The sequence below is a fragment of the Buttiauxella warmboldiae genome (genome assembly GCF_003818135.1).
GTDB classification, from domain to species: Bacteria; Pseudomonadota; Gammaproteobacteria; order Enterobacterales; family Enterobacteriaceae; genus Buttiauxella; species Buttiauxella warmboldiae.
Map to the genome: position 1 here is coordinate 1 of NZ_RPOH01000003.1, position 57,671 is coordinate 57,671.

Sequence of the window (57,671 nt, forward strand, 5' to 3'; positions counted from 1 at the left end):
ACTTAAGTAAGTGATTCGGGTGAGTGAGTGCAGCCAACACCCCTGCAGCTTGAAGGATGAAGGGTAATGTCACAATCAGGAAAACTTTAACAATGCAGCAGCTACAAAACGTTATTGAAACCGCTTTCGAGCGCCGCGCCGACATTACTCCGGCAAATGCAGATACCGTGACTCGTGAAGCGGTAAATCAGGTCATCTCCCTGCTCGACAGCGGCGCGCTGCGCGTTGCTGAAAAAATTGATGGCCAGTGGGTGACCCACCAGTGGCTGAAGAAAGCCGTTCTGCTCTCTTTCCGTATCAATGACAACCAGGTTATTGATGGCGCTGAAAGCCGCTACTTCGACAAAGTGCCGATGAAATTCGCCAACTACGACGCAGCGCGTTTCCAGAAAGAAGGTTTCCGCGTTGTGCCACCGGCGGCCGTCCGCCAGGGCGCATACATCGCACGCAACACCGTGCTGATGCCTTCTTACGTCAACATCGGCGCATACGTTGATGAAGGCTCAATGGTTGATACCTGGGCGACAGTCGGCTCTTGCGCGCAGATCGGTAAAAACGTGCACCTGTCCGGGGGCGTGGGCATCGGCGGCGTTCTGGAGCCATTACAGGCAAACCCAACTATCATCGAAGATAACTGCTTTATCGGCGCGCGTTCCGAAGTGGTTGAAGGCGTGATCGTGGAAGAAGGTTCGGTGATTTCCATGGGCGTCTACATCGGCCAGAGCACCCGTATTTATGACCGTGAAACGGGCGAAGTGCATTATGGCCGCGTGCCTGCGGGTTCCGTGGTGGTTTCCGGTAACCTGCCGTCTAAAGATGGTAAATACAGCCTCTACTGTGCCGTTATCGTGAAAAAAGTCGATGCGAAAACCCGTGGCAAAGTGGGCATCAACGAGCTGCTTCGCACTATCGACTAAAAAAATGTGCAAAAGGCGGGCTGTCCCGCCTTTTTAGCATTCTGGGCTGGCGGAAATGGATTTTTCCGTTAATTATCTAAAGGTTAATGATGCTGATATCGCAAAAGGTAACACTATGTACGATAATCTGAAAAGTCTGGGTATTACCAATCCTGATGAAATCGATCGTTATAGCCTCCGGCAGGAAGCCAACAACGATATCCTGAAAATCTATTTCCAGAAGGATAAGGGCGAGTTTTTTGCCAAAAGCGTGAAGTTTAAGTACCCACGCCAGCGAAAAACTGTCGTGGCCGATGGTGTCGGCCAGGGTTACAAAGAAGTGCAGGAGATTAGCCCGAATCTGCGCTATGTGATCGATGAATTAGATCAGCTTTGCCAGCGCGATCGCACTGAAGTCGATCTGAAACGCAAAATCCTTGACGATCTGCGCCATCTGGAATCGGTAGTCGCGCATAAAATTACCGAGATCGAGTCCGATCTGGAAAAGCTTACCCGCAACAAATAATGCCAAAGGGCCGCAATCGGCGGCCCTTGTTATTTCACAAAATCAAACAGCTGCGATTACTGCATCAGCAGGTAGATAGTCGAATCACCGCGCTGGATGTTAAGCGCCATCACCGACGGTTTGGTATCGAGAATTTTACGCAGTTCAGCAATATTGTTCACCGGCTGCTGGTTAACCCCAATGATGATGTCACCTTTTTTCAGGCCAATACGTGCCGCCGGGCTGTTGCCCTTCACGCTATTAACAATAACCCCTCTCTCATTTTTACCGCTGCGGTTGCTCATTTCAGCCCCTTCAATGCCGGTAAAGAGGGTGGCGGAATCAACCTGAGTCTGGCTGCTTTGCTGCAGCTCCAGATTGACCGAGAGCGGTTTACCGTCGCGCAGCAGGCCAAGAGTGAGTTTGCTGCCGACCGGCATAGAGCCGACTTCTGCCCGCAGTGCCGCAAAGCTGCTAATCGCCTTACCGTTCATGGAAACCACCACATCACCGGCTTTAATACCCGCTTTTGCCGCAGAGGAGTTTGGCATCACCTGGCTGACAAATGCGCCACGTTGCGCATCGACTTTCATCGCTTTCGCCAGCTCAGAGTTGAGTTCGGTGCCCATAATTCCCAGCTCACCGCGACGAACCTGGCCATACTGCACCATCTGCGCGGTCAGGTTTTTCACCATATTGCTTGGAATAGCAAAACCGATCCCGATGTTACCGCCGTCCGGGGCAAGGATAGCGGTGTTAATCCCGATCAGCTCACCGTTGAGGTTAACCAGCGCGCCGCCGGAGTTACCGCGGTTAATTGCCGCATCGGTCTGAATAAAGTTTTCATAGTTTTCAATGTTCAGGCCGCTACGGCCCAACGCGGAAACAATACCGGAGGTCACGGTTTCACCCAGGCCATACGGGTTACCGATAGCGACGGTATAATCGCCCACGCGCAGCGTATTCGAGTCCGCCATTTTAATCGCGGTCAGGTTTTTCGGATCCTGCAGCTGCAGCAAGGCGATATCAGAACGCGGATCTTTACCCACCACTTTCGCTTCGAACTTGCGGCCGTCGCTCAGGGAAACCTGGATTTTGGTTGCGTTATCAACAACGTGATTGTTAGTCACCACGTAGCCTTTTGCTGCGTCAATAATCACGCCAGAACCCAGTGCGGCAAACTTCTGCTGCTGGCCGCCCTGGGCGCCATTATCAGCCCCGCCGCCCTGGCAGAATGGCGAGCTCTGGAACGGAGATCCCTCCTGACAGAAAGGTGAATTATCACCAAAGAACTGCTGGAAATTGCGCCCCATGCGCGGAGTATTAACCGTGGTGCTGCCTTCAACGTTAATGCTCACTACGGAAGGCATCACTTTTTCCAGCATTGGGGCAAGGCTTGGAAGCGGCTGTGCCGCAGTGGCAGAAGAAGCCGTCTGGGCAGCGATAGCAGATACAGGACCCAGCGCCAGACCCAGGCTCAGAGCCAGCGCGCTCATTGCTAAAGTTGTTTTTTTCATCGATTTCAGTCTCAAGTTAATCAGTCACGCAAAATTGCTGTGTAGGCCAATATAGAGTAACAATTGAGGCGCTAAGTTCCGCCGTTAAGTCACTGGAAAAAGTAAAAATTTATTGTCTGTCTTTACAAAACTCAGCGGCGCGTTCATTCCACAGCCATCAGGCGGCGATACTCATCCCAGGCGAATAAGTCCGTCATTCCACTGATGTAATCCTGAATCAGGCGACAGCGGTAGTAATATTCCCATACCGCAAAATCACTGGCTGACGGCGTCAAATCATTAACGGCCTCAATATAAGCAAGCCGATGTTTTGTCGATAGTTTATGGAACAAACGCGTCTCAATCGGCAGACGACGTAAACTCTCTTTTTCCACCAGTTCAGCAAAATCCTCAGCTGATATATGGAGCAAGGGACTGTAAATATCAAGTAACCCGCTGATAACGCGATAGCCTTGTAATTCGAGCTGTTCAACTTCCGGGTGACTAAACACATGTTTAAACGCCACTCGTTTATAGAGCTCGAGCAGGCGTGCAAACGGGCTGTCATCTTCAAGCAGGGCATGATTGAACTCGCCGCTAAATACCTCAGCGAGATTATCGATAAAGCGCTGGGCCGCGTAAGGCACCAGCTGGTTTAAGGTGTTGACGCGCAGATACATAAAGAATTGATCTTCTGTACTGCGGCGCATCTGATTGGTGCGGGATTTTTCCCATGCTTCGTTGACGACGCGCTCAAACAGATCGCCTGTTCTATGTTCGCCCCAGGCATCACGCAGGTGCTGATAAAGCTGCTCAACGCTGCAAATACGCTTTTCGACCGCATCTTCGAGATCCGCCACGCAGTAAGAAATATCGTCCGCCGCTTCCATAATCCACGTCAGCGGAAAACGGCTGTATTCACCCAGCTCCAGCTCGGCACGTAAACGCGCAATATATGAAGCTTCAGAAAGATAGAAACCGGGCTTTTTCATCAGATAAGCGTGACTTTTCGGCGGTTCGCCGACAAACCAGGCAGGACGGGTATATTTCAGAATGCAGCCCACCTGCGCCCAGGTCAGATTCATGCGTAACAGGCTGTGCACCAGGCGAATACCCTGCGCATTACCTTCAAAATGGCAGAGATCCTGACGAACCTTGTAGCGCAAACTATTAATCTGATCTTCACCTTCACGCAGGCGCAGCACTTCTACCCGGCAACGATCGTCGCTACGCGGCTGGCTGCCGGCATCACCGGGAAACAGGCGCTGGCGGAACCAGTCATTGATCGCCGACTCGCCAAAATGACCAAATGGCGGATTACCGATGTCGTGCATCAGGCACGCCATTTCAACGATGCTTTCAAACGGGCCGCTGAGCTCATGCAAACCATAACGCTCAAGGTCCTGCTGCTCTTTCAGGCGGCTCAACACCTCTTTGGCGATATAGCGCCCGACCTGCTGGACTTCCATAGAATGGGTCAGCCGCGTGCGCACAGAGGCGTTACGCTCCAGAGGAAAAACCTGGGTTTTCTGCTGTAAACGACGGATGGCCGGAGAATTAACAATCCGCCCGCGGTCGCTTTCAAAAATACGCAGGATTTCATGTTCGTTCTTCTGCCCTTCAGGGGAGCGGAAACGGCGGTGCCAGTTAATTTTCCTGCGGAAATCTATCTCACTCATGCCCTCTCCTTCGCCGTTATCTCTACAGTTTGCCGTGATAGACTATGCATCTGATTTATAACTTTAGCGAGTATCACCATGAAAGTAGGCATTATTGGGGCAATGGAAGAAGAAGTTACGCTGCTGCGTGACAAAATTGAAAACCGTCAAACTCTGACCCTGGCCGGGTGTGAAATTTACACCGGCACGCTCAATGGCGTTGAAGTGGCTTTGCTGAAATCAGGTATCGGTAAAGTCGCCGCGGCAATGGGGGCAACGCTTCTGCTTGAGCGTTGCAAACCAGATGTGGTGATCAATACCGGTTCTGCGGGCGGCCTCGCCCCCACGCTGAAAGTGGGCGATATCGTGGTTTCTGATGAAGCGCGTTATCACGATGCTGACGTCACCGCGTTTGGCTATGAATTTGGTCAATTGCCAGGCTGCCCGGCAGGTTTTGCTGCTGATGCGCAACTGATTGCTGCCGCCGAAGAGTGTATTGCCGAGCTGAACCTGAATGCCGTTCGTGGCCTGGTTGTCAGCGGCGATGCGTTTATAAACGGATCTGCGGCGCTGGAAAAGATCCGCCATCACTTCCCGCAGGCCGTGGCGGTGGAAATGGAAGCGACTGCCGTTGCCCACGTTTGCCATAACTTCACCACGCCGTTTGTCGTGGTTCGCGCTATCTCCGATGTGGCTGACCAGCAGTCTCACCTGAGCTTTGAAGAGTTCCTGGTGGTTGCGGCGAAGCAGTCCACGCTGATGGTTGAAAAACTGGTGCAGAAACTGGCCCGTGGTTAAGAAGAACTTCTGGCGCGGTATCACCGCGCTGCTGTGTTGTATCCCGGCGCTGCTGCTTGCCGCACCGCGGGTTATCTCACTGTCACCGAGTAATACCGAGCTGGCATTTGCCGCCGGTATTACGCCTGTAGCCGTCAGTACGTGGTCGAACTATCCGGAAGCGGCCAAAAAGCTTGAGCAGGTCTCAAACTGGCAGGGGATGAACCTCGAACGCATCGTGGCGCTGAAACCCGACGTGGTGCTCGCCTGGCGTGGCGGCAATGCGGAACGCCAGGTCAATCAACTGCAGGCTTTAGGAATCAACGTCGTCTGGCTTGATCCCACCAGCGTGGCAGGCGTGGTTGCCGCCCTGCGTCAGCTAGGCCAGTACAGCCCAACGCCCGAAACCGCAAGCCAGGCCGCAGCAAAGCTGGCGCAAGAGTTTGCCGAATTGAAAGCGAAATACGCCCGGCACACGCCGAAAAAAGTCTTCCTGCAATTTGGCCAGCAGCCGCTGTTTACCTCGGGTCCAGGCTCGATTCAGCACCAAATTCTGGAAGTGTGCGGCGGGCAAAATATCTTTGCAGATAGCCGGGTTCCCTGGCCGCAGGTGAGCCGCGAGCAGGTGCTGAGCCGCCGCCCGCAGGCTATTATTATCGCTGGCGATGAAACTCAGATCCCCTCGGTGAGGCAATTCTGGAATACCCAGCTAAAAATACCGGTTATTGCCGTGAATGATGACTGGTTTAGCCGCTCAGGCCCGCGTATTATCCTCGCCGCAAAACAGCTCTGTCAGGAGCTGGCAGAAAAATAAACTTTAAGAGGATAGTTGATATGCTCGTCTATTGGCTGGACATTATTGGCACAGCCGTCTTTGCCATTTCCGGGGTGCTGCTGGCAGGAAAACTCCGTATGGACCCGTTCGGCGTGCTGGTGCTGGGCGTGGTAACAGCCGTTGGCGGTGGCACCATTCGCGATATGGCGCTGGATAACGGCCCGGTATTCTGGGTTAAAGATCCCACCGATTTAGTGGTAGCGATGGTCACCTGTATGTTGACCATTCTGCTGGTGCGTCAGCCACGTCGCCTGCCGAAATGGATTTTGCCGGTGCTGGACGCCGTCGGTCTGGCGGTGTTTGTCGGCATTGGGGTGAACAAGGCGTTTCTGGCAGGCGCCAGTCCGCTGGTTGCTATCTGCATGGGGGTGCTGACCGGCGTGGGCGGCGGGATCATTCGTGACGTTTTAGCGCGCGAAATTCCGATGATCCTGCGTACCGAAATCTACGCCACCGCCTGTATCGCAGGCGGCATTGTTCACGCTACCGCTTACTACACGTTCCACGTGCCGTTAGAGCAAGCCAGTATGATTGGTATGGTCGTCACGCTGGCGATTCGTCTGGCCGCGATTCGTTGGCATCTTAAATTGCCGACGTTTGCGCTCGATGACCGGCAATAGAGAATAAAAAAGCCGGATGGCGCTGTTGCTTATCCGGCCTACAAGAATTTTATAACTAACCATTTAAACCGAATAATTCGAGTTGCAGAAAGGCGACAAAGCCGTGACTCCCCAGCAGCATAGATAACTATGTGACTGGGGCGAACGGGTTTAGCCAACGCATCTGCAGCTTGAAGTATGCAGGTTTAAACGCTGAACGAGGAACCACACCCGCAGGTGCTTTTGGCGTTCGGGTTGGTCACCACAAAACGCGAACCTTCCAGACCTTCGGTGTAATCCACCGCACCACCAACCAGATATTGCAGGCTCATCGGGTCAACAACCAAAGCAACACCTTGCTTCTCGATAGTCATATCGCCGTCGTTAATCCGATCGTCAAAGGTAAAACCATACTGGAAGCCGCTGCAACCACCACCGGTGATGTAAACGCGCAGTTTCAGATTGGGGTTCTCTTCATCTGCGATCAGGTTTTTTACTTTATTGGCTGCGGCTTCGGTAAACTGCAACGGCAGCACGGCTACGTCATCACTCATTTTTTGCTCCCAACGAAATAAGAAGTCGGGTAAAATTTAACCCAGTCTTTGGCGTCATTATCTAATACCTGAGTAAATCGTTCAAGTATTCTCCCCGCCCGGGGTTTGCTGCTCTTTGGTCTGTTTTTGCGCTTCCTGTTGCGCAAGCGTGCGCGCAAGAATCGAGGAGTATAGCGGTTTCCCACCCAGAAACTGTGCCAGTAGTGTCGCGCCAAGGCAGGTAATAATCATTGGCAGAATGAGCTGATAATTGTCCGTCATTTCCAGAACCAGCACAATACCGGTCAAGGGCGCACGCACCGATGCGGCAAATAACGCCCCCATTCCGGCTATCGCAAATGTCCCAACGTCAAGATGATAGGCAGGGAACCAGGCGGCACTCGCCATACCAAATGCGGTGCCCAGCAGCGTTCCCAATGCCAGCATTGGCGCAAAAATTCCGCCTGGCGCGCCGGAAGAGAAGCACAGCAGTGTGGTAATCACGCGGGCAATAAAAATAAACAGCAGCATACCGAGAGTGTAATTACCGGCTGCAGCAATAGGGATGAGGTTAAAGCCACCGCCCGCGGCTGCGGGCTGGATCAGCCCCAGAACCCCGCATACGCCCCCCAGCAACCCACCGACGATCACCCATTTTTTCAGGTTACCACCGTGGAGGCGCTGGAACATATGCTGGGTACGGAACACCATCGCGTTAAAGAATACGCCGACAATGCCGAACACCATCCCCAGCACCAGATACAGCCACAGCGTGTTGACCGGCGCATTAGACAGCTTCCCGACTTCAATAACGGCATTCTCGCCATTGAAAATACGGAACACCACGCTCGACATAATCACGCCGATAAACACGGCTTTTATCGAAATCAGGTTGTAGCGGAACTGCGGGCGCATCTCTTCAATGATAAACAGGATGCCCGCCAGCGGCGCATTAAACGCAGCGGATAAGCCAGCTGCGGCACCGGTTGCCAGCAGTGAATGGCGCGCTTCAGCACCTCTGAGCCGGAAGATATCCAGCACCATGCGGCCGATATTGCCCCCCAGCTGCACCGTTGGGCCTTCGCGCCCAAGCACCATACCCGCACCGAGCGTTCCCATGCCACCGATAAACTTTACCGGAATGACGCGCCACCAGCGCACCGGACGTAACTCTTCCAGCGCGCCTTCAATTTCGGGAATGCCCGAGCCGCCCGCTTCAGGCGCATAGCGGCGCACCAGAAAATAGCCAAGCATCGCCAACAGCATTGAGCTAATAAATGCTAACGGCCAGACAATCAGGCTGCTATCGGCCACATGGGCCAGCATCGCCAGGCGATTTTGTTGCACCCAGGTCACCGCCTTTTCAAAGGCGACACCCACCAAACCGGCTAACGTCCCTACTATCGCGGCCATAAAAAGAATCGCTACCGGGGTTTTATCCTGTCGAATCAGGCGACGCACCATGTCGCCCCGGCGTAAACGCATAACCTGCTGTGTTTCGAAAGTGGGATGGGAGTGATTCATTAGGCTAATCATTTATTGGTAATACAAATCGAGGCGGGCATTCTACTCTCTCGGGGCGTTTGGGCAAAACTTTCATAACTTCGCGGGTTTCCCTTAGAATAGCGCGTTATCACTATTTCCACGAATCAGGAGCCGATTCATGAGTAAGTCAGAAAATCTGTACGCTGCCGCACGTAAAGTCATCCCGGGCGGGGTGAACTCACCGGTTCGTGCTTTTACCGGCGTCGGCGGCGTGCCGCTGTTTATCGAACGCGCTGACGGGGCTTACCTGTATGACGCAGACGGCAAAGCCTATATCGATTACGTCGGTTCATGGGGACCAATGGTGCTGGGTCATAACCATCCGGCGATCCGCAATGCGGTCATCGAAGCCGTTGAGCGTGGCCTGAGCTTTGGCGCGCCAACCGCAATGGAAGTCAAAATGGCCGAGCTGGTCACCGAGCTGGTGCCCACTATGGATATGGTGCGCATGGTGAACTCCGGCACCGAAGCCACCATGAGCGCCATTCGCCTGGCGCGTGGCTTCACCGGGCGCGATAAAATCATCAAATTCGAAGGCTGCTACCACGGCCACGCCGACTGCCTGCTGGTGAAAGCGGGCTCCGGCGCACTGACCCTCGGCCAGCCAAATTCACCGGGCGTTCCAGCTGATTTTGCTAAACACACCCTCACCTGCACCTATAACGATCTCGCTTCCGTACGCGCAGCGTTCGAGCAGTATCCGCAAGATATCGCCTGCATTATCGTGGAGCCTGTCGCCGGCAATATGAACTGTATACCTCCAGACGAGGGGTTCCTGCCGGGATTACGCGCCCTGTGTGATGAGTTTGGCGCCCTGTTGATTATCGACGAAGTGATGACCGGCTTCCGTGTTGCCCTGGCGGGCGCGCAGTCTTATTACGGCGTCGAGCCAGATTTAACCTGTCTGGGCAAAATCATCGGCGGCGGCATGCCTGTAGGCGCATTCGGCGGCCGTCGTGAAATCATGGACGCGCTGGCACCAACCGGCCCGGTTTATCAGGCGGGGACGCTCTCCGGTAACCCAATCGCCATGGCCGCAGGTTTCGCCTGTCTGACGGAAGTTGCCCAGCCAGGCGTTCACCAGACGTTAACCGAGCTGACCGAAATGCTGGCTGATGGGTTGCTGAAGGCGGCGAAAGAGGAAAACATTTCGCTGGTCGTGAACAACGTTGGCGGCATGTTCGGCTTATTCTTCACCGACGCGCAGTCTGTGACGTGCTATCAGGACGTGATGGCGTGTGACGTGGAGCGCTTTAAGAAGTTCTTCCACCTGATGCTGGAAGAAGGCGTTTACCTGGCACCGTCCGCGTTTGAAGCAGGCTTTATGTCAGTCGCGCATTCGAAAGAAGATATTCAGAAGACCATCGATGCCGCGCGTCGGGCGTTTGCGAAGCTTTAATTTGCCTCCTCACCCGACCCTCTCCTGAGGGCCGGGTGAGGGCAAAACTTACCGCGTCTGCTTACGCAGCAAATAGATGAAGTATGGCGCGCCGATAAACGTCGCCAGCAACCCGGCTGGAACCTGATCCGGGAACAAAATCATTCTCCCGCACCAGTCCGCCGCCACCATCAGCATGCCACCTAATAACGCCGACATCATCAGCTGCGGCATCGCACGCCTGAACCCCAGCATGCGCGCAATATGCGGCGCCATTAAGCCAACAAAACTTAGCGGGCCGACGGTCATAGTCGCGGCTGCGGTTAACGTTGCCGCCAATAATAACAGCGCAAAACGAGATGGCGTCAGCGCCATACCGATGGCGCGCGCGGTCGCTCCACCTAGCGGAAGTATTGTTAGCCAACGGCGACACAGCGGCGTCAGGGCAAATAAAATCACCATCAGGATAAGCGTTCTGACGGCCTGGTCGCCGGTTACGTTATAGGTTGAACCGGAAATCCAGGTGAGGATCCCCGCCATCCGCGGGTCGCCGCTCGCCATCAACAGCATTAGCAACATGGTAAACGCGGTGCTCAGCGCCATCCCCGCCAGCAGCATGCGCTGCGGCGAAAAACCGCCACGGCTGGCAGTCACCATAATCACCAGAAGCGTGACTGCCGCTCCGAGGCTGCCCGCCGGGAATAGCCACCCGAAGGCATTTCCCGGCACGATGAACAGCATCACCACCACGCCGAAAGCTGCGCCAGAGCTGATCCCTAACACTTCAGGGCTTGCCATGGCATTGCCCGTCAAACGCTGAATCACACTACCCGCCACCGCCAGCATCATGCCCGCCGTGAGGGCGGCTAATACGCGCGGCCAGCGCCACTGCAATAAATCATGGAACATCGCCCAGTTCCAGCTGTGGGCATCGCGCCCCAGCGTTAGCGCAGTAACGATAACCAACGCCAGCACGCCGCTGCCAATTAACAGCCACCAGCCTAAATGCTGGCGCTCAGCGGGAACGTTATCGCCCTGGTTCATCGCGGGCTGACCCACAGTTCGCAACCGCGGCAGCAGCCACAGCAGCAACGGCGCACCAATCAGAGCCGTTACCGTACCGGTAGAAATTTCACGCCACGCGCTGGCAAGCCAGATAACGGATTGATCCGACAGCCACAGAATCAATGCCCCGATCAGCGGCGCGAGGAATAATCTCGCCACCAGCCGGCGCGCACCCAACATTTTCGCCAGCAGCGGAGCAAACAGGCCGATAAAGCCGATAATCCCGACCGCATTAACCAGCAGCGCACTAATGGCGATAGCCAGCACCAGCGTCGCCAGGCGCACCATGGATAACGCCAGACCCAGGTTACGCGCCACGCCATCGTCAAGCCCCATCAATGTGAGCGGGCGCAGCAGCAACAGCGTTAATAACAAACCACCGACAAGGCGCGGCCACAGGTCGTTAACGATATTCCAGTCCTGCTGGTTCAGCGAACCGGTGCTCCACAGGAACATGTTCTGCAGCTGGTCATGATGGAAGATAGCCAGCAGTTGATTCACCGCGCCGCAGTACAGGCTCAGCACCAGACCGGCCAGGATCAGCGTTACAGGCGACAGACGTTTCCCCCAGGCGACACCGAAGACCAGTAAACCAACTACGCCTGCGCCGATTAACGCGGCAAATTGTTGCGTTGCAAAGCCGCCGGGCAGCGCCCACAGCGTCGCCACGGTAATCCCTAACTGCGCGCCGCTCGCCACCCCAAGCGTGGTTGGCTCGGCAAGCGGGTTACGCAAAACCTGCTGGAACAGCACGCCCACCAGCCCAAGCCCTGCCCCAACCAGCAAAGAAATGGCCAGCCGCGGCAGCAAGCTGTAGTGGAATAACATCTGGTTGATGTCATCAATATTGGGCTGCCACCAGGCGGCGCTCCACAGCGCAGAAGGCAGTTGCGCATTCAGGTTGTGCAGGGTTAAGACGCTGGCAATAACAAATAGCAGCGATAACAGCAGCGCCGGGAACAAAGCATAGCGATGTCTCATGCCCGGCTCCCTATGGCTTTAGCCAGCATGGTGGTGAAATTCATAGCGGAGAGCGTCGCCCCATAAAGCCATACTGCCGGCACACGCTGGAAACGGTTTTGCCGCACGAACGGCATCGCCTTCCACAGCGGCGTTGCCGCTACGCGCGCCATTTCTGCATCGTTATTGTGATCAAAACAGATAACGTCGGCATCTTTAACGGCGGCCAGGCGCTCAAGCCCCACTACCGCGCTGCCCCAGAAATTAGTTTCGCCGGACCATGCGTTTTTCACGCCCAGCAGATCCATGACCTGTTGGAACAGACTGCTTTTGCCGATAATCAACGCATGGCGGGGATCTAACAGCGTCATCAGCAACACGGGTTTATCGCCGCGTCCGGCAAAGCGGGGCTTCATCCGCTCAATAAACTGGTCGAACTTCAGCAGGTGATCGCTTGCCGCCTGCTGCATACCCAGCATCTCACCCAGTTCGGTTAAGGACTGACGAGCCACGGACAGCGGTTTGCCGGAGGCATCGTTAAAATTGAACCCCAAACCTGGTGCAATACGCGCCATCTTTTCCGGCGACGGGCCATAGCCTGCGGAATAGAGAATCAGCGAGGGTTTTAACTGCGTGAGCAGCTCAAGATTAGGCTCGGTACGCAAACCCACGTCAATAATGCCATCCGGCAATTTTGGCTCGCCGACCCAGGTCTGGTAATTAGCGATATCCGCCATGGCATACGGCGTGACGCCAAGCGCCAGTATCAGCTCTACCGGCAGCCATTCCAGCGCCACAATACGCTGCGGATCGATTACAGCCGCGTGCGTATTATCCATTTTGAACAATAACGGAGAGAGCGCCAGCGCCGCCAGCAGCTGGCGACGGCTTATCAAAGGATTAATCAGCTCGCTCATCAGTAGACAAAGCTTACCGGAGCCGCGCCCGCCGGATGTGGCAGAATGCCCATTGGAATACCGTAAATCTGCTCAAGCGTGGCGCTTTGCATTAATTCAGCCGGGCTGCCCTGGGCAATCATTTCACCAGCGCGCAGCGCCACGAGGCGATCACAGTAGCGAGCCGCCATATTGATATCGTGCAGAACGGCAATCACCGTCAGCCCTCGCTGCTGGCTCAGACGATGAATAAGCGCCAGCACGTCCACCTGGTGGGCGATATCCAGCGCCGAGGTCGGTTCATCCAGCAGCAGGCAGCGGCTGTCCTGCGCCACCAGCATGGCAATCCACGCCCGCTGGCGTTCGCCGCCGGAGAGGCTGTCTACCAGGCGATGGGCAAAAGGTTTCAGCCCGACCAGCGTAATGGCCTCTTCCACCAGTTCCCTGTCGGCTGCGCCAAAACGGCCAAGCGCGCCGTGCCACGGGTAACGACCAATCGCCACCAGCTCACGCACCGTCATACCTTCTGCTGCCGGGAGCTGCTGCGGCAAATAGGCGACTTTGCGCGCAAACTCCTTGCTGCTCCAGCTATCCAGAGCCCGATCGTTAAGGTTGATCTCCCCGGCAGAGGATTTCTGGTGGCGCCCCAGCATTTTCAGCAATGTCGATTTGCCGGAGCCATTGTGGCCAATCAGGCCCGTGACTTTGCCAACCGGAAAGGTCATCGTCAGAGGGTGGAGAAGCGTGCGGCCGGGTACGCGAAAGGTTACGTCAGCCAGGCTAAACGTGGTATCGGGATGAAGGTGTTTGTCCTGCATGGTAGCCATCTTGGTTGATGGGCACGGCGAACCGTGCCCGAATACACTTAGAAGCGGAAGGTTGCCGTCGCAACCACCTGACGCTCTGCGCCCCAGAAGCAACCGTAAGTATTGAAGCAGCTGGCAACGTATTCACGATCGAACAGGTTATTGACGTGAACAGCTACGTTGGAACCAGCCATGCCAACACGCGCCAGATCGTAGCGCACCAAGGCATCGACTACAGTATAACTTCCCACTTTGAAGGAGTTCGCCGGGTCGCCATAGCTGGAGCCGGTAAAGCGTCCGCCAGTGCCTAAAGTCAGACCAGACAGTGCTCCATCAAAGAAGGTGTAGTCGGCCCACAGTGAAGCCATATGTTTTGGCACCTGTGCTGGCGTGTTGCCTTTGTAGTTGGTATCTGTGGTGTACTCAGCCTCGGTGTAGGTGTAAGAACCTACTACGTTTACGCTCGCAGACAGTGCCGCTTTCGCTTCAACTTCAACACCACGCGCACGAATTTCGCCACCTTCAACCGAGAAGAATGAGCCCGCAGGGTCAGCCATCAGGTTGTTGGTTTTGGTGAGCTGATACACCGCGCCGGTCAGCACGACAGGACGGTCTTCCGGTACGTACTTCACGCCCGCTTCGTACTGTTTGCCTTTCGACGGCGCGAAGATGCTGCCATTCTGGCCCACGGTAGAAGCCGGTTCGAAAGACTCGCTGTAGCTGAAGTACGGGGTCACGCCGTTGTCGAACAGGTAGTTAACACCGCCGCGCCAGGTAAACTCGTTATCATTGCGCGAGTGCTGGACATCCTCTTCACGATCCAGCGAATCCTGCTCCGCCCAGTCGTAACGGCCGCCCAGGGTCACCAGCACCTTGTCCCACTGCGCCTGATCCTGCACGTACACGCCGGTCTGTTTCTGCTTATTCAGCACCCGGTAAGCCTTACCTGGGCCGGGGTGAGCGCCAAAATCAAAGTCACTGCGGTCAAGGTCATTGATATCCGATGAAGCCACAGAACCCGCCCAGCCAAACCAAGAGTTGATGTCGTTACGCATGCGCATAAAGTCGACGCCAGTCAGCAGGGTGTGGTCCACGGAGCCGGTAGCAAAGGTGCTTTGCAATTGGGTATCAACCGCGAAGTTTTCTAATTTCTCGTAGTCGTCCACATAACGGCGCGTCAGGGTGTGGCCCCATTCTGACGGCGCGATGGTTGCGCATGGGCCGTTAGCCGGATCGCCGGTGTAAAGCGGGTCAGAACACATCCCATAACCGTACACGCTATTCTGCGACACTTTAACTTGCGCGTAACGCAGGTTCTGACGCACCGCGAAGGTATCGTTGAATTCGTGGTCGAAGCTGTAGCCGACCATTTTCTCATTACGAGAATAGGTGTTATTCTTCGCGCCTTCATTGAAGTCAGTAGACAGACGATCGCCGTTTGGCAGCGGTTCGACCGTTCCCTCTTTTGGTAGCCAGCCGTAGTAACCAGTTTCCGGTTCGTTCTGGAAGTAAGACAAGAAGGTAAAGTTAGTTTTGTCATCCGGACGCCATGAGAAAGACGGCGCGATGGTATAACGCTGTTCTTCCGCGCCTTCCTGCTGTGCATTAGCTGAACGCGCCAGACCGGTTAAACGATATGAATACACGCCATCATCATCCAGAGCATCGCTGAAATCAAAACCGGTCTGGAACAGACTATTTGTTCCCATTTTGAACTGAATTTCTTTCAGCGGCTCAGTGGTTGGGCGCTTACTTACCATGTTCAACAAACCACCAGGGCTGCTTTTTCCGTACAGAACGGAAACCGGGCCACGCATGATTTCAGCGCGCTCCAGCATATAAGGATCTACCACCGCGTCGTTATAGAAGTTGCCCTGCATCTTCATACCATCGAGGTAGTTATTCTGACTCTGACCATCGGCCGCAAATCCGCGAATCACCAAATAGTCATAGGTATTTGAAGCACCACGAGTTCCTACTGCAACGCCTGGGGTATAGCTCAATGCTTCTTTCACCGATCTAGGTTGATGCAACGCCATCTCTTCGGCGGTCACCACAGAAATAGACTGAGGTACCTTTTCAATAGGCGTATCGGTTTTGGTCCCGGTAGCAGACTGACGCGCTGCGATCGTGGCCGCAGGTCCCCAGGAACTTTCTTGCGGAGCTGTGGAAGAAACAGTGATGGTGTCTTCTTTGGTGGTTGTGTTATCTGCAGCAAAAGCGGGTACGCTCACGCCACTGACGGCGGCGGCAACAAAAAATGCAAGCTTACGGATTGAGGTATTAACTGGTTGTCCAGTAATTGAACGCGCCATGATGGTTTCTCTGATGAAGTAACGAATGATAACGTAAACGATAATTATTATTATGCCCGCAGAATAATAGACGAAAGGGAAAGCGCATAGCAAGCAGATCACACTGCTTCACAGCGTGAGGGAATAATAATTAACCAGAGAAACAGCATGGATTTAACAAAAAAGAAAAGCCCTCGTTAAAAACGGGGGCTTTATCAGAATACGGCAGGTATTAATTCCCGCCGAACATATCCTTGATCCAACCGGCAACACCATCACTTTTTTCTGGTTGCGGTTGCTGTTGTTGCTGCGGCTGTTGTTGCGGCTGCTGCGACGATTGATCAAACGGGTTATTGTTCTGCTCAATCTGCTGGCTTTGCTGACACAAGCCATCCGGATTGGTGGTCCACACTGGCAGCACACGATCGCTACCGCCGCCACACTGGAAGTAGCCCGCGCTATCAACGCCCATATCGACGATATCTTCCGGCGGGTTAAGCACCAGCGGTATTGGCGTCTGGTTTGCAAGGTAGCGCTGATAGAGCGACATCGCACCGCTTGCGCCGTACAGCCTGGTTGGCTGGTTGTTATCGCGTCCTACCCAGGTGATGGTCACTTCTTTGCCATCAATCCCGGCAAACCAGGTGTCCACGTTGTTGTTAGTGGTCCCCGTTTTACCCGCTAAATGCAGCTGCGGATATTTTCCGCCTAACGCACGCCCCGTCCCGCGAGCCATAACCTGCTGCATGGTATACAGCGTCATGTAGGCTGCCTGCGGAGGAACGGCCTGTTCGGCCTGCGGGAAGCTTTGATACAGCACGGTGCCGTCTTCGGCGATAACCGAACGCAATGCCGAAAGCGTGGCGCGATTACCGCCGCTGGCAATGGTCTGGAAGGCCTGAGCTACCTCAATCGGCGTCAGGTTCAGCGCCCCCAGCAACATTGCCGGAACCGGGTGAAGCTGCTCTTTCGGCACCCCAAGCTTAATCCAGGTATCGGTGACCGCAGGCAAGCCCAGCGCCATCCCCAGGTTCACCGTTGGCACGTTCATCGAACGCGCCAGCGCATCGACTAACATCACCTGCCCGCTGTAGCGACGATCGTCGTTCTGCGGTGACCACACTTGCCCATTCGGCTGTTTCAGGGCAATAGGCGCATCGGCAATCCAGGTATTCAGGCGGTAGCTATCCGGCTGGCTTAACGCCGTCAGATAGGTCGCAGGTTTAGCCAGAGAGCCGATTGAACGGCGCGCCTGCATCGCACGGTTGAAGCCTGCAAACTGTGTTTCTGAGCCGCCAACCATGGCGCGCACTTCGCCGGTCGAACGGTCAACAATCACCATAGCCGCTTCAAGATCTTTCAGCTTACGGGAAGTACGCAGTACCGGGATCCCTTCTCTCACCGCTTTTTCTGCCGCATCCTGGGAAACGGAGTCAAACGTAGTAAAGATCTTCACGCCGGACAGGTCTTTAACTTTATCGCCAAGTTTTGTCTGGAGTTCGTTGCGCACCATCTGCATAAACGCAGGCTGTGGCGAAATCACACCACCGCGCGGCTGAACACCCAGGGGGCGCGCGCTCAGCATGTCGTAAAGTTCCTGGTCGATAACCTTCTGCTCTTGCAGCAGGCGCAGCACCAGGTTACGACGCTCCAGCGCCAGTTTCGGGTTACGCCACGGGTTATAAATCGATGCGCCTTTCACCATGCCTACCAGCAGCGCCTGCTGGTCAAGGCTCAGCTCTTCTACCGGACGGCCAAAGTAGTAGAGGCTCGCCAGCGGGAAGCCGCGAATCTCGTTATCGCCGCTCTGGCCGAGATACACCTCGTTCAGATACAGCTCAAGAATGCGATCTTTACCGTAACGCGCGTCCATGATCAGCGCCATGTACGCTTCGTTCGCTTTACGCCAGTAAGAACGTTCGCTCGACAGGAACAGGTTCTTAACCAACTGCTGCGTCAGCGTACTTGCGCCCTGCACGGTACGCCCGGCGGTCAGGTTCGCCAGCACCGCGCGGCCAATGGAGAAGAAGCTGATCCCATCGTGCTCGTAGAAATGGCGGTCTTCGGTGGCGATCAGCGTATCAACCAGCAGCTCCGGGAAACCGGTGCGCGGCACGAACAGACGCTGCTCGCCATTCGGTGAAGAGAGCATGGTTATCAGGCGCGGATCCAGACGGAAGAAACCGAAGCTACGGTTGTTATCCATATTCTGGATCGATTCCAGATGGTCGCCATCAAACACCAGACGCGCGCGGATCTGCCCTTCTTTACTGTCAGGAAAATCGAACGGACGGCGGATCATCTCGATGCTGTTGCCCTGCACCGTAAATTCACCAGGCCGCGTCATACGCGTCACCTGGCGGTACTGTGTGGCCTCCAGCAGGTTAACCATCTCTTTTTTGCTGTACGGCATATCCGGCTCAAGGTTGACCATCCGGCCATACACCGCCGCGGGCAGCTGCCAGACTTTGCCATCAATACGGCTGCGGATCTTCTGGTCAAGATAGACGCCGTAAATCACTAACAGCACTACAAAAACCACCAACAGTTTTACCAGGAACCACAGCCAGCGGCGTTTTTTACGCGGCGGGCGGCCGTTACCGCTGCCTTTTCCTTTACGTGGTGGCATCGGCTCCTCGTCATCATAGTCATCGTCGTAATCCGCATCGAACTCCTCTTCCCGGACCCGACGGCGGCTGACATTCTCTTTTACGGGACGTGTGGGTTTTCCTTTACGTCCAATCGGTTCGCGGTCATTCCCCGCCATTGCTTTCTCCACCAAAAATAAGGCGCCAGGCCTGATTTTCCTTTCTTTCGCTAAACGCAAAAGAGGAAATCTCTCAAAGTTATTGGTACTTTTAGTGCGCCGCGTTGGCAGCGCATCTGCTGGCGAATCCGGCCAGACGTGCTTTGGATAACGTCCTTTCATCTCTTTTTGCACTTCCCGATACGCACCATTCCAGAATGCGGTTAAATCACGCGTTATCTGCAAAGGTCGCTGTGCCGGGGAGAGTAACTCCAGCACCAGCGGCACACGGCCTTCGGCAATGGCCGGAGTCCGTGCTTCGCCAAACATTTCTTGCATACGCACCGCAAGAACCGGCGGGTTTTCATCATCATAGCGAATAGCTATCTGGCTGCCAGTCGGCACAGTGTAATGAGTTGGTAGCGCACTATCCAGAAGCGCGCGCGCGTTCCAGTCGAGCAGATTCTGTAACGCCCGTGTGACATCAATAGTTTTTAACGCCCGCCACGAGTGTACACCATCAAGTTCAGGTAATAACCACCGCTCTAAATCGCGCAGCAGAGCCTCGTCCGAAACATCGGGCCATTGCCGTTCCGGCAACCAGCTTGCCGCGCAGGCGAGACGCGTTCTGAACTGTTGCGCGTGTGGCGACCAGTTCAGCACCGACAGACCTTTTTCACGAATACCGTTGAGCATCGCCTGATGCAGTTCGCCCGCAGAGGGTTTTGCCAGCGGCTGAACCTTCAGCACCAGTTTGCCAATCTGCGTGCGGCGAAACGCCTTTAGCGTCCCCAGCGCCTCATCCCATTCGACGGAGTCACTTTCGCTCAGCAGCGACGGACGCTGAGCCACCAACGCCTCGATGTCCAGCGGAATAGCCTGCAGGATGCGCGCATCGGGCGTATTGCTGCCCTGTAATAACAGCGGCGCTAACAGCCATTCGTAGCGGGTTAAAGGATCGTCCTGATTAAGCATCGCACCCATACCGTTGGCTAACTGGTAGCGCCCATCCTGCCCACGGCGGCGAGCGATACGATCGGGAAAAGCCTGAGCCAGCAACGGCGCAGCGAGTGAGAAATCAGCCTCACCACCACGGCTGTTAACACGTTTCAGAAGCCGGGAGACGCGCTGCTGCCAGTTGTCCTGGCGTCGGCTAAATGCATTACGCAAATCGCTCTCCTGGCCACGCGGCGGCTCTTCAAGGATTGCCACCAGTCGTGCCGCCGTAGCCTGTTCATCCGCGGTTTGCGCATTGACTAACATCGCGGCAAAGCGCGGTTCATTCCCCAGATCGGCCATTTTCTGGCCAGCCGGCGTAAGCCGGTTTTGCTCATCCAGCGCATTGAGCTTACGCAATAAAGCGCGGGCGGCAACCAGATTGGCAGCGGGCGGCGTATCAAGCCAGGTGAGCGGGCTCGGATCGGCACAGCCCCACTGCAGCAAATCGAGCAGCAGGCCGGAGAGATCGCTTTGCAGGATCTCAGGCTCGCTTTGCAGACTTGCGCGTTCTGCCTGCTCGGCGCTGGTTAAATGCAGACAGATACCCGGCTCCAGTCGCCCCGCGCGCCCCGCTCGCTGAATCATTGATGCCTGGCTAATACGTTGGGTGACAAGCCGGGTCAGCCCGGTGCGCACGTCGAAACGCGCAACGCGCTCTTGCGCGCAGTCCACCACCAGGCGTATCCCTTCAATGGTCAGGCTGGTTTCGGCAATGTTGGTCGCCAGCACCACTTTGCGTCTCCCCTTGTCCGCTGGCAGAATCGCTTTGCGTTGTTCACTTAACGGCAGTGCGCCATACAGCGGGCAAAGCTGAATATCGCTTGCGACACGTTCCTGTAGCTGCTGCTGAACCCGCTGGATTTCCCCCACGCCGGGTAAAAACAGCAGCAGCGAGCCTGCTTCTTCGCGCAGCAGATTTGCCACCGCAATCGCCACGGCCTCATCAAAACGCTGGTGTGCGGAAAGCGGGCTGTATCGCCGCTCAACGGGAAATGCCCGCCCCTGTGAACTGATAACCGGCGCATCCGGTAAACATTGCCGGAGGCGTGAATTATCGAGCGTGGCCGACATAATCAGCAGTTTAAGATCGTCGCGTAACCCTTGCTGCACATCAAGCAAGAGTGCGAGAGCCAGATCGGCTTGCAGGCTGCGCTCATGGAATTCATCAAGGATCACCAGCGCGATGCCTTGCAGTTCCGGATCGTGCTGCACCATGCGCGTCAGAATGCCTTCGGTTACCACTTCAAGCTGCGTATTCGGCCCGATGCAGGTTTCAGCCCGCATCCGGTAGCCCACCGTTTCACCCGGTTTTTCACCCAATAATTCTGCGAGACGCTGCGCGACGTTCCGCGCCGCCAGCCGGCGTGGCTCCAGCAGCAGAATGCGGCCGCCTAAGTTTGCCTGCTGTAAGATCTGCAACGGCAGCCAGGTGGATTTACCGGCCCCCGTTGGCGCATTCAGCAAGACCTGCGGCGCGTTGTGCAAAGCGTTAAGAAGAGCGGGTAGCACAGCGGCGACCGGTAATGACGGCACGAAAAGCTCCAAAAGGTTATCATCGAAAGTTCGCTATTGTAGCATCAAGCCAAACCATAACGAGAGAGAGCAAAATGGCTGAGACTCGCCGTCTGTTTTTCGCCCTTCAACTACCCAAAGAGGTGCAACAGCAGATTATCCAGTGGCGCGCCACGCAGTTTCCTGAAGAGACCGGGCGTCCGGTGGCGGCGGAAAACCTGCATCTTACGCTGGCTTTTTTAGGAGATATTAGCGCTGAAAAGCAACAGGCTCTGAGCCTGCTCGCCGGGCGCATTCGTCAGCGTGGTTTTACCCTGACAATCGATGACGCAGGGCAGTGGGTGCGTTCAAATGTGGTGTGGATTGGCCCGCGCCATGCGCCTTTAGGGCTGATTCAACTGGCAAATATGCTACGCGCACAGGCGGCGCGCAGCGGCTGCTACCAGAGCCCGCAACCTTTTCACCCGCATATTACGCTTTATCGTAACACCACGCGGGCGGTGGCGATTCCGCCCCCCGGTTTTCGCTGGCAGTTTAAGGTTGAAGCGTTTGCGCTGTATGAGTCGGTTTTCAAACAAGGGCGTACGCGCTATCAGCAGCTGCAAAGCTGGTCATTAAGTAATAAGGAAGAGTAAATGGAATTTAACCCGCCGTTACAGCAGGCCACGCTCGTTAAACGCTATAAGCGCTTTCTGGCTGACGTGATTACGCCTGCCGGTGAAGAGCTAACGCTGCATTGCCCAAACACTGGCGCCATGACGGGTTGTGCCACGCCGGGCGACACCGTGTGGTATTCCACCTCTGACAGCCTGACCCGGAAATATCCTCATAGCTGGGAAATAACCCAGACGCAAAACGGTGAATTTATCTGCGTTAATACGCTACGCGCTAATACGGTGGTAAAAGAAGCATTAAGCGCGCAAGCCATTCCAGAATTAATTGGTTACACAACAATAAAAAGTGAAGTGAAATACGGTGCGGAACGCAGCCGCATTGATTTTATGTTACAGGCAGATTGCAAGGTTAACTGCTATATTGAAGTGAAATCAGTCACGTTATCACAACAGGGATGTGGCTATTTTCCCGATGCCGTCAGCCTGCGAGGGCAGAAGCATCTGCGAGAGTTGATGAATGTGGTTACACAGGGCGAACGCGCGGTGCTGCTGTTTGCAGTATTGCATTCTGCTATCACTCAGGTTTCCCCGGCACGCCACATAGACGCCAAATACGCACAGCTATTATGCGAGGCGCAACAGCGCGGAGTTGAAATTATCGCTTATAAGGCTGAACTTTCAGCCTGTGGCCTTACTCTAATTTCGCCGTTGCCTGTCTGTTTATAATTTCTTAATACAGATCGGTTAACGTTTGTCTGTTTTGTGTGCTGGCGGTTCGCGTAAATACGCTTTTCTTCACAGGCTTGTCAAGAGAGGAATTTATATAATTGCCATCCTGAAAAGCATCTGCTATTTATAGCGGCCTGATTTTCCCCCGAACAGGGGACCGATAGTGCGTGTTAAGGAGAAACAACATGCAAGAAGGGCAAAAGCGTAAAACATCGTCCCTGAGTATCCTCGCCATCGCTGGGGTGGAGCCATATCAGGAGAAAGCGGGCGAAGAGTATATGAACGAAGCCCAGCTGTCGCACTTCAAGCGCATTCTTGAAGCCTGGCGTAGCCAACTTATGGATGAAGTTGATCGCACGGTAACGCATATGCAGGATGAAGCAGCAAACTTCCCGGACCCGGTAGACCGTGCAGCCCAGGAAGAAGAGTTCAGCCTCGAACTGCGTAACCGTGACAGGGAACGTAAACTGATCAAGAAAATCGAGAAGACCCTCAAGAAAGTAGAAGACGAAGATTTCGGTTTCTGCGAGTCCTGTGGGGTTGAAATCGGCATCCGCCGTCTCGAAGCTCGTCCGACAGCTGATTTGTGCATCGATTGTAAAACGCTGGCAGAAATTCGCGAAAAACAGATGGCTGGCTAACAGCTCGCGATTTCAGAATATTCATAATGGCGGGAGTCTTCTCCCGCCTTATTTATTTCCAGCCTGCGCCGCCGACATGAATACATCCCACTACATTGGTCGCTTTGCCCCCTCACCTTCCGGTGAACTCCATTTCGGCTCGCTGATTGCGGCCCTCGGCAGTTACCTGCAGGCCCGCGCAAAACAGGGCAGATGGCTGGTGCGCATTGAAGATATCGACCCGCCGCGTGAAGTGGCAGGTGCCGCCACCACCATACTGCAGCAGCTGGAACATTACGGCCTGCACTGGGACGGTGAAGTTATGGCAGTCTCAGCGCCACGAAGCCTACCGTGAGGCGCTCGCCTGGCTGCATCAGCAAGGGCTGAGCTATTACTGCACCTGCACCCGCAGCCGAATTCAGCAGCTTGGCGGTTTTTACGACGGCCATTGCCGTACGTTAAATCACGGGCCGGAAAATGCCGCAGTACGCTTTCTACAACGCCACCCGGTATTAAGCTTTACCGATAAGCTGCACGGAACGCTAATAGCTGACGAGCAGCTGGCGCGTGAAGATTTTATCATTCACCGTCGCGATGGGTTATTTGCCTATAATCTTGCGGTAGTGGTGGACGATAGTTTCCAGGGCGTGAGCGAAATTGTGCGCGGTGCCGATTTAATTGAGCCCACCGTGCGGCAAATTTCGCTGTATCAACAATTTGGCTGGAAGGTGCCGGATTACGTCCATTTGCCATTGGTGTTGAATGAGAATGGCGCAAAATTATCGAAGCAGAATCATGCGCCAGCCCTGCCAAAGGGCGATCCGCGCCCTGTTATTCACGCCGCGCTGGCTTTTTTGCATCAGCCGGAAATCGCCCACTGGCGAGACCTGACGTTAAATGAGCTGCTTAGCGAGGCGGTGCAAAGCTGGTCGCTTGAGGCCGTTATGCCAGCATCGTCATGAATACATCATTCTCAAATGGCGCGCACTGAGCTATGATTAGCCGCTGTTTTTTTTGTCCCTATGATTGACACTGCCGAGGTGTACTATTTTTACCCGAGTCGCTAATTTTTGCCGCAAGGTGCTTAACCGCGATGACGTCGTGGTCGAGGAGAGTGAAGATCTCCCGCAAATCACGGTCATTCCGCGTGACCAGCATGCTCTGTCGCGCAAAGATATCAGTGAAAATGCCCTCAAGGTGCTCTATCGTCTGAACAAAGCAGGCTATGAGGCTTACCTCGTGGGTGGCGGCGTGCGTGACCTGCTGCTTGGCAAACGCCCGAAAGACTTTGATGTCACCACCAGCGCAACCCCCGATCAGGTGCGTAAACTGTTCCGTAACTGTCGTTTAGTCGGCCGTCGCTTCCGTCTGGCTCACGTGATGTTTGGGCCGGAAATCATCGAAGTCGCCACTTTCCGCGGGCACCACGAAGAGCAAAAGTCTGATAAACAGACCTCGCAAACGGGCCAGAACGGTATGCTGCTGCGCGATAACATCTTTGGTTCTATCGAAGAAGATGCGCAGCGCCGTGATTTCACCATCAACAGCCTCTATTACAGCGTGGCTGACTTCTCGGTGCGCGATTATGTCGGCGGCCTGCGCGATCTGCGCGATGGCGTTATCCGCTTAATCGGCGACCCTGAAACGCGCTACCGCGAAGACCCGGTACGTATGCTGCGCGCTGTACGCTTTGCCGCCAAGCTGAATATGACGATTAGCCCGGAAACCGGCGAGCCGATTCCGCGCCTGGCAACCTTGATTAACGATGTACCGCCCGCCCGCCTGTTTGAAGAGTCGTTAAAACTTTTGCAGGCCGGTCACGGTTATCCAACCTATGAATTACTGCGTGAATATCAGCTGTTCCAGCCGCTATTCCCGACCATCACCCGCAACTTTACCGAGCAGGGCGACAGCCCGATGGAACGCATTATCGTTCAGGTGCTGAAGAATACCGATAACCGTATTCAGAACGATATGCGGGTCAATCCGGCCTTCCTGTTCTCCGCCATTTTCTGGTATCCACAGCTTGAGATGGCGCAGAAGCTGACTCAGGAAAGCGGCCTTGCCTATATGGACGCCTTCGCGCTGGCGACCAATGAGGTGCTGGATGAAGCCTGCCGCGCGCTGGCGATTCCAAAACGTATCACTACGCTGGTGCGTGATATCTGGGGCCTGCAGCTTCGTCTGTCACGCCGCCAGGGCAAACGCGCGTGGAAGCTGATGGAGCATCCTAAGTTCCGTGCCGCTTACGATCTGCTGGCGCTGCGTGCAGAAGTGGAAAATAACCAGGAATTACTGCGCCTGACCAAATGGTGGGGCGAGTTCCAGGTGGCCGCGCCACCTGCGCAAAAAGAGATGCTCGATGTCCTGGGGGATGAACCTACGGCACGCCGCCGCCATCGCCGCCCGCGTAAACGCGCACCGCGTAGCGGAGGCAGTGCATGACGCTGGCGTATATCGCCCTTGGCAGCAACCTGGCGTCGCCGCTTGAGCAGGTAACTCACGCGCTTGACGCCATTGCAACCATTCCGCACAGCCGGGTGGTTGCAACCTCTTCGTACTACCGTACCCCTCCGCTCGGCCCGCAAGACCAACCTGATTACCTCAATGCCGCCGTGGCGCTGGAAACTGGCCTGTCGCCCGCCGCATTACTGGCTCATACTCAACGTATTGAGCTGGAGCATGGCCGCGTGCGCAAAGCAGAACGCTGGGGGCCGCGAACCCTCGATCTCGATATCATGCTGTTCGGTAATCTGACCATCGCAACGCCTGCGCTTACCGTGCCGCATTACGATATGAAAAACCGGGCATTTATGCTGGTTCCGCTGCTGGAAATTGCCCCTGATTGCGCCTTCCCGTGCGGCCTGCGTGTTGCCGAGGTATTAAAAAATCTCTCCCGGGATGGGATTACGTTTTGGTAACCACAACGGTGTTCTGTTTGCTAATATAGCAATCGATTTCACTCCCTCACCCTTTATTCTCAGGGATTGCCATGAAACCAATCACCATATCTCAGTTGCGCCAGTGGAAACAGGCTCAACGCAAATTCGCCACTATCACCGCCTACGATTTCAGCTTTGCAAAACTGTTTGCCGACGAAGGCATAGGTGTGATGCTGGTTGGCGATTCATTAGGGATGACCGTTCAGGGCCACGACTCCACTTTACCCGTCACCGTAGCAGATATTGTCTACCACACGCGTGCTGTGCGCCGTGGCGCACCAAATTGCCTGCTGCTGGCCGACCTGCCGTTTATGTGTTACGCCACGCCTGAACAAACCTTTGCCAACTCCGCCGAACTGATGCGCGCCGGTGCCAATATGGTCAAGCTTGAAGGCGGTCGTTGGTTGGTTGAGACTGTCAAAATGCTGACCGAGCGTGCCATTCCCGTTTGCGGGCATTTGGGTCTGACGCCGCAGTCGGTCAATATCTTCGGTGGTTATAAGATTCAGGGGCGTGATGAGGCGGGCGCGCAAACGCTGTTTGATGATGCCATCGCGCTTGAAGCCGCAGGGGCGCAGCTGTTAGTGCTGGAGTGCGTGCCGGTTGCCCTGGCAAAACGCATCACCGAGGCGCTGACTATTCCGGTCATCGGTATTGGCGCGGGCAATGTAACAGACGGGCAGATTCTGGTGATGCATGATGCCTTCGGGATCACCGGCGGCCATATTCCAAAATTTGCCAAAAACTTCCTCACCGGAAGCGGTGATATGCGCGCTGCGGTGCGGCAGTACATTTCCGAAGTTGAGTCCGGCGCCTACCCGGGCGAAGAACACAGTTTCCACTGACAGGAGAAGGGTTGTGTTGATTATCGAAACCATACCGCTGTTACGTCAGCAAATCCGCCGCTGGCGCCTGGAAGGTAAACGCATCGCGCTGGTGCCAACCATGGGCAATCTGCACGACGGGCATATGAAGCTGGTCGATGAGGCGAAAAGCCGCGCCGATGTCACAATCGCCACGATTTTTGTCAATCCCATGCAGTTTGACCGCCCGGATGATTTAACCCGCTATCCGCGCACCTTGCAGGAAGATTGCGAAAAGCTAAACCGCCGCAAAGTGGATTTGGTTTTTGCCCCTGCCGCTGCTGATATTTACCCACAGGGTCTGGAATCCCAGACCTTTGTCGAAGTACCGGGTCTTTCGACCATGCTCGAAGGGGCAAGCCGCCCGGGCCACTTCCGCGGCGTCGCCACCATCGTCAGCAAGCTGTTTAATCTGGTGCAGCCTGACATCGCCTGTTTCGGTGAAAAAGATTTCCAGCAGGTCGCCGTTATCCGCAAAATGGTGGCGGATATGGGCTACGACATCGAGATAATCGGCGTGCCAACGGTGCGCGCCAAAGATGGCCTGGCGCTGAGCTCGCGCAACGGCTACCTGAACGCTGAACAACGTAAAATTGCACCGGGCCTGCATAAAGTCATGCAGTCTCTGGCCGATAAGCTGCGTGCCGGTGAGCGTGATACCGAAGAGATGCTGGTGATTGCCGCCACCGAGCTTAACGAAAAAGGCTTCCGCTCCGACGACCTGCAAATTCGCGACGCCGATACCCTGCTGGAGCTGAATGTTAACAGCAAACGCGCCGTGGTGCTGATGGCCGCCTGGCTCGGTCAGGCACGTTTGATTGATAATATTCAGGTCGAACTCTCCCGGTAGACAGCCCGGAAAAATCGGGTAATACTGCCGGCTAAACTCCGATGGCAGGCGCTAAGCTTGCCGCTTACGTAACTCCAGTGACGAAGGTTTAAGCTATGATACGCACCATGCTGCAAGGCAAACTTCACCGTGTCAAAGTGACGCAGGCGGATTTGCACTATGAAGGCTCCTGCGCCATCGATCAGGACTTCCTTGAGGCGGCAGGCATTCTGGAATATGAAGCCATCGATATTTATAACGTCACCAACGGCAAGCGTTTCTCCACTTACGCCATCGCTGGCGAACGCGGTTCGAAGATCATTTCGGTTAACGGCGCGGCGGCACACTGTGCTGATGTCGGTGATATTCTGATTATCGCCACTTACGTCACCATGCCGGATGAGCAAGCGCGCAGCTGGCAGCCGAAAGTGGCCTATTTCGACAGCGACAACGAAATGAAACGCCTGGCGAAAGCCGTGCCGGTTCAGGTGGCCTAGCCGGTTATAACGCACCGCCCTCATCCCAGCAGTCTCCTCCGGGAGAAGGAAAAAGCCGTACCATTCCCTCACCTGAGGGTGAGGGCGTTTTACGCTCAGGTAAAACTCAAGAAGCGGGCTGGTTACTAATCAACCCCGACATGGTTTCCAGCGAATCCGTGCGCAGAATATAAAGCCGTTTTAGCACAAACGGATTATCTCCCGGTTTAACCTTCCCACGCACCGTTGTCACCGCCATATGGAAACCCGCATCGTTCGCCGCTTTCACTGCCATAACGGATTTAACAGCACTGAGTGTCTCAACAACTGATGAAGCCGCTATTCTAACAAAAGGCTGCCCAATACCCACCTTGCAAATTAGTATTGGTGGAGTAGTACGAACGGCGGATTTTTCTGCTGCTGGTGCCAGAGGCTGGTGATACCCGTCCCTCCCTGCTCCACGATGCGTTCGCGAAACGCTTCGCTGCTCAGCGTTTCGCGATGCATACGCATCGCAAACAATAGCGGCAGCGTGACGCCGGAGATCACTTCACAGTGGGGATGCTGGTGGCTCATCAGCGCTGCCGTGCGATAGGGCGCTGCGCCGGTTTTATCGGTGAGAAAGACCACTCCGTCTCCCGAATCACAATGATAAAGCGCATCGCACATCATACGGCTGAGCATATTTGTGCTCAGCCCTTTCCAGTAATTCACCGCGCAACATTGCGGCTGCGGCCCAAAACGGCGCTCGATTGCATCCAGCATATCCTGAGCGTAGTAGTCATGACCGACAATCACCCAACCTAACATAGCGTTCTCCTTTTCGCAGAGCGCAAGTGTGCCAGAAGCTCAAAAAGGCCATGTGATGTTAATCAAAACGGGGTGGGAAAATTCTTATTTACCCTCCCCTTTCGGGGAGGGTAGCCGCATTAGCTGCGCAGGCCGCGCCCGCGTTGGATCAGATACCAGCACAGAATGTAGAAGGCGACGATAAAGCCCACCAGCACCGCTACGGTGAACAGCAATGGCACGTCATTAATGCCGAGGAAACCGTAACGGAAGCCGCTGATCATATAGACCACCGGGTTAAGGTGCGATAGCGCTTTCCAGAACGGTGGCAACAGCGACAGCGAGTAGAATACGCCGCCTAAGTAGGTCAACGGAGTCAGCACGAAGGTCGGGATAAGGCTGATATCGTCAAAAGTTTTGGCAAATACCGCATTCAACAACCCCGCCAGCGAGAACAAAATCGCAGTCAGCAGCAGCGTTAACGCAACAAACAGCCACGAGTGAACCTGGAACGGCACGAAGAACAGCGAAACCGCGGTTACCAGGATCCCCACGCACAGACCACGCGCCACGCCGCCACCAACATAGCCTGCAATAATAATATGCGTTGGCACCGGTGCCACCAGCAGCTCTTCAATGTTGCGCTGGAACTTGGCGCTAAAGAACGAAGAGGCTACGTTGGCATAAGAGTTAGTGATCACGGCCATCATGATCAGACCCGGCACGATAAACTGCATGTAGGTAAAGCCGTGCATGGAGCCGATTTGTGAACCAATCAGGTTACCGAAAATAATAAAATACAGGGTCATGGTAATGACCGGCGGCACCAGGGTTTGGATCCAGATCCGCGTGAAACGGTGGATCTCTTTAGTCCAGATACTTTTTAACGCCACCCAATAGAGCCGCATCATGCCTGCCCTCCTTTCGGACCGTTAACCAGCGTGACGAACAACTCTTCAAGACGGTTAGCTTTGTTACGCATACTTAATACCTGCACCCCTTGCGAGCTTAACTGGCTAAAGACGCTATTGATTCCCTGCTCGCGCAGCACTTCAACTTCAAGCGTTGAGGTGTCGACCAGCCGATACTGGTAGCCATCAAGCTGCGGCAACGGGCTTTTCGGCGCCAGATCGAGGATAAACGTTTCTGACTTCAATTTTGCAAGTAGCGATTTCATTGAGGTGTTTTCGACCAGCTCGCCGTTTTGAATAATGCCGATGTTGCGGCACAGCATTTCAGCTTCTTCAAGGTAGTGGGTGGTCAGAATAATGGTGGTGCCTTTATCATTCAGATCTTTCAGGAAGCCCCACATTGAGCGGCGTAGCTCAATATCGACGCCTGCCGTTGGCTCATCAAGGATCAGCAGTTTCGGCTCATGCATTAACGCACGGGCAATCATCAAACGGCGCTTCATCCCACCGGACAACATACGCGCACGTTCATTGCGTTTTTCCCACAGATCGAGCTGTTTGAGGTACTTTTCGCTGCGGGCGATGGCTTCATTGCGCTCAACGCCGTAGTAACCCGCCTGGTGCACCACAATCTGCTGCACCGTCTCAAACGGGTTGAAGTTAAACTCCTGCGGCACCAGCCCAAGCTGGCGCTTGGCGTTGACCACATCTTTTTCAAGATCGTAGCCAAACACTCGTACCCGACCCGCCGTTTTATTTACCAGCGAGCTGATAATACCAATAGTGGTGGATTTACCTGCGCCATTCGGCCCCAGCAGAGCATAAAAATCCCCTGCCTCCACGCGAAGATCTATGCCGCGCAGCGCCTGAACACCACCGGGATAGGTTTTCGTTAACTGTTCCAGCTCTAATGCAATGGTCATTATTTCCAGTTACCTTGTTCGGTACAAAAAAGTTAAGCAGTTTTAAAATTTATTCAGTTGCCCTATATTACCCCAACGCACTTCTTCCGTTACAGGTTGTTAACCTCCATGAAAGACATTGATACCCTCATCAGCAATAACCAGGTCTGGTCAAAACTGATGGAGCAAGAAGACCCGGGCTTTTTTGAACGTTTGTCTCAGGCCCAAAAACCTCGCTTCTTGTGGATTGGCTGTTCTGATAGTCGCGTCCCCGCAGAACGTCTGACAGGCCTTGAGCCTGGCGAGCTGTTTGTTCACCGTAATGTGGCAAACCTGGTGATTCATACGGATTTAAATTGCCTTTCTGTTGTGCAGTACGCGGTTGATGTACTTGAAGTAGAACATATTATTATCTGCGGTCACTACGGATGCGGTGGCGTACAGGCGGCGGTTGAGAACCCGGATTTAGGGCTTATCAACAACTGGCTGCTGCATATCCGCGATATCTGGTTCAAGCATAGCTCGCTACTGGGAGAACTCCCACCGGAGCAACGCCTGGATACGCTGTGCGAGCTCAACGTGATGGAGCAGGTTTATAACCTCGGCCATTCCACCATTATGCAGTCAGCGTGGAAGCGCGGCCAGAAAGTCACGGTGCACGGTTGGGCCTACGGTATTCACGACGGCCGCCTGCGCGATTTAGAAGTCACCGCCACCAGCCGTGAATCGCTGGAGCAAGGTTACCGCAGCGGGATTTCGAACCTGCAAAACTCCCATCGCAGCCATAAGAATAGAACACCTTCGCAGTAAGCCAGATAGCAAAAAGGGCCTTAATGGCCCTTTTTAATGGATGCTACCGACTTATTCGTCCAGCAGCACCACTTTGCCGACGTACGGCAGATGGCGATAACGCTGAGCGTAATCGATGCCATAACCCACGACGAACTCGTCCGGTATCGCAAAGCCGACCCACTCCACGTTCACGTCCACTTCGCGGCGCTCTGGTTTATCCAGCAGCGTACAAATGGCCAGCGACTTCGGCTCACGCAGGCTCAGAATTTCGCGCACTTTGCTCAGGGTATTACCAGAATCGATAATATCTTCGACAATCAGCACGTCTTTGCCGCGAATATCCTCATCGAGGTCTTTCAGAATTTTCACATCGCGGGTGGTGGACATGCCGCTGCCGTAGCTGGATGCGGTCATAAAATCGACTTCGTGGGGCACCTGTACTTCACGGCACAGATCCGCCATGAACATAAATGAGCCACGCAGCAGGCCAACCAACACCATATCACTACCGCTATCACGATAATGTTCAGTGATCTCACGACCCAGTTCAGCGATACGAGTTTTGATCTCCGCTGCGGGGATCATCACTTCAACAGTATGTTTCATAGTTATAACCATATGATTTAAAAACAAATCATTAAATGCCGATCGATATTTAATCAGCATAAAATATTCAGGCAAGCAGTATAACAGCAAAACCCATCGCCGTGCCCAAATGGTAAAAAAGCCATTTATGTGATGAGTGTCACGCATGTTAATCACTATAATTAATTGCTGTTAAACTTTTAAGAGCGTGATAATCGTGAAAACAAATCACTCTGGTTCGCGACTCGTCGCAACCTTAACAGTCCTGTTTGCGGTACTGACAGGCGTGTATTTACTTATTGGCGGGATATGGCTAGTGGCCGTGGGTGGTTCCTGGTACTACCCCATTGCCGGGGCGGTGATGTTAGCCATCGCATGGTTATTTTGGCAACGCAAAGCGCTGGCGCTCTGGCTTTACGCCCTATTACTGCTTGGCACCGGAGCGTGGAGCGTGTGGGAAGTGGGCTTCGATTTCTGGGCATTAACTCCCCGGTTAGACGTGCTGTTCTTCTTCGGCGTATGGCTGCTGCTGCCGTTTGTCTATCGCCGGCTTACCCAGCCTTCAGCAGGTGCGGCTCCGGCACTGGGCGCGGTACTGGTGTTCACGGTGATAGGCCTAGCCTGGGCGGTATTTAACGATCCGCAAGAGATCAGCGGCACGCTGAAAACTGATACGCAAACCTTCTCTGCCGCAACCTCCACTATTCCTGATGCCGACTGGCCTGCCTATGGCCGCAATCAGGAAGGTCAGCGCTACTCTCCGTTAAAGCAGATCAACGATAAAAACGTCGGCCAGCTTAAAGAAGCATGGCGATTCCAGACGGGCGATGTGAAGCGCCCAACCGATCCAGGTGAAATCACTAACGAAGTCACGCCGATTAAAATCCGCGATACGCTGTATCTGTGTACTGCGCACCAGCAGCTGTTTGCGCTGGATGCGGCAACCGGCAAGCAGAAGTGGAAATTCGATCCGCGTCTGGATACCAACCCTTCATTTCAACACGTTACCTGCCGCGGGGTTTCTTACCATGAAGCAACAGCGGATAACGCAGGCCCGGAGGTGGTTTCCGACTGCCCGCGCCGTATTATTCTTCCGGTGAATGATGGCCGCCTGTTTGCGATTAATGCCGATAACGGCAAGCTGTGCGCAAGCTTTGCGAATAAAGGCATTCTGAATCTGCAAACCAACATGCCTGTCACCACGCCGGGCATGTACGAGCCGACGTCGCCTCCGATCGTCACCGATACAACCATCGTGATTGCCGGCGCGGTAACTGATAACTTCTCCACGCGCGAGCCGTCCGGGGTGATCCGTGGTTTTGACGTCAACAGCGGCAAACTGCTGTGGGCATTCGATCCCGGCGCGAAAGATCCGAACCTGATTCCAGGGGATGAGCACCATTTCACGCCGAACTCGCCGAACTCCTGGGCACCCGCGGCCTACGATGCGAAACTTGATTTGGTCTATCTGCCGATGGGCGTCGCCACGCCAGATATCTGGGGCGGCAACCGCACGCCGGAACAGGAGCGTTATGCCAGCAGCATTGTGGCGCTGAACGCGACCACCGGGAAACTGGCCTGGTCTTATCAAACGGTTCACCACGACCTGTGGGATATGGATATGCCGTCGCAGCCGACGCTTGCGGATATTACCGTTAAAGGTGAAACCGTCCCGGTGGTCTACGCGCCTGCGAAAACCGGCAACATCTTTGTGCTCGACCGTCGCAATGGCAAACTGGTGGTTCCGGCTCCGGAAAAACCGGTGCCACAAGGGGCGGCAAAAGGTGATTACGTGACGCCAACCCAGCCATTTTCGGATTTAAGTTTCCGTCCGAAGAAAGATCTCAGCGGTGCGGATATGTGGGGAGCCACGCTGTACGACCAGATGGTGTGTCGCATTATCTTCCATAAGCTGCGTTATGAAGGCATCTTCACACCGCCTTCCGAGCAAGGCACGCTGGTGTTCCCGGGTAACCTGGGGATGTTCGAGTGGGGTGGAATTTCGGTTGATCCTCATCGACAGGTGGCGATTGCCAACCCAATGGCGCTGCCGTTTGTCTCTAAGCTGATGCCGCGCGGCCCGGGCAACCCAATGGAGCCACCGAAAGATGCCAAAGGCACGGGTTCTGAATCGGGTATTCAGCCACAGTACGGCGTGCCGTATGGCGTAACGCTTAATCCGTTCCTCTCTCCGATTGGCTTACCCTGTAAGCAACCCGCGTGGGGCTACATTTCTGCGGTGGATTTAAAAACCAACGAAGTAGTTTGGAAAAAACGTATCGGTACCGTGCGCGACAGCTCACCGCTGCCCCTGCCGTTTAGAATGGGAATGCCGATGCTGGGCGGCCCAATTTCTACCGCCGGGAACGTGCTGTTTATTGGCGCAACCGCAGATAACTACCTGCGCGCTTATAACATCAGCAACGGTGACAAGCTGTGGGAAGCGCGGCTGCCAGCCGGTGGGCAGGCAACGCCGATGACCTATGAAGTGAATGGCAGGCAATATGTGGTGATTTCTGCGGGCGGCCACGGCTCTTTCGGAACCAGGATGGGCGACTATATTGTTGCTTACGCTTTACCGGACGAGGCTCAGTAATATTTGGCCCTAACCCTCTCTACGAGGGTTAGGGTTAGGACCAGGGAGAGGGGCACTTTTACGCCACCGTAAACCCAAGCATCATGCCGGTATCTTCATGCTCCAGCAGGTGGCAGTGCGCCATATAGGCCTGATCTTTAGAAGCGGGATGATCAAAACGCACTAACACTTCGCTGCGCCCGCCTTCCACACGAACCGTGTCTTTCCAGCCCTGGCGATGAGCGGCTACAGGCTGGCCGTTCTCACTGAGAATGCGGAACTGCGTGCCGTGGATATGGAACGGATGCAGCATCATGTCGCCCTCGCCGGAAATCGTCCATTTCTCGTATTTGCCTTTCTCAACGGCAAACGCCGGCGTATTCATATCAAACGCTTTGCCGTTAATTTTATTGGCATGGTGGAAATCGAAGCCCTGCATGCCGTGACTCATCTTTCCCTGGCTCATCTGGCCCATATTGCCATGCCCGGACATGCTCATGCCCGCCATCGCCTGCGGGCCATATTTATCCATCAGCGCCTGCATCCCCATCATGTCCAGCATAGGGTCCATCATCAGTTGCAGCCAGCGTTCCGCGATCCCTTCAGGGCTCGGCAGCGCCGGAACGGCGGCCAGTTTGTCAGGCATTTCACCCGAAGCGGCAACAATCAGCGGCTGGATACGTACCACGGGCTGCGGTTTATCAAACGGTGCAACCGTCATCCCCATTTGCTTAACTGGAAGCGTCACGATATCGAACGCTTTGCCGTCGCGAGTATCTACCAGCACTTCGAAACGCTCACCCATCAGCATTGGCAGTTCGGTCACTTTTACCGGCTCAGCCAGCAAGCCACCATCGCTGGCAATGACATACAGCGGACGGTTGTCGCTTGCCGCTATCGTCAGCGAACGGGCGTTACAGCCGTTCAGCAAGCGCAAACGCAGCCAGCCGCGCGGGTTGGCATGTTGCGGATACACCGCGCCGTTGCACAGCAGAGTGTCGCCAAACCAGCCTACTGCGGCACTCATCACGTCCAGTTGATAATCAATTTCCCCGCTGGCGGCAAAACGCTTGTCCTGAATAATCAGCGGGACATCATCAATCCCCCACTGTTTCGGCAAGCGCAGCGCGCGGCTTTCGCTATCGTCGATTAACACCAGGCCTGCCAGCCCCATCGCTACCTGATGGCCCGTTTTACCGTGTTGATGCGGGTGGAACCAACAGGTTGCCGCACGTTGCTGGGGGGTGAATTTCACCGTGCGCTTGCCGCCGGCGGCAATAACACCTTGTGGCCCGCCGTCGACATCTCCGGGAATTTCTAAACCATGCCAGTGAACCGTGGTCTCTTCTGCCAGGTTGTTCTTAATCTCAACGGTGACTTCCTCACCCTGAGCCAGGTGCAAAGCCGGCCCGAGTAAATTGCCGTTGTAGCCCCAGGTGGTAGCCGTTTTGCCATTAAAAGTGCTTTTGCCCGCCTGCACGGCCAAACGAATGCTATTCTTTGCATCAGGGGCGAGAAGCGTGGGGATCGGTAATGTGGGTCTGTCGGCGGCCAGCGCCGCTTTACTCCAGAGCGGCAGCGCGCTAAACGCACCGATGGCCGCAGAATATTTCAGAAAATCACGGCGATGCATAGTCGACTCCTTTTATTCGCAGGCATGATCGCCAGCATAAACCCTCCCCTTACCGGAAGGTCAAGTTTTACCCAGCGAATGGCGCTGCGAATATATCTCGTCGCACCTCATTTAACTGTGTTAACGTTTCGTATCTGAGAAAAAGTGGTAGATGTGATGAAGATGGGAGTGAGGGCAGTATTGCTGGGGTTGTTGCTGGCTTTTTCCACCAGCAGTCAGGCGCTTAGCGAGTCTGAAGCAGAAGATATGGCCGATCTTACTGCGGTGTTTGTGTTTCTGAAAAATGATTGCGGCTATCAGAATCTGCCTAACGGACAAATTCGTCGCGCGCTGGTCTTTTTTGCCCAGCAAAACCAGTGGGATTTAAGCAATTACGACACCTTCAATATGAAGGCGCTTGGTGAAGAGAGCTATCGTGATTTAAGCGGTATTGCCATACCGACGGCCAGCAAATGTAAATCCCTTGCCCGGGACTCGCTCAGCCTGCTTGCCTATGTGAAGTAGCCTGAGCCAGCTGTCCCAGAAGTCCGCAACAGGCTTTTGGGACACGGCATAAAGCAAAAGTTTAGCGATAAGTCGCGACAAATTCCCGGTAAGCGTTAACCACCTGCATAAAGTCTTCTACGCCGCAGAATGACAAACTCTCTTCGTCGTAGTAGTTCATTCCCTCTTCCATTTCATCACCGGAAATTTCCAGCTGGTTCGCGCGAATCATCACCTCTTCACCATCAAGCCACAGGGTGTATTCGTGTCCGGTGCGCTGCCACTGGCGCTCGCTGCCTTTTACGGCATTGACTGCCTCTTCAACTTCATCCAGCAGGCCCGGGTTATCTTTCACTTCTTCATTAAACCAATGGCCTACCACTTCGTGGCCCATTGACATACGCACTTTGACAACCCCTGTGACATCGCGCAAAAATTCATATTCCATGGTGCTTTCCTCTGCCTTGCCCGGGGAAACACGGTACCCCTTAGCGTATAAGATAATTATCGCAGCAAAGTCGGCGAAAAACAGCGTGTAAGCCGCAGAGCGGCAAATAAAAAAGGGGTGGAGCCTGAAGCCCTCACCCCTGGCCCTCTCCTGGAGGGAGAGGGTAGCTTTGATATTGTCTATACCGCCGTCTGGAAAATCACCCCGTCAGCCTTCTCGGTGTACTGAGAAAGCTTATCGAAGTTCAGATAACGGTAAGTATCCAGCGCCGTCTTATCAACCTGGGCCATAAAGGTCTGGTATTCGTCAGGCGTTGGCAGTTTGCCCAGCAGTGAAGCCACGGCGGCAAGCTCTGCGGAAGCCAGGAACACGTTGGCCCCGGTGCCTAAACGGTTCGGGAAGTTACGCGTAGAAGTTGAAACCACGGTAGAGCCATCCGCCACACGCGCCTGGTTCCCCATACACAGTGAACAGCCAGGGATTTCAATACGCGCACCGCTCTTACCAAACACGCTGTAGTAGCCTTCCTCCGTTAACTGAGCGGCATCCATACGCGTTGGCGGCGCAACCCACAGACGAGTTGGCAACTGGCCTTTATGGCTATCAAGCAGCTTACCCGCCGCGCGGAAGTGGCCGATGTTGGTCATGCAAGAGCCGATAAACACTTCGTCGATTTTCTCACCGGCCACATCAGACAGCAGACGCGCGTCATCCGGATCGTTTGGCGCACACAGGATAGGTTCTTTGATCTCGTTCAGATCGATTTCGATGATCTCAGCGTATTCCGCATCGGCATCGGCCTCCAGCAACTGAGGGTCCGCCAGCCATTTTTCCATGCCCTGGATGCGGCGCTCAAGCGTACGACGATCGCCGTAACCTTCTGCGATCATCCACTTCAGCAACACAATGTTGGAACTCAGGTACTCTTCGATCGGCTCGCGATCGAGCTTAATGGTACAGCCCGCAGCAGAACGCTCCGCGGAAGCATCGGTCAGCTCAAACGCCTGCTCAACTTTCAGCGTAGGCAGCCCTTCAATTTCCAGGATGCGGCCAGAGAAGATGTTTTTCTTACCTTTCTTCTCAACGGTCAGCAGGCCTTGTTTAATGGCATACAGCGGGATCGCGTGAACCAGGTCACGCAGGGTGATGCCCGGCTGCATTTTGCCTTTAAAGCGCACCAGCACCGACTCAGGCATATCCAGCGGCATCACACCGGTTGCCGCCGCAAATGCCACCAGCCCGGAACCTGCCGGGAAGGAAATCCCGATAGGGAAACGAGTGTGGGAGTCACCGCCCGTACCGACGGTATCCGGCAGCAGCATACGGTTCAGCCAGGAGTGGATAACACCATCGCCCGGACGCAGCGAGACGCCGCCACGGTTCATAATGAAGTCCGGCAGCGTGTGGTGAGTATTCACATCCACCGGCTTTGGATAAGCCGCAGTGTGGCAGAAGGACTGCATCACCAAATCAGCGGAGAAGCCCAGGCAGGCCAGGTCTTTCAGTTCATCACGGGTCATGGGACCGGTGGTGTCCTGAGAACCGACAGACGTCATTTTTGGTTCGCAGTACTGGTTCGGGCGAATGCCTTCCACGCCACAAGCGCGGCCCACCATTTTCTGTGCCAGAGAGAAGCCGCGAGTGCTTGCGACAACGTCTTTTGCCTGCACGAAGACTTCGCTACGTGGCAGATTCAGCGCTTCACGAGCTTTGGTTGTCAGACCGCGACCGATGATCAGCGGAATACGCCCACCGGCACGAACTTCGTCCAGCAGCACGTCGGTTTTCAGCTCAAAGTTAGCGATAACTTCGTTGGTTTCATGGTTACGCACTTCGCCTTTATATGGATAGATGTCGATAACATCGCCCATGTTCAGGTCGTTTACGTCAACTTCGATTGGCAGCGCGCCCGCATCTTCCATGGTGTTAAAGAAGATTGGTGCAATTTTACCGCCGAGCACCACGCCGCCGCCGCGCTTGTTCGGCACGTTCGGGATGTCGTCGCCCATAAACCACAGCACGGAGTTGGTTGCAGATTTACGAGAAGAACCCGTACCCACAACGTCACCCACATATGCCAGCGGGAAACCTTTTTTGTTTAACGCTTCGATCTGTTTGATCGGGCCAACGCTTCCAGGCTGATCCGGTTCGATACCTTCACGGGCGTTTTTCAGCATCGCTAATGCGTGCAAAGGAATGTCCGGGCGTGACCAGGCATCAGGTGCCGGAGACAGGTCATCGGTGTTGGTTTCACCGGTGACTTTAAATACGGTAACGGTGATTTTCTCAGCCAGTTTAGGGCGCGACAGGAACCACTCGGCATCAGCCCAGGATTTCAGCACTTGTTGTGCGTGGGTATTGCCCGCTTTGGCTTTCTCTTCCACATCATAGAAGTTATCGAACATCAGCAGCGTGTGGGACAGCGCCTTAGCTGCGATCGGGGCCAGTTTTTCATTATCCAGCGCGTCAATCAGCGGGTGAATGTTGTAGCCACCTTGCATAGTGCCAAGCAGTTCTACAGCTTTCTCTGGGGAGATTAACGGGGAGGTCGCCTCACCTTTAGTGAGGGCAGCCAGGAAACCGGCTTTAACATAGGCGGCTTCATCAACGCCCGGCGGAACACGATTAGTAATAAGATCTAAAAGGAATTCTTCTTCCCCCGCAGGAGGGGTTTTCAGCAGCTCGACCAGTGCGGCCATTTGGGATGCTTCTAAAGGTTTTGCAACAATCCCATCTGCAGCACGTTCGGCTACGTGCTTACGGTATTCTTCTAGCACGACGGTTCTCCTCGCTCTCATTGTCATTATCGGTTCCGGCTATGCTCTTCACGCTCCTGTGAGACAGCAGTTTGCAGGGTCAATGCCCGGTTCCGCGATGGGCAGCATAGCAGGATTTTCAGGGAGGGTGAATGTGTTTACAAAAAAGCAACATTAAATACAGGCTGAATCGTTACGAATCGCGGCGAAGCTGTCAGAGGGAAGTTTCGTTGACAAAAAAACCGCCTTTCGGCGGCTCGTTTGTCTCTTCAGGGTGGTAGCACACGATGAGGAGAAATATTTTGTGGCAAACCTAATACGAGAGCTATTTTGCCTTCTGGAATATACAGGTGCAAGATAAACTGTTTGTTTTGTGCACACCAACTTAAAAATAGATGCAACTCTTTGCAAACATTAAATCACCATATCCCAACACACCACTTTTATTTATATTCATAAGCGGCCTGCTTCGCTGGTGTAGCAGCCAGTCACCGGGCCCGGAAGCAGTTCATCCTTCCTGCGTGGCAAATCTAATACTCTTGTCACCCGGCAGCCACGCCGGATAACGCTACGCTTTTCCCACAAAAAACGGCCCCGCAGGGCCGCTTGGTCAAATCCGGAAAGTTACTTTTTCTTCGCTTTCGGGTTTGGCAGGTCGGTGATGCTACCTTCGAAGATCTCAGCCGCCAGACCTACAGACTCGTGCAGAGTCGGGTGCGCGTGGATGGTAAGCGCGATGTCTTCAGCGTCACAACCCATTTCGATAGCCAGACCGATTTCGCCCAACAGCTCGCCGCCGTTAGTCCCGACAATCGCACCACCGATAACACGGTGAGTTTCTTTGTCGAAAATCAGTTTGGTCATACCGTCTGCGCAATCGGAAGCGATAGCACGGCCAGAAGCAGCCCACGGGAAGGTGGCGGTTTCGTAGCTGATGCCTTTTTCTTTCGCTTCTTTCTCGGTCAGACCTACCCATGCAACTTCTGGTTCGGTATAGGCGATTGAAGGGATCACTTTCGGGTCGAAGTAGTGCTTCATGCCGGCGATAACTTCAGCGGCAACGTGGCCTTCGTGAACACCTTTGTGAGCCAGCATTGGCTGGCCGACGATATCGCCGATAGCATAGATGTGCGGCACGTTAGTGCGCATTTGCTTGTCGGTACGAATGAAGCCACGCTCGTCAACTTCAACGCCAGCAGCGCCTGCATCGAGCAGCTTACCGTTAGGTACGCGGCCGATTGCCACCAGAACCGCGTCATAACGCTGTGGTTCAGCAGGGGCTTTTTTGCCTTCCATTGTGACGTAGATTCCATCTTCTTTGGCTTCTACCGCCGTCACTTTGGTTTCCAGCATCAGGTTGAACTGCTTGCTGATACGCTTGGTGAAGACTTTCACCACGTCTTTGTCGGCAGCCGGGATAACCTGGTCGAACATTTCAACCACGTCAATTTCTGAACCCAGCGCGTGATACACGGTGCCCATTTCCAGACCGATGATACCGCCGCCCATAACCAGCATGCGTTTTGGTACGGATTTCAGTTCCAGTGCGTCGGTAGAATCCCACACGCGTGGATCTTCATGCGGAATGAATGGCAGTTGAATCGGACGAGAACCCGCCGCGATGATTGCGTTGTCGAAAGTGATAGTCGTTGGACCATTTTCCCCTTCAACAACCAGGGTGTTAGCACCGGTAAATTTACCCAGGCCGTTCACCACTTTAACTTTACGACCTTTCGCCATACCGGACAGGCCACCAGTCAACTGGTTAATAACCTTTTCTTTCCAGGTACGGATTTTGTCGATGTCAGTTTTCGGCTCGCCGAAAACGATGCCGTGCTCAGCCAGTGCTTTCGCTTCTTCGATAACTTTAGCAACGTGCAGCAGGGCTTTAGAAGGGATACAGCCAACGTTCAGACAAACACCGCCGAGGGTGCTGTAACGTTCTACAATGACGGTCTCCAGACCTAAATCAGCGCAACGGAATGCAGCAGAGTAACCTGCCGGGCCTGCCCCAAGTACCACGACCTGAGTTTTGATTTCAGTACTCATCATGACCTCTTAATTTATTTCCGGCGATCCTGGGTACTTTGACGCCCATTGCCACCGGGACGTTCTATCCGCCCGCAGTTTACAAAATTGTTAACAATTTTGAAACAACAAACGGCAAACGAATTGTCCTTTGCATCAGATAATCTCGAACAGCATCACGAGATTACCAGAAAAAAGCCGACCGAAGGGTCGGCTTTTTGGCTTACATCACCAGGCGGCGAATATCGGCCAGCGTATTGTTGATGATGGTGATAAAGCGCGCGCCATCAGCACCGTCAATCACGCGGTGGTCGAAGGAAAGAGACATCGGCATCATCAGACGCGGAGTGAACTCTTTACCATTCCAGACCGGCTCTATAGCCGACTTAGAGACACCCAGGATAGCCACTTCCGGCGCGTTAACGATTGGCGCGAAGTGAGTCGTCCCGATACCGCCGAGGCTAGAGATAGTGAAGCAACCGCCCTGCATTTCGCCAGCGGTCAGCTTGCCATCGCGAGCTTTCTTAGAAATAGCCATCAGTTCGCGAGACAACTCAGAGATGCTCTTCTTGTTCACATCTTTGAACACCGGAACCACCAGACCGTTTGGCGTATCAACCGCCACACCGATGTTGATGTATTTCTTCAGCGTCAGCTTCTGGCCGTCTTCAGACAGAGAACTGTTGAAGCGAGGCATCTGCTCAAGAGCCGCAGCAACCGCTTTCATGATGAACACCACAGGCGTGAACTTCACATCCAGCTTACGCTTGGCCGCTTCGTCGTTCTGCTGCTTACGGAACGCTTCCAGGTCAGTAATATCTGTTTTGTCGAAGTGCGTAACGTGCGGGATCATCACCCAGTTACGGCTCAGGTTGGCACCAGAGATTTTCTGGATACGGCCCAGTTCAACTTCTTCGATTTCGCCGAACTTGCTGAAATCAACTTTCGGCCATGGCAGCATGCCAGGCAGACCGCCGCCGCTAGCCGCAGCTGGTGCAGATTCTGCACGCTTAACCGCGTCTTTCACGTAAGCCTGAACGTCTTCGCGCAGGATACGACCTTTACGGCCAGTCCCTTTCACTTTCGCCAGGTTCACACCGAACTCACGCGCCAGACGGCGAATCAGTGGGGTGGCGTGAACATATGCGTCGTTTTCAGCGAATTCAGTTTTGCCGGAAGCCGCAGCTGGCGCCGCAGTGGGTTTCTGAGCTGCTGCCGCAGGAGCCGGAGCTGCTGCTTCTTGCTTAGCGGCAGGAGCAGGTGCTGCGCCTTCCACTTCAAAGACCATAATCAGAGAACCGGTAGACACTTTGTCGCCAGTATTGATTTTGATTTCTTTTACCACGCCCGCGAACGGAGCCGGGACTTCCATAGAAGCTTTGTCGCCTTCTACGGTGATCAGTGATTGTTCAGCGGCCACTTTATCGCCCACTTTAACCATCACTTCAGTCACTTCAACTTCGTCACCGCCGATGTCTGGCACGTTCACTTCTTTCGAGCCAGAAGCCGCAGGTGCAGCAGCCGGAGCCGCTTCAGCTTTAGTTTCTGTAGCAGCCGGTGCAGCACCTGCTACTTCGAAGACCATAATCAGGGAACCGGTAGACACTTTGTCGCCAGTGTTGATTTTGATTTCTTTTACCACGCCTGCGAACGCTGCCGGGACTTCCATAGAAGCTTTGTCACCTTCAACGGTGATCAGAGACTGTTCTGCTTCTACTTTGTCGCCAACTTTAACCATGATCTCGGTAACTTCAACTTCATCACCGCCGATGTCTGGCACGTTCACTTCTTTCGCCGTAGCTGCTGCCGGAGCGGCCGCTGGCGCTGCTTCTTTCTTCTCTTCAGCCGGAGCTGGTGCCGCTTGCGCTGCACCTTCGGCGGATTCGAAAATCATCACCAGTTTGCCGGTTTCAACTTTGTCACCCACCGCAACTTTGATCTCTTTGACCACGCCTGCTTGCGGAGAAGGGACTTCCATTGAAGCCTTGTCACCTTCCACGGAGATGATGGACTGGTCAACTTCAACCTTGTCGCCCACTTTCACCATGATTTCGGTCACTTCAACTTCGTCTGCACCGATGTCCGGTACTTTGATTTCGATAGCCATTTTATTCTTTACCTCTTATGCCAGACGCGGGTTGACTTTATCTGCATCGATATTGAATTTGGTGATAGCGTCTGCCACCACTTTCTTATCGATTTCGCCACGTTTAGCCAGTTCGCCAAGTGCTGCAACAACCACATAAGATGCGTCCACTTCGAAGTGGTGACGCAGGTTTTCGCGGCTGTCTGAACGACCGAAGCCATCAGTACCCAGTACACGGTAATCGCTTGCCGGGATGAAGTTACGGATCTGCTCAGCGAACAGTTTCATATAGTCAGTAGATGCCACGGCCGGTGCATCGCTCAGAATCTGAGCCACATACGGTACGCGCGGTTCCGCAGTTGGGTGCAGCATATTCCAGCGCTCACAATCCTGGCCATCACGCGCCAGTTCAGTGAAGGAAGTTACGCTGAACACATCAGAGCCAACGCCGTAATCTTTAGCCAGGATCTGTGCTGCGTCACGTACGTGACGCAGGATAGAACCGGAGCCCATCAGCTGAACTTTACCTTTGCTACCTGCAACTGTTTCCAGTTTGTAGATACCTTTACGGATGCCCTCTTCCGCGCCTTCTGGCATGGCTGGCATGTGGTAGTTTTCGTTCAGCGTGGTGATGTAGTAATAAATGTTCTCCTGCGCTTCACCGTACATACGCACCAGGCCGTCATGCATGATGACTGCAACTTCGTAAGCGTAAGCTGGATCGTAAGAGATACAGTTAGGGATAGTCAGCGACTGAATATGGCTGTGGCCATCTTCATGCTGCAGACCTTCACCGTTAAGCGTAGTACGACCGGAAGTCCCGCCGACCAGGAAGCCACGCGCCTGTTGGTCACCCGCCGCCCAGCACAGGTCGCCGATACGCTGGAAACCAAACATCGAGTAGTAGATGTAGAACGGGATCATTGGCAGATCGTTGGTGCTGTAAGAGGTCGCAGCAGCCAGCCAGGATGAACCTGCGCCCAGCTCGTTGATACCTTCCTGCAGGATCTGACCTTTCTCGTCTTCTTTATAGTATGCAACCTGCTCACGGTCCTGCGGGGTGTACTGCTGGCCGTTCGGGCTGTAAATACCAATCTGACGGAACAGACCTTCCATACCGAAAGTACGCGCTTCATCGGCAATGATTGGAACCAGACGGTCTTTGATAGACGGGTTCTTCAGCATTACGTTCAGGGCACGCACGAAAGCGATAGTGGTGGAGATTTCTTTGTTCTGCTCATCTAACAGAGAGCTGAAGTCTGCAAGTGTTGGCAGTTCCAGTTTCTCGGTGAATTTTGGCAGGCGAGTCGGCAGGTAGCCGTTCAGTTTTTCGCGCTGGCCGTGCAGATATTTGTACTCTTCACTGCCTTCTTCGAACTTGATGTAAGGCAGTTTTTCAATTTCAGCATCGGTCACCGGCACATTGAAACGGTCACGCACATAGCGCACGCCGTCCATGTTCATTTTCTTAACCTGGTGGGCGATGTTTTTACCTTCGGCAGTTTCACCCATGCCATAACCTTTAACGGTATGAGCCAGGATGACAGTTGCTTTGCCTTTGGTTTCCTGTGCATTTCTCAGCGCAGCGTAGATTTTCTTCGGATCGTGGCCGCCACGGTTCAGCGCCCAAATCTCATCGTCGGACATATCTTTAACCAGTGCGGCAGTTTCTGGATAACGACCGAAGAAGTGCTCACGAACGTAGGCACCGTTTTTAGATTTGAAGGTCTGGTAGTCGCCGTCAACGGTTTCGCCCATCAGCTGCAGCAGCTTGCCGCTGGTGTCTTTACGCAGCAGCTCGTCCCAACGAGAACCCCAAATCACTTTGATCACGTTCCAGCCGGCGCCCGCGAAGATGCCCTCCAGTTCATTAATGATTTTGCCGTTACCGGTTACTGGGCCATCAAGACGCTGCAAGTTACAGTTAATGATGAAGCACAGGTTGTCCAGCTTTTCACGGGTAGCGATAGTGATCGCACCTTTGGATTCTGGCTCATCCATCTCACCATCGCCCAGGAACGCGTAAACGCGCTGTGCGGAGGTGTCTTTCAGGCCGCGGTGTTCCAGGTATTTCTGGAATTTAGCCTGATAGATTGCACCGATTGGACCCAGACCCATAGAGACGGTCGGGAACTGCCAGAATTCAGGCATCAGTTTCGGGTGCGGATAAGAGGAGAGACCATTACCGTGAACTTCCTGACGGAAATTGTTCATCTGCTCTTCGGTCAGGCGGCCTTCAAGGAAAGCACGTGCGTAAACGCCTGGGGAGATGTGGCCCTGGAAGTACACCAGATCGCCGCCGTCTTTCGCATTGCGCGCGCGGAAGAAGTGGTTGAAACACACGTCATACACGGTTGCAGAAGACTGGAAAGAGGACATATGGCCGCCCAGATCGAGGTCTTTTTTAGACGCACGCAGCACGGTCATAATGGCGTTCCAACGGATAGCAGAACGAATACGGCGTTCCAGCTCCAGATTCCCCGGGTATTCCGGCTCATCTTCAACGGCGATGGAGTTTACGTACTGGCGGGCAGCAGAACCTTCTGCAACTTTTACTCCACCTTTACGGGCTTCGCTCAGTAACTGGTCGATCAGGTACTGGGCGCGCTCAACACCTTCTTCACGGATGACCGATTCGATCGCCTGTTGCCAGTCGCGAGTTTCGATCGGATCCACGTCATTTGGGAAACGTTCTGACATGGGTGGTATTCCTTATCTGTGTCTAATACGTTGATTATCTGGAACCTGTCCCATTGTGCTTTCCTTGAAAAAACACAATAAGACAGGTTCTGCGTTTAGTTGCCGCGCTCTAAAAATTGGCGCTTTTGAGAACCTGAAAGTTCAGGCTCTTATTCCTTACGTTGCTGTAAGCGCCGCAGAGAACGTTCCCGGCGGCTCTGTTCGCGGCTGCGATCCAGCAATATTTCTTCGATAAATGCCAGGTGACGGTGCGACGCTTCGCGCGCCTGCTCCGGCTCCCGTGCCATAATCGCCGCAAAAATGCTGGCGCGATGGCTGCTCACTTGCGCCAGCATTTCACGGCGCGCGTAGAGCAATTCAAAATTCTGACGAACGTTTTGTTCGAGCATCGGTGACATGCAGCGCAGTAAGTGTAGTAGCACTACGTTGTGGGCGGCTTCCGTTACGGCGATTTGATACTGCATAACCGCGTCAGATTCAGCATCCAGGTCGCCGCTCTCTTGCGCTTGTTCAATGGCCAGATGGCAGTCGCCAATACGTTTGAGATCTTCGTCGGTACCACGCAATGCCGCGTAATAGGCCGCGATACCTTCAAGTGCGTGGCGGGTTTCGAGCAGATCAAACTGGGATTCAGGATGGTCAGACAGCAGTTCGACCAGCGGGTCGCTTAAACTTTGCCAAAGACTGTTCTGGACAAAAGTACCGCCGCCCTGACGACGAAGCAGCAGTCCCTTCGCTTCGAGACGCTGAATGGCCTCGCGCAGTGAAGGACGAGAAACGTCGAACTGTTTCGCCAATTCGCGCTCTGGTGGGAGTTTTTCGCCGGGACGCAAGGTTCCCTCGAGGATCAGAAACTCCAACTGCTGCTCAATCACATCGGATAGTTTTGGCTGGCGGATTTTGCTGTAGGCCATGTGTTCCCTGTCTCTGCCATTAGCGCTGATGCCCATCAGATCTCTATTTTTCAGGGCAGTCAATTGGTATGACCAATTTCACATTCTTGACGCTAAAGTAACAAAGTATTCACCTTCTGTCCATATTGGTTTTGATTGAAATCATTAAAACCGGCACATTTTAACAACATTACAGAAATGACGTTTCAAAACTGCAACCTTGAACAAATGTTACATTTACCCTTTAGCAGCGGCATTTAACCTTTACGAAACAGTAAAAACTGCCTTTTTTCGCAATCTGAACCGATTCACCTGAGCAAAATACGCATATTCATTCACAGGAGACGCTTACATTGCATCAAGAGCCTCTGCAATCAATAACGTGATCGATCTGACGATTGATTTCTTTTTATTCAACTCGTCGCGACAGGCTTAGAAAGCAGGTGCAAACGCTGGCGCTTACCACTATTCTTTGCGTTGCGGAAGTCTGGTTTGCAAAATACTGGAATTAAAAACCGTAAAATAAAGACTACACATTACGGAATCACAAACTTACAGAGGTGCAATCAGCACCCTGAAAATAACCATACGAGGTTAAATGATGGAACAAGGCGACACGCTGAAACGCGGCCTTAAAAACCGCCATATCCAGCTTATCGCGCTGGGTGGAGCAATTGGGACAGGCCTGTTTCTGGGCAGTGCGTCTGTTATCCAGTCCGCCGGACCGGGAATTATTCTCGGTTACGCGATTGCCGGCTTTATTGCCTTCCTGATCATGCGTCAGCTGGGTGAGATGGTCGTTGAAGAACCTGTAGCAGGTTCATTTAGCCACTTTGCCTACAAATACTGGGGCGGTTTCGCCGGTTTCGCCTCTGGCTGGAACTACTGGGTGCTGTATGTATTAGTTGCCATGGCAGAACTGACGGCGGTCGGCAAATATATTCAGTTCTGGTACCCGGAGATCCCAACCTGGGCCTCCGCTGCGGTCTTCTTCGTCGTGATCAACGCCATTAACCTCACTAACGTCAAAGTATTTGGTGAAATGGAGTTCTGGTTCGCCATTATTAAAGTCATCGCCGTTGTGGCCATGATTGTGTTTGGTGCCTGGTTGCTGTTTGGCGGCCATGCTGGCCCACAAGCGACCGTGCGTAACCTTTGGGAACAAGGCGGGTTCTTGCCACATGGCTGGACCGGGCTGGTAATGATGATGGCCATCATTATGTTCTCCTTTGGTGGGCTGGAGCTGGTGGGGATTACTGCGGCTGAAGCCGATAACCCACAGGTCAGCATTCCAAAAGCCACCAACCAGGTGATTTACCGTATTCTGATTTTCTATGTGGGTTCCCTGGCCGTGCTGCTGTCTCTGATGCCGTGGACGCGCGTTACTGCGGATACCAGCCCGTTCGTACTGATCTTCCACGAACTGGGCGATACTTTCGTTGCCAATGCGCTGAACGTTGTGGTACTGACCGCCGCACTTTCTGTTTATAACAGCTGCGTTTACTGCAACAGCCGTATGCTGTTTGGCCTGGCCCAGCAAGGCAACGCGCCGAAAGCGCTGCAGAAAGTCGATAAGCGTGGCGTGCCGGTTAATACCATTATGGTATCTGCGCTGTTCACAGCACTGTGTGTTTTGATCAACTACCTGGCACCAGCAGAAGCATTCGGCCTGCTGATGGCGCTGGTGGTATCAGCTCTGGTTATCAACTGGGCAATGATTAGCCTTGCGCACATAAAATTCCGCCGCGCGAAACAGCAGCAGGGCGTGAAAACCCGCTTCCCTGCCCTGTTCTACCCGCTGGGTAACTATGTCTGCCTGCTATTTATGGCTGCGGTACTGGTCATCATGGCGATCACCCCGGGTATGGCGATCTCCGTATGGCTGATCCCTGTATGGGTGGTAATTCTCGGCATTGGTTATTTCATTAAACAGAAGAACCTGAAAACCGTTAAAGCATAAAGGTTATTTCAGTCAGAAAGCGCCCCGCTGAGCAACCACTCGCCGGGGCGCTTTGTTAAATTCAGACTTAAACCAGAGTGCCGTAAATAGTCAGTAGCGCCACCGCCACTAAAACCACCAGTGCGCTTTTCTTTGCCATCGACACCGCAGCTTTTGGGGTTTTTATCTTATCGAGATGCGGTTCTCTTGCCAGCGAATACTGGGCCAGTTGAGTCAGCACCTGATACTGCGACGTATGGCGATCGGCAAGTGAAGCAAACCACGCAGGAAGCGCCCTTTCACCGTGCCCCAGCAGGGCATAGACCACGCCGAACAGACGCACCGGCACCCAGTCCAGCACATGCAAAATGGCATCAATACCGGAGTGTAAACGCTCTTGCACAGAGTGATGACGCGCAAGCCACGTCTGCCAGGCTCGCAGGAAAGCATAGCCCGCAAGCGTGACCGGCCCCCAGGTACCGCCGACGATAAACCAGAAAAGCGGTGCCAGATAAAAACGGAAGTTAATCCATAGCAGCGCATTTTGCAGCTCTTTCAGATACTCGCGCTCATCGCAATCTGGCGGCACCCCGTGGATAAGCGTCAGTTCACTCGCCATCGCATCACGCGCGTGGCTATCCCCGTGGCTCGCCGCCTGCAAATAGGCATGATAATGCAGACGAACCGGACCCGCTCCGATGCACAATACCCCGAGGGCAATCCAGAACACCAGCAGCGGCACATTGAAGAACAACCCCTGCAATGCGCGAATACAGAGGAACACCACCAGCATACACAGGGCGGTCATCAGGATAGTGCGTAACCATGAAAAGCTGTTGATCCGCCTAAAGAGTGCTTCCAGACGGTGATCCAACTGCCAGTGCTCGCCCAGCTTAAACAGCCGCTCCCAAACCATCACCAGCAATAATGTAAACAGCGTCATTCCCTCTCCTTATTTGACATAACCTCTACTAAGTGGCGAAAACGCGGCCAGTCGAATGCAGGGCCGGGGTCAGTTTTACGCTCCGGGGCAATATCACAATGTCCCGCTATATGGTCTGCTATGGCCGGATAAATATCGATCAGTCGGGCGGTAATCGCCGTAAGTTGTTGATATTGAACATCACTATAGGGCAGCATATCGGTGCCCTCCAGCTCAATCCCGATGGAAAAATCATTGCAGCGCTCGCGCCCCTGGTAGAGAGAAATCCCGGCATGCCAGGCGCGTTTATCGAAAGGAACATACTGAACGATTTCACCATCGCGGCGAATCAGACAATGTGCCGAAACACGCAAATGTGCGATATCCGCAAAGTACGGGTGAGCAGCTGGATCCAGCGTTCCGCTAAATAATGCGTCAATCCACGGCCCGCCAAATTCACCGGGCGGCAAACTGATGTTATGCACCACCAGCAGCGAAGGGGTTTCCTCCTCCGGGCGACAATCGAAATGTGGCGAAGGGAGATGTTTAATCCCCACCAGCCAGCCGTTTTTTAGCTGCATCCGCGCTCTCCTTAGAGTGGTACTTGAGGTCGCATCAATGTAGCATGTTTCGATATTAACTAAGCCATTTCGGAGTTTTATCATGCCACCTCGCCGCTATAACCCAGACCGCCGACGTGACGAGCTTCTCGAACGCATTAACCTTGATATTCCTGAAGCTGTTTCCCAGGCTTTACGCGAAGATCTTGGCGGTGACGTCGACCCCAATAACGATATCACCGCGCAGCTGCTGGATGCAGATCATCGTTCCCATGCCGTGGTGATCACCCGTGAAGACGGCGTGTTCTGCGGTAAACGCTGGGTTGAAGAGGTATTTATCCAGCTTGGTGGAGAGGTGCAAGTCAGCTGGCATGTGGAAGATGGCCAGAGCGTGGTTGCCAACCAGCCGCTGTTCGAACTGGCCGGGCTTTCCCGCGTGCTGTTAACCGGTGAACGTACCGCGCTTAACTTTGTACAAACGCTGTCCGGCGTTGCCAGCGAAGTGCGCACTTACGTTAACCTGCTGGACGGCACCAATACGCAACTGCTTGATACCCGTAAAACTCTGCCGGGCCTGCGCACGGCGTTGAAATACGCGGTATTGTGCGGTGGCGGCAGCAACCACCGCTTAGGCCTGTCTGACGCATTTTTAATTAAGGAAAATCACATCATCTCTTCTGGCTCAATTCGCCAGGCGGTGGAAAAAGCTTTCTGGCTCCACCCGGATGTGCCCGTTGAAGTGGAAGTTGAGTCGCTTGCAGAGCTGGAGCAGGCTTTGCATGCCGGCGCTGACATCATCATGCTCGATAACTTCAACGTTGAAGAGATGCGTCAGGCTGTAGCGTTAACCAACGGTCAGGCGCGTCTGGAAGTTTCCGGAAACGTCACCAAAGAAACCATCCGTGAATTTGCTCAAACGGGCGTCGACTTTATCTCGGTCGGCGCACTGACCAAGCATGTGCGCGCACTCGATCTCTCCATGCGTTTCCGCTAATTCCAGCCGGGCAGATGAGGTAAAACACATCTGCGATGGCTGACATTGCTGAGACAGAAGGAAAAAGGTGGTTTTTCCTTCTGTCTGGCGACGTCCTTTTGCTTGTCACTACGTCACGCCGCGCAATTTTATTGCAGCATCTGCAAGCCATAAAAATATCCCGGAACGCAGATTCCCAATGCTTTTATTCACCCTCGCCTGAAAAATTGCAACGGTGCAAAGTGCCGCTATCTCACTCAGGAGCGGCATATGAGCAAACAACGGGGATTCACCCTTATTGAGCTGATGGTGGTTATTGGCATTATTTCGATTCTTAGCGCCATCGGCATTCCCACCTACCAAAACTACCTGCGCAAAGCGGCCCTCACCGACATGCTACAAACGTTCCTCCCCTATCGCACCGCTACAGAACTGTGCGCTATTGAGCGCGGTGGAATTAACGCATGCGATGCGGGCAGCAACAGTATTCCTGCGCCAAAAACCAGCCGCTATGTTAGCGGAATCAGCGTTGAAAAAGGCGTCATTACGCTGACAGGGCAAGAAAGCCTGAACGGGCTTACCGTTTCTCTGACTCCGCGCTGGAGCGATACGCAAGGCGTCGAAGGCTGGTCGCGAAACTGTGCCGCCGCCAATAACAGCGCGCTGCAACAAACATGCGAGGAAGTTTTCCGCTTTGATAATCAACCCGCGGGGAACTAATCATGGCAAATCAGCAAATTCTCGCATTGTGTAACCAGTATCAGGCGCTATTGCTTTCCGACACGCCAACGCCACATATCGCTATTGCACCCAACCCCCCTGCACAATTTTTTGAAGCGCTGCGCTTTATCTATGATAAGCCCGTCAATATTGAATACTGGCCAGCAGAACAGCTGGAAAAAGCGCGTCACTCACGGCTGCCGAGTGGTACAGATGAACCACCGGTGAATACCGCACCGGTGGTGCAACTGCTGCAAGAAATGCTCCATAAAGCGATGCAGCTACGGGCATCTGATATTCACTTTGAGCCGGTAGAACAAGGGTATCAAATACGTTTTCGGATCGACGGCGTGCTGCAACGGCAACCGCTGCTGCCACTCCATCTGGCCGCACCGTTAACCGCGCGGCTAAAAGTTTTAGCTAATCTGGATATTGCCGAGCGCCGCCTCCCGCAGGATGGCCAAATGGCGGTCGAAATTGAACGCCATAAGTGTTCCTTTCGCATCGCGACGCTGCCGGTGTATCACGGTGAAAAAGTGGTCTTACGCTTGATGACACAGGCAGAGCAAACTTTTGAACTCTCTGAATTAGGCATGCCTCCTGAGGAGTGCACCCGTTTTCGCAGCGCCCTGGCTAATCCACAGGGCATGATCCTGGTCACCGGCCCTACAGGTAGCGGCAAAACAATCACGCTGTACAGCGCGCTAAAAATACTTAATAAAGTTTCAACCAATCTCTGCAGCGTTGAAGATCCGATAGAAATCCCGATGCGCGGCCTTAACCAAACGCAAATTAATCTGAAAGCGGGGCTGAGCTTTCAAAGTGTGCTGCGCGCTTTACTGCGCCAGGACCCGGATATCATCATGGTGGGGGAAATCCGCGATGGTGAGACGGCAGAAATAGCCATTAAAGCCGCGCAGACAGGGCACCTGGTCCTTTCAACACTCCACACCAATTCCACGGCTGAGACGGTTATCCGCCTCGAACATATGGGCGTCGAGCGCTGGATGCTGGCCTCTGCGCTAAAGATGGTGGTGGCGCAGCGCCTGGTGCGTAAGCTCTGCCCGTACTGTAAACAACAACAGCCTGATGACATCACTCTTCCCGCCACGCTTTGGGGCGCACCTTTGCCACGCTGGCGAGCAGTGGGCTGTGAACGCTGTTACGGCGGCTTCTACGGGCGTCACGCATTATTTGAAATTATGCTGATTGATCCTGCGCTGCAAACGGCAGTTATCAGCGGGATGCCAGCCCATGACATCGAAAAGCTGGCGCGTCACCAGGGCATGATGACGCTTTTTGAATGCGGCTGTCAGGCTGTGGAACAAGGCCTGACCACACTCGAAGAGCTGTACCGGGTGCTTGGCGTGCCCCATGACTAAATTTGTACTCTGGCGCTGGAAAGCGGTCGACAGGCATGGGCAGATACAACAAGGAGCGCTGCTGGGGGATGATGCGGCATCGGTCAGCGATCGATTGTTTCATAGCGACCTGCAGCTTTTACAGCTGCGAAGATCGTCCCATCCCCGGCGAGGCTGCTGGCACATTCAGCAAAAAATCCAGGTGTTCCGTCAGCTAGCCACGTTGCTGCAGGCAGGAATTTCCTTATCCGATGGGTTATTGCTTATCGCCCGGCAACACCCCTTTCGGGAATGGCAGGCATTACTGACGGAGATTGAGCAACAGGTTTCAAACGGCATCCCCTTCTCCAGCGCGTTACAGCAGTGGCCAGCCATATTCCCTCCCCTGTTTATTGCGCTGATCCATATTGGTGAGCTAACGGGAAAGCTGGACGAGTGCTGTAAAAAGCTGGCTGAACAACAAGAGAAACTCTATCAATTGCGCAAAAAGGTGATGAAGGCCCTGCGCTACCCGCTGTTTATTGTCGCCGTCGCGCTACTGGTTACCATTGGGATGATGAGTTTCGTGCTGCCGGAATTTGCCAGTATCTACCGCTCTTTTAATGCCCCCTTACCCGCAATTACCGTGGCAATCATGGCGGTTTCACACTGGGTGACGACACAAGGGCCCGGGTGGCTGCTGGCCGCTACGGCACTCGCCTTCATTGGCTATTTTTTGCGGCAAAGAAACCCCCACTGGCAGGAGTACCAACAAAATCTGATGCTGCGAACGCCATTGGTTGGGCCGCTGTGGCGCGGGCAAATTCTCAGCCAGATTTACACTACGCTGTCCCTTTCCCAGCAGGCAGGTATTCCCTTGCTACAGGGACTTGAGGCGGTTGAGGCTACTGTATCCCAGCGATTGTGGCAGAAAGTTATTTTGCAAATCAGCGCCCAAGTGGCTCAAGGGATACCGCTCTGGCAGTCGCTTTCTGAGAGCGGGCGTTTCACACCGCTATGCAGCCAGCTGGTACGTATTGGGGAGGAGTCAGGCGCTTTAGATTTGATGCTGGAGAAACTGGCAGGCTGGCATCATAACAATACCGAAGAGCAGGCAGACAACCTTGCCGCGGCTCTGGAGCCGGTGATGATGTTAGCGGTGGGAATCATTATTGGCACGCTGGTGATTGCGCTGTATCTGCCTATTTTCCAGCTAGGGGAGGCGATGAGCGCAGGATGATAGCAGCTCAGCAATCAATACCGAAAAGCAGGCAGTCAACCTTGCCGCGGCTCTGGAGCCGGTGATGATGTTAGCGGTGAGAATAATTATTGGCACGCTGGCGATTGCGCTGTATCTGCCTGTTTTCCAGCCAGGAGAGGCGATGAGCGCAGGATGATAGCGGCGCAGCAATCAATGCCGCGCCGTATGGCGCTGATAGCTTAGAGGCTATTGAAAACGCGGTTTTCCTGCTCATTCACTCGAATAAAGGTAGTACGTTTGGTCAACTCTTTCAGGCGAGAAGCGCCAACGTAGGTACATGCAGAACGCAGGCCGCCCATAATATCACGAGCCGTGTTTTCAACCGGGCCACGCAGCGGCAGCTTAACGGTTTTGCCTTCTGCTGCACGGTATTGTGCAACGCCGCCCACGTGGCGAGTCATCGCAGATTCGGAACTCATACCGTAGAACAGCATGAATTTCTCACCGTTTTCTTCAACAAGGGTGCCACCGCTTTCGTCATGACCCGCCAGCATACCGCCCAGCATCACGAAGTCTGCGCCGCCGCCGAATGCTTTAGCCACATCGCCCGGCATAGTGCAGCCGCCGTCGCTAACGATCTGGCCGCCAAGTCCATGGGCTGCATCAGCACATTCAATCACCGCAGAAAGCTGTGGATAACCCACGCCGGTTTTGACGCGCGTCGTACAAACAGAACCAGGACCAATACCCACTTTAACGATGTCAGCGCCAGAGAGGATCAGCTCTTCGCACATCTCACCGGTCACCACGTTACCGGCACAGATAACTTTATCCGGCCAGGCTTCACGCGCTTTAGAGACAAACTGCGTGAAGTGCTCGGAGTAGCCGTTAGCCACATCGATACAGATGAATTTCAGTGCGGGATTCAGCGTGAGGATCTGTTTGGTTTTCTGGAAATCAGCATCTGATGTCCCCGTTGAAACCATAACGAACTTCAGAACGTCGTCTGCAACAGAGTTGACAAAGTTGCGCCACTCTTCTACAGAGTAGTGCTTGTGAACGGCGGTGAGGATATCAAACGAGGCCAGCGCCTGGGCCATACCGAATGTACCAACGGTGTCCATGTTAGCCGCAATGATCGGAACACCTGACCATGCAATACCGGAGTGTTTGAAAGTGAACTGGCGTTCGAGCTCTACGTCAGAGCGGCTTTTCAGCGTGGAACGTTTCGGGCGGATAAGAACGTCTTTAAAACCTAACTTCAAATCTTCTTCAATACGCATGTTACAGATTCCTGGGTCGAATGGCGATGGACGCGTGAACGCAATCGGCGATACAACTACCAATTCCAGTGACGTTATCATACGCACTATTAATGGCTCCGCAAGACTGCGAAAACACTCTTTTTTGCGCTACAATCGTTAGAATTTACCTGAGTAACAGGAAACCGCTAAACGGGCCTGCTCTTTGCCCGTACCACAGCAGGTTTCTGGTTTTCTTTGCATACCAATACGTTGGCTATCTCTTTGATGAGCGTAGATTTAGGGTCCGGTTTTTTATGGTTTACACGGTGGCGTTAACAGGTGGGATTGGCAGCGGCAAAACGACTGTCGCCGAGGGGTTTTCCCGCTCAGGTATTACCGTTATCGATGCTGACGTCATTGCACGTCGGGTTGTTGAACCAGGACAACCCGCTCTGGGCATCATTTGTAACCATTTTGGTGATGAAATCCTGCTTCAGGATGGCACACTTAATCGCCGGGCTTTGCGCGAGAAGATCTTTTCTTCGTCCACAGAGAAACAATGGCTCAATGCGCTGTTGCATCCACTCATCCACCAGCAAACCCAGGCTGAAATCAATC

The 57,671-nt window shown here is 54.1% G+C and carries 46 protein-coding genes and 3 pseudogenes (1 of these 49 running past the window's edge); 24 read left to right on the forward strand and 25 right to left on the reverse strand.

Annotated features, from left to right (window positions below; all coding sequences use genetic code 11):
• Nucleotides 1-92 precede the first annotated feature (92 nt).
• The gene (gene dapD / locus EHN07_RS00585; protein WP_124022296.1) at nucleotides 93-917 is read left to right on the forward strand and encodes a 2,3,4,5-tetrahydropyridine-2,6-dicarboxylate N-succinyltransferase; all 825 of its coding nucleotides are present in this window, start codon (nucleotides 93-95) and stop codon (nucleotides 915-917) included.
• Between the two features lie 115 nt (nucleotides 918-1,032).
• Nucleotides 1,033-1,422, forward strand: coding sequence for a DUF3461 family protein (locus tag EHN07_RS00590; protein ID WP_124022297.1), 390 nt, complete (start codon nucleotides 1,033-1,035; stop codon nucleotides 1,420-1,422).
• A 56-nt stretch (nucleotides 1,423-1,478) separates the two neighbouring features.
• On the opposite strand, the gene degP is transcribed toward EHN07_RS00590, so the two are convergent.
• Nucleotides 1,479-2,918, reverse strand: coding sequence for a serine endoprotease DegP (gene degP, locus EHN07_RS00595; protein WP_124022298.1), 1,440 nt, complete (start codon nucleotides 2,916-2,918; stop codon nucleotides 1,479-1,481).
• Between the two features lie 143 nt (nucleotides 2,919-3,061).
• Complete coding sequence (gene dgt / locus EHN07_RS00600) at nucleotides 3,062-4,576, reverse strand: dGTPase (RefSeq protein WP_124022299.1); 1,515 nt, start codon at nucleotides 4,574-4,576, stop codon at nucleotides 3,062-3,064.
• A 78-nt stretch (nucleotides 4,577-4,654) separates the two neighbouring features.
• On the opposite strand from dgt, the gene mtnN reads away from it, so the two are divergent.
• Genes mtnN through EHN07_RS00615 form a run of 3 tightly spaced genes read left to right on the forward strand, consistent with a single transcriptional unit; the run spans nucleotide 4,655 to nucleotide 6,787 of the window.
• Complete coding sequence (gene mtnN, locus EHN07_RS00605; RefSeq protein ID WP_124022300.1) at nucleotides 4,655-5,353, forward strand: 5'-methylthioadenosine/S-adenosylhomocysteine nucleosidase; 699 nt, start codon at nucleotides 4,655-4,657, stop codon at nucleotides 5,351-5,353.
• A complete protein-coding gene (gene btuF, locus EHN07_RS00610; protein WP_167467254.1) occupies nucleotides 5,346-6,146 on the forward strand; it encodes a vitamin B12 ABC transporter substrate-binding protein BtuF in 801 nt (266 codons plus the stop codon). Before mtnN ends, btuF begins: the two co-directional genes overlap by 8 nt.
• A gap of 20 nt (nucleotides 6,147-6,166) precedes the next feature.
• Nucleotides 6,167-6,787, forward strand: coding sequence for a TRIC cation channel family protein (locus EHN07_RS00615; RefSeq protein WP_124022302.1), 621 nt, complete (start codon nucleotides 6,167-6,169; stop codon nucleotides 6,785-6,787).
• Between the two features lie 185 nt (nucleotides 6,788-6,972).
• Here the strand turns inward: EHN07_RS00615 and erpA are convergent, their stop codons facing one another.
• On the reverse strand, nucleotides 6,973-7,320 hold the full coding sequence (erpA, locus tag EHN07_RS00620; protein ID WP_124022303.1) for an iron-sulfur cluster insertion protein ErpA: 348 nt from the start codon (nucleotides 7,318-7,320) through the stop codon (nucleotides 6,973-6,975).
• Between the two features lie 81 nt (nucleotides 7,321-7,401).
• Nucleotides 7,402-8,823 carry a H(+)/Cl(-) exchange transporter ClcA gene (gene clcA, locus EHN07_RS00625; protein WP_124022304.1) on the reverse strand — a complete coding sequence of 474 codons (1,422 nt, stop codon included), beginning with the start codon at nucleotides 8,821-8,823 and terminating at the stop codon, nucleotides 7,402-7,404.
• 139 nt (nucleotides 8,824-8,962) lie between these two features.
• On the opposite strand from clcA, the gene hemL reads away from it, so the two are divergent.
• Entirely contained in the window at nucleotides 8,963-10,243 is a 1,281-nt protein-coding gene (hemL, locus tag EHN07_RS00630) for a glutamate-1-semialdehyde 2,1-aminomutase (protein ID WP_124022305.1), read from the forward strand.
• Nucleotides 10,244-10,291: 48 nt separating this feature from the next.
• Here hemL and fhuB read toward each other — a convergent pair whose 3' ends face one another.
• The 6 genes and pseudogenes from fhuB to hrpB form a co-directional block, all read right to left on the reverse strand.
• Nucleotides 10,292-12,268 carry a Fe(3+)-hydroxamate ABC transporter permease FhuB gene (gene fhuB / locus EHN07_RS00635; RefSeq protein WP_124022306.1) on the reverse strand — a complete coding sequence of 659 codons (1,977 nt, stop codon included), beginning with the start codon at nucleotides 12,266-12,268 and terminating at the stop codon, nucleotides 10,292-10,294.
• Entirely contained in the window at nucleotides 12,265-13,155 is an 891-nt protein-coding gene (fhuD, locus tag EHN07_RS00640; RefSeq protein WP_244202334.1) for a Fe(3+)-hydroxamate ABC transporter substrate-binding protein FhuD, read from the reverse strand. Before fhuD ends, fhuB begins: the two co-directional genes overlap by 4 nt.
• Before the next feature lie 8 nt (nucleotides 13,156-13,163).
• On the reverse strand, nucleotides 13,164-13,961 hold the full coding sequence (fhuC, locus tag EHN07_RS00645; protein WP_124022308.1) for a Fe3+-hydroxamate ABC transporter ATP-binding protein FhuC: 798 nt from the start codon (nucleotides 13,959-13,961) through the stop codon (nucleotides 13,164-13,166).
• Between the two features lie 47 nt (nucleotides 13,962-14,008).
• A complete protein-coding gene (gene fhuA / locus EHN07_RS00650; protein WP_124022309.1) occupies nucleotides 14,009-16,264 on the reverse strand; it encodes a ferrichrome porin FhuA in 2,256 nt (751 codons plus the stop codon).
• Between the two features lie 211 nt (nucleotides 16,265-16,475).
• A complete protein-coding gene (mrcB, locus tag EHN07_RS20560; RefSeq protein WP_167467261.1) occupies nucleotides 16,476-19,010 on the reverse strand; it encodes a bifunctional glycosyl transferase/transpeptidase in 2,535 nt (844 codons plus the stop codon).
• 96 nt (nucleotides 19,011-19,106) lie between these two features.
• Nucleotides 19,107-21,521: pseudogene (gene hrpB, locus EHN07_RS20565) on the reverse strand (ATP-dependent helicase HrpB); the annotation flags it as partial.
• A 74-nt stretch (nucleotides 21,522-21,595) separates the two neighbouring features.
• Here hrpB and thpR point away from each other — a divergent pair.
• The 9 genes and pseudogenes from thpR (at nucleotide 21,596) to panD (ending at nucleotide 28,594) form a co-directional block, all read left to right on the forward strand.
• Nucleotides 21,596-22,135: an RNA 2',3'-cyclic phosphodiesterase gene (gene thpR, locus EHN07_RS00660; protein ID WP_124022311.1), complete on the forward strand. Its 540-nt coding sequence runs from the start codon at nucleotides 21,596-21,598 to the stop codon at nucleotides 22,133-22,135.
• Nucleotides 22,136-22,840 carry a DNA/RNA nuclease SfsA gene (gene sfsA, locus EHN07_RS00665; protein WP_124022312.1) on the forward strand — a complete coding sequence of 235 codons (705 nt, stop codon included), beginning with the start codon at nucleotides 22,136-22,138 and terminating at the stop codon, nucleotides 22,838-22,840.
• A 188-nt stretch (nucleotides 22,841-23,028) separates the two neighbouring features.
• The gene (gene dksA, locus EHN07_RS00675) at nucleotides 23,029-23,484 is read left to right on the forward strand and encodes an RNA polymerase-binding protein DksA (RefSeq protein ID WP_124022313.1); all 456 of its coding nucleotides are present in this window, start codon (nucleotides 23,029-23,031) and stop codon (nucleotides 23,482-23,484) included.
• A 76-nt stretch (nucleotides 23,485-23,560) separates the two neighbouring features.
• Nucleotides 23,561-24,454 (forward strand): annotated as a pseudogene (gene gluQRS / locus EHN07_RS00680) (tRNA glutamyl-Q(34) synthetase GluQRS).
• Between the two features lie 56 nt (nucleotides 24,455-24,510).
• On the forward strand, nucleotides 24,511-25,908 hold the full coding sequence (gene pcnB / locus EHN07_RS00685) for a polynucleotide adenylyltransferase PcnB (RefSeq protein WP_208646965.1): 1,398 nt from the start codon (nucleotides 24,511-24,513) through the stop codon (nucleotides 25,906-25,908).
• A complete protein-coding gene (folK, locus tag EHN07_RS00690; protein WP_124022315.1) occupies nucleotides 25,905-26,384 on the forward strand; it encodes a 2-amino-4-hydroxy-6-hydroxymethyldihydropteridine diphosphokinase in 480 nt (159 codons plus the stop codon). The genes pcnB and folK overlap by 4 nt, the downstream gene beginning before the upstream one ends.
• A gap of 71 nt (nucleotides 26,385-26,455) precedes the next feature.
• Nucleotides 26,456-27,250 (forward strand): 3-methyl-2-oxobutanoate hydroxymethyltransferase, encoded by a 795-nt coding sequence (panB, locus tag EHN07_RS00695; protein ID WP_124022316.1) that lies wholly within the window; start codon nucleotides 26,456-26,458, stop codon nucleotides 27,248-27,250.
• A 13-nt stretch (nucleotides 27,251-27,263) separates the two neighbouring features.
• Nucleotides 27,264-28,118 carry a pantoate--beta-alanine ligase gene (gene panC, locus EHN07_RS00700; protein WP_124022317.1) on the forward strand — a complete coding sequence of 285 codons (855 nt, stop codon included), beginning with the start codon at nucleotides 27,264-27,266 and terminating at the stop codon, nucleotides 28,116-28,118.
• Between the two features lie 95 nt (nucleotides 28,119-28,213).
• On the forward strand, nucleotides 28,214-28,594 hold the full coding sequence (panD, locus tag EHN07_RS00705; RefSeq protein ID WP_124022318.1) for an aspartate 1-decarboxylase: 381 nt from the start codon (nucleotides 28,214-28,216) through the stop codon (nucleotides 28,592-28,594).
• A gap of 106 nt (nucleotides 28,595-28,700) precedes the next feature.
• Here panD and EHN07_RS00710 read toward each other — a convergent pair.
• From EHN07_RS00710 to EHN07_RS00725, 4 genes and pseudogenes are all read right to left on the reverse strand, one after another.
• Nucleotides 28,701-28,865 (reverse strand): annotated as a pseudogene (locus EHN07_RS00710) (polysaccharide deacetylase family protein); the annotation flags it as partial.
• An 86-nt stretch (nucleotides 28,866-28,951) separates the two neighbouring features.
• Nucleotides 28,952-29,383: a PTS sugar transporter subunit IIA gene (locus EHN07_RS00715; protein ID WP_124022319.1), complete on the reverse strand. Its 432-nt coding sequence runs from the start codon at nucleotides 29,381-29,383 to the stop codon at nucleotides 28,952-28,954.
• Between the two features lie 119 nt (nucleotides 29,384-29,502).
• Nucleotides 29,503-30,273 carry an ABC transporter permease gene (locus tag EHN07_RS00720; protein WP_124022320.1) on the reverse strand — a complete coding sequence of 257 codons (771 nt, stop codon included), beginning with the start codon at nucleotides 30,271-30,273 and terminating at the stop codon, nucleotides 29,503-29,505.
• Nucleotides 30,270-31,196 (reverse strand): ABC transporter ATP-binding protein, encoded by a 927-nt coding sequence (locus EHN07_RS00725; protein WP_124022321.1) that lies wholly within the window; start codon nucleotides 31,194-31,196, stop codon nucleotides 30,270-30,272. The genes EHN07_RS00720 and EHN07_RS00725 overlap by 4 nt, the downstream gene beginning before the upstream one ends.
• 108 nt (nucleotides 31,197-31,304) lie before the next feature.
• Between EHN07_RS00725 and can the strand changes: the two genes are divergently transcribed.
• A complete protein-coding gene (can, locus tag EHN07_RS00730) occupies nucleotides 31,305-31,985 on the forward strand; it encodes a carbonate dehydratase (RefSeq protein WP_124022322.1) in 681 nt (226 codons plus the stop codon).
• A 51-nt stretch (nucleotides 31,986-32,036) separates the two neighbouring features.
• Here can and hpt read toward each other — a convergent pair whose 3' ends face one another.
• A complete protein-coding gene (gene hpt, locus EHN07_RS00735) occupies nucleotides 32,037-32,573 on the reverse strand; it encodes a hypoxanthine phosphoribosyltransferase (protein ID WP_167467255.1) in 537 nt (178 codons plus the stop codon).
• A gap of 193 nt (nucleotides 32,574-32,766) precedes the next feature.
• Here hpt and EHN07_RS00740 point away from each other — a divergent pair, with 193 nt between their 5' ends.
• Nucleotides 32,767-35,148, forward strand: coding sequence for a glucose/quinate/shikimate family membrane-bound PQQ-dependent dehydrogenase (locus tag EHN07_RS00740; RefSeq protein WP_124022454.1), 2,382 nt, complete (start codon nucleotides 32,767-32,769; stop codon nucleotides 35,146-35,148).
• Between the two features lie 58 nt (nucleotides 35,149-35,206).
• Here EHN07_RS00740 and cueO read toward each other — a convergent pair whose 3' ends face one another.
• Nucleotides 35,207-36,760 carry a multicopper oxidase CueO gene (gene cueO, locus EHN07_RS00745; RefSeq protein ID WP_124022324.1) on the reverse strand — a complete coding sequence of 518 codons (1,554 nt, stop codon included), beginning with the start codon at nucleotides 36,758-36,760 and terminating at the stop codon, nucleotides 35,207-35,209.
• Nucleotides 36,761-36,916: 156 nt separating this feature from the next.
• On the opposite strand from cueO, the gene EHN07_RS00750 reads away from it, so the two are divergent.
• On the forward strand, nucleotides 36,917-37,264 hold the full coding sequence (locus tag EHN07_RS00750; protein ID WP_124022455.1) for a YacC family pilotin-like protein: 348 nt from the start codon (nucleotides 36,917-36,919) through the stop codon (nucleotides 37,262-37,264).
• A 61-nt stretch (nucleotides 37,265-37,325) separates the two neighbouring features.
• Here the strand turns inward: EHN07_RS00750 and yacL are convergent, their stop codons facing one another.
• From yacL to pdhR, 6 genes are all read right to left on the reverse strand, one after another.
• A complete protein-coding gene (yacL, locus tag EHN07_RS00755; RefSeq protein WP_124022325.1) occupies nucleotides 37,326-37,691 on the reverse strand; it encodes a protein YacL in 366 nt (121 codons plus the stop codon).
• A gap of 179 nt (nucleotides 37,692-37,870) precedes the next feature.
• Nucleotides 37,871-40,468: a bifunctional aconitate hydratase 2/2-methylisocitrate dehydratase gene (gene acnB, locus EHN07_RS00760; RefSeq protein WP_124022326.1), complete on the reverse strand. Its 2,598-nt coding sequence runs from the start codon at nucleotides 40,466-40,468 to the stop codon at nucleotides 37,871-37,873.
• Nucleotides 40,469-41,071: 603 nt separating this feature from the next.
• Nucleotides 41,072-42,496 (reverse strand): dihydrolipoyl dehydrogenase, encoded by a 1,425-nt coding sequence (gene lpdA / locus EHN07_RS00765; RefSeq protein ID WP_167467262.1) that lies wholly within the window; start codon nucleotides 42,494-42,496, stop codon nucleotides 41,072-41,074.
• A gap of 202 nt (nucleotides 42,497-42,698) precedes the next feature.
• Complete coding sequence (gene aceF / locus EHN07_RS00775; RefSeq protein ID WP_124022329.1) at nucleotides 42,699-44,582, reverse strand: pyruvate dehydrogenase complex dihydrolipoyllysine-residue acetyltransferase; 1,884 nt, start codon at nucleotides 44,580-44,582, stop codon at nucleotides 42,699-42,701.
• 15 nt (nucleotides 44,583-44,597) lie between these two features.
• Nucleotides 44,598-47,261: a pyruvate dehydrogenase (acetyl-transferring), homodimeric type gene (gene aceE / locus EHN07_RS00780; RefSeq protein ID WP_124022330.1), complete on the reverse strand. Its 2,664-nt coding sequence runs from the start codon at nucleotides 47,259-47,261 to the stop codon at nucleotides 44,598-44,600.
• A 149-nt stretch (nucleotides 47,262-47,410) separates the two neighbouring features.
• On the reverse strand, nucleotides 47,411-48,175 hold the full coding sequence (gene pdhR, locus EHN07_RS00785; RefSeq protein WP_124022331.1) for a pyruvate dehydrogenase complex transcriptional repressor PdhR: 765 nt from the start codon (nucleotides 48,173-48,175) through the stop codon (nucleotides 47,411-47,413).
• A gap of 577 nt (nucleotides 48,176-48,752) precedes the next feature.
• Here pdhR and aroP point away from each other — a divergent pair.
• Nucleotides 48,753-50,114 carry an aromatic amino acid transporter AroP gene (aroP, locus tag EHN07_RS00790; protein ID WP_124022332.1) on the forward strand — a complete coding sequence of 454 codons (1,362 nt, stop codon included), beginning with the start codon at nucleotides 48,753-48,755 and terminating at the stop codon, nucleotides 50,112-50,114.
• 67 nt (nucleotides 50,115-50,181) lie between these two features.
• Here aroP and ampE read toward each other — a convergent pair whose 3' ends face one another.
• Both ampE and ampD read right to left on the reverse strand, forming a co-directional pair.
• Complete coding sequence (gene ampE, locus EHN07_RS00795) at nucleotides 50,182-51,036, reverse strand: beta-lactamase regulator AmpE (RefSeq protein ID WP_124022333.1); 855 nt, start codon at nucleotides 51,034-51,036, stop codon at nucleotides 50,182-50,184.
• Nucleotides 51,033-51,596 (reverse strand): 1,6-anhydro-N-acetylmuramyl-L-alanine amidase AmpD, encoded by a 564-nt coding sequence (ampD, locus tag EHN07_RS00800; RefSeq protein ID WP_124022334.1) that lies wholly within the window; start codon nucleotides 51,594-51,596, stop codon nucleotides 51,033-51,035. Before ampD ends, ampE begins: the two co-directional genes overlap by 4 nt.
• Before the next feature lie 82 nt (nucleotides 51,597-51,678).
• Here ampD and nadC point away from each other — a divergent pair, with 82 nt between their 5' ends.
• The 4 genes from nadC (at nucleotide 51,679) to hofC (ending at nucleotide 55,848) form a co-directional block, all read left to right on the forward strand.
• Entirely contained in the window at nucleotides 51,679-52,569 is an 891-nt protein-coding gene (gene nadC / locus EHN07_RS00805; RefSeq protein WP_124022335.1) for a carboxylating nicotinate-nucleotide diphosphorylase, read from the forward strand.
• Between the two features lie 249 nt (nucleotides 52,570-52,818).
• A complete protein-coding gene (ppdD, locus tag EHN07_RS00810; RefSeq protein ID WP_124022336.1) occupies nucleotides 52,819-53,268 on the forward strand; it encodes a prepilin peptidase-dependent pilin in 450 nt (149 codons plus the stop codon).
• A 2-nt stretch (nucleotides 53,269-53,270) separates the two neighbouring features.
• Complete coding sequence (gene gspE, locus EHN07_RS00815; protein WP_124022337.1) at nucleotides 53,271-54,650, forward strand: type II secretion system protein GspE; 1,380 nt, start codon at nucleotides 53,271-53,273, stop codon at nucleotides 54,648-54,650.
• A complete protein-coding gene (hofC, locus tag EHN07_RS00820; protein WP_124022338.1) occupies nucleotides 54,643-55,848 on the forward strand; it encodes a protein transport protein HofC in 1,206 nt (401 codons plus the stop codon). The genes gspE and hofC overlap by 8 nt, the downstream gene beginning before the upstream one ends.
• 200 nt (nucleotides 55,849-56,048) lie before the next feature.
• Here hofC and EHN07_RS00825 read toward each other — a convergent pair whose 3' ends face one another.
• Nucleotides 56,049-57,092 (reverse strand): GMP reductase, encoded by a 1,044-nt coding sequence (locus EHN07_RS00825; RefSeq protein WP_124022339.1) that lies wholly within the window; start codon nucleotides 57,090-57,092, stop codon nucleotides 56,049-56,051.
• A 275-nt stretch (nucleotides 57,093-57,367) separates the two neighbouring features.
• Here EHN07_RS00825 and coaE point away from each other — a divergent pair, with 275 nt between their 5' ends.
• Nucleotides 57,368-57,671, forward strand: partial view of a dephospho-CoA kinase gene (gene coaE / locus EHN07_RS00830; RefSeq protein WP_124022340.1) — the beginning only. Its footprint extends 317 nt past the window's final position; the window shows 304 of its 621 coding nt (coding positions 1-304); its start codon is at nucleotides 57,368-57,370; its stop codon lies off the right edge, out of view.

What these genes read in the sequence shown, in the direction of transcription:
- dapD (WP_124022296.1), top strand. Translation starts at nt 93, where the DNA reads ATGCAGCAGCTACAAAACGTTATTGAAACCGCTTTCGAGCGCCGCGCC.
- EHN07_RS00590 (WP_124022297.1), top strand. Translation starts at nt 1,033, where the DNA reads ATGTACGATAATCTGAAAAGTCTGGGTATTACCAATCCTGATGAAATC.
- degP (WP_124022298.1), bottom strand. Translation starts at nt 2,918, where the DNA reads ATGAAAAAAACAACTTTAGCAATGAGCGCGCTGGCTCTGAGCCTGGGT.
- dgt (WP_124022299.1), bottom strand. Translation starts at nt 4,576, where the DNA reads ATGAGTGAGATAGATTTCCGCAGGAAAATTAACTGGCACCGCCGTTTC.
- mtnN (WP_124022300.1), top strand. Translation starts at nt 4,655, where the DNA reads ATGAAAGTAGGCATTATTGGGGCAATGGAAGAAGAAGTTACGCTGCTG.
- EHN07_RS00615 (WP_124022302.1), top strand. Translation starts at nt 6,167, where the DNA reads ATGCTCGTCTATTGGCTGGACATTATTGGCACAGCCGTCTTTGCCATT.
- erpA (WP_124022303.1), bottom strand. Translation starts at nt 7,320, where the DNA reads ATGAGTGATGACGTAGCCGTGCTGCCGTTGCAGTTTACCGAAGCCGCA.
- clcA (WP_124022304.1), bottom strand. Translation starts at nt 8,823, where the DNA reads ATGAATCACTCCCATCCCACTTTCGAAACACAGCAGGTTATGCGTTTA.
- hemL (WP_124022305.1), top strand. Translation starts at nt 8,963, where the DNA reads ATGAGTAAGTCAGAAAATCTGTACGCTGCCGCACGTAAAGTCATCCCG.
- fhuB (WP_124022306.1), bottom strand. Translation starts at nt 12,268, where the DNA reads ATGAGACATCGCTATGCTTTGTTCCCGGCGCTGCTGTTATCGCTGCTA.
- fhuC (WP_124022308.1), bottom strand. Translation starts at nt 13,961, where the DNA reads ATGCAGGACAAACACCTTCATCCCGATACCACGTTTAGCCTGGCTGAC.
- fhuA (WP_124022309.1), bottom strand. Translation starts at nt 16,264, where the DNA reads ATGGCGCGTTCAATTACTGGACAACCAGTTAATACCTCAATCCGTAAG.
- mrcB (WP_167467261.1), bottom strand. Translation starts at nt 19,010, where the DNA reads ATGGCGGGGAATGACCGCGAACCGATTGGACGTAAAGGAAAACCCACA.
- thpR (WP_124022311.1), top strand. Translation starts at nt 21,596, where the DNA reads ATGGCTGAGACTCGCCGTCTGTTTTTCGCCCTTCAACTACCCAAAGAG.
- sfsA (WP_124022312.1), top strand. Translation starts at nt 22,136, where the DNA reads ATGGAATTTAACCCGCCGTTACAGCAGGCCACGCTCGTTAAACGCTAT.
- dksA (WP_124022313.1), top strand. Translation starts at nt 23,029, where the DNA reads ATGCAAGAAGGGCAAAAGCGTAAAACATCGTCCCTGAGTATCCTCGCC.
- folK (WP_124022315.1), top strand. Translation starts at nt 25,905, where the DNA reads ATGACGCTGGCGTATATCGCCCTTGGCAGCAACCTGGCGTCGCCGCTT.
- panB (WP_124022316.1), top strand. Translation starts at nt 26,456, where the DNA reads ATGAAACCAATCACCATATCTCAGTTGCGCCAGTGGAAACAGGCTCAA.
- panD (WP_124022318.1), top strand. Translation starts at nt 28,214, where the DNA reads ATGATACGCACCATGCTGCAAGGCAAACTTCACCGTGTCAAAGTGACG.
- EHN07_RS00715 (WP_124022319.1), bottom strand. Translation starts at nt 29,383, where the DNA reads ATGTTAGGTTGGGTGATTGTCGGTCATGACTACTACGCTCAGGATATG.
- EHN07_RS00720 (WP_124022320.1), bottom strand. Translation starts at nt 30,273, where the DNA reads ATGATGCGGCTCTATTGGGTGGCGTTAAAAAGTATCTGGACTAAAGAG.
- EHN07_RS00725 (WP_124022321.1), bottom strand. Translation starts at nt 31,196, where the DNA reads ATGACCATTGCATTAGAGCTGGAACAGTTAACGAAAACCTATCCCGGT.
- can (WP_124022322.1), top strand. Translation starts at nt 31,305, where the DNA reads ATGAAAGACATTGATACCCTCATCAGCAATAACCAGGTCTGGTCAAAA.
- hpt (WP_167467255.1), bottom strand. Translation starts at nt 32,573, where the DNA reads ATGAAACATACTGTTGAAGTGATGATCCCCGCAGCGGAGATCAAAACT.
- cueO (WP_124022324.1), bottom strand. Translation starts at nt 36,760, where the DNA reads ATGCATCGCCGTGATTTTCTGAAATATTCTGCGGCCATCGGTGCGTTT.
- EHN07_RS00750 (WP_124022455.1), top strand. Translation starts at nt 36,917, where the DNA reads ATGAAGATGGGAGTGAGGGCAGTATTGCTGGGGTTGTTGCTGGCTTTT.
- yacL (WP_124022325.1), bottom strand. Translation starts at nt 37,691, where the DNA reads ATGGAATATGAATTTTTGCGCGATGTCACAGGGGTTGTCAAAGTGCGT.
- lpdA (WP_167467262.1), bottom strand. Translation starts at nt 42,496, where the DNA reads ATGAGTACTGAAATCAAAACTCAGGTCGTGGTACTTGGGGCAGGCCCG.
- aceF (WP_124022329.1), bottom strand. Translation starts at nt 44,582, where the DNA reads ATGGCTATCGAAATCAAAGTACCGGACATCGGTGCAGACGAAGTTGAA.
- aceE (WP_124022330.1), bottom strand. Translation starts at nt 47,261, where the DNA reads ATGTCAGAACGTTTCCCAAATGACGTGGATCCGATCGAAACTCGCGAC.
- pdhR (WP_124022331.1), bottom strand. Translation starts at nt 48,175, where the DNA reads ATGGCCTACAGCAAAATCCGCCAGCCAAAACTATCCGATGTGATTGAG.
- aroP (WP_124022332.1), top strand. Translation starts at nt 48,753, where the DNA reads ATGATGGAACAAGGCGACACGCTGAAACGCGGCCTTAAAAACCGCCAT.
- ampE (WP_124022333.1), bottom strand. Translation starts at nt 51,036, where the DNA reads ATGACGCTGTTTACATTATTGCTGGTGATGGTTTGGGAGCGGCTGTTT.
- ampD (WP_124022334.1), bottom strand. Translation starts at nt 51,596, where the DNA reads ATGCAGCTAAAAAACGGCTGGCTGGTGGGGATTAAACATCTCCCTTCG.
- nadC (WP_124022335.1), top strand. Translation starts at nt 51,679, where the DNA reads ATGCCACCTCGCCGCTATAACCCAGACCGCCGACGTGACGAGCTTCTC.
- ppdD (WP_124022336.1), top strand. Translation starts at nt 52,819, where the DNA reads ATGAGCAAACAACGGGGATTCACCCTTATTGAGCTGATGGTGGTTATT.
- gspE (WP_124022337.1), top strand. Translation starts at nt 53,271, where the DNA reads ATGGCAAATCAGCAAATTCTCGCATTGTGTAACCAGTATCAGGCGCTA.
- hofC (WP_124022338.1), top strand. Translation starts at nt 54,643, where the DNA reads ATGACTAAATTTGTACTCTGGCGCTGGAAAGCGGTCGACAGGCATGGG.
- EHN07_RS00825 (WP_124022339.1), bottom strand. Translation starts at nt 57,092, where the DNA reads ATGCGTATTGAAGAAGATTTGAAGTTAGGTTTTAAAGACGTTCTTATC.